This window comes from Janthinobacterium rivuli (assembly GCF_009208735.1).
Classification (GTDB): domain Bacteria; phylum Pseudomonadota; class Gammaproteobacteria; order Burkholderiales; family Burkholderiaceae_D; genus Janthinobacterium.
This window is the reverse complement of record NZ_WFLJ01000011.1, coordinates 1-56,682: the sequence shown is the minus strand read 5'-3', so window position 1 is coordinate 56,682 and position 56,682 is coordinate 1. Positions and strand designations below refer to the sequence as shown.

The 56,682-nt window shown below is 64.6% G+C and carries 55 protein-coding genes and 1 pseudogene (1 of these 56 only partly in view); 34 read left to right on the top strand and 22 right to left on the bottom strand.

Annotated features, from left to right (window positions below):
- From fliH to GCN78_RS16035, 14 genes are all read left to right on the top strand, one after another.
- Positions 1-167 carry the end of a flagellar assembly protein FliH gene (fliH, locus tag GCN78_RS16100; RefSeq protein WP_152252597.1) on the top strand. It extends 523 nt beyond the left edge of the window, so the window shows 167 of its 690 coding nt (coding positions 524-690); its start codon lies beyond the left edge, outside the window; its stop codon occupies positions 165-167.
- Positions 164-1,474 carry a flagellar protein export ATPase FliI gene (fliI, locus tag GCN78_RS16095; RefSeq protein ID WP_077403166.1) on the top strand — a complete coding sequence of 437 codons (1,311 nt, stop codon included), beginning with the start codon at positions 164-166 and terminating at the stop codon, positions 1,472-1,474. The genes fliH and fliI overlap by 4 nt, the downstream gene beginning before the upstream one ends.
- An 8-nt stretch (positions 1,475-1,482) precedes the next feature.
- Positions 1,483-1,920, top strand: coding sequence for a flagellar export protein FliJ (fliJ, locus tag GCN78_RS16090; protein ID WP_096235040.1), 438 nt, complete (start codon positions 1,483-1,485; stop codon positions 1,918-1,920).
- Between the two features lie 89 nt (positions 1,921-2,009).
- Positions 2,010-3,437, top strand: coding sequence for a flagellar filament capping protein FliD (fliD, locus tag GCN78_RS16085; RefSeq protein WP_152252596.1), 1,428 nt, complete (start codon positions 2,010-2,012; stop codon positions 3,435-3,437).
- Between the two features lie 51 nt (positions 3,438-3,488).
- The gene (gene fliS, locus GCN78_RS16080) at positions 3,489-3,878 is read left to right on the top strand and encodes a flagellar export chaperone FliS (RefSeq protein ID WP_070219791.1); all 390 of its coding nucleotides are present in this window, start codon (positions 3,489-3,491) and stop codon (positions 3,876-3,878) included.
- Between the two features lie 31 nt (positions 3,879-3,909).
- Positions 3,910-4,188 (top strand): hypothetical protein, encoded by a 279-nt coding sequence (locus GCN78_RS16075; RefSeq protein WP_226939665.1) that lies wholly within the window; start codon positions 3,910-3,912, stop codon positions 4,186-4,188.
- On the top strand, positions 4,185-5,342 hold the full coding sequence (locus GCN78_RS16070) for a flagellar hook-length control protein FliK (protein WP_152252594.1): 1,158 nt from the start codon (positions 4,185-4,187) through the stop codon (positions 5,340-5,342). The genes GCN78_RS16075 and GCN78_RS16070 overlap by 4 nt, the downstream gene beginning before the upstream one ends.
- An 11-nt stretch (positions 5,343-5,353) precedes the next feature.
- Complete coding sequence (locus GCN78_RS16065) at positions 5,354-5,815, top strand: flagellar basal body-associated FliL family protein (RefSeq protein WP_319633137.1); 462 nt, start codon at positions 5,354-5,356, stop codon at positions 5,813-5,815.
- Positions 5,816-5,848: 33 nt separating this feature from the next.
- Positions 5,849-6,592, top strand: coding sequence for a FliA/WhiG family RNA polymerase sigma factor (locus GCN78_RS16060; protein ID WP_046684903.1), 744 nt, complete (start codon positions 5,849-5,851; stop codon positions 6,590-6,592).
- A gap of 57 nt (positions 6,593-6,649) precedes the next feature.
- Entirely contained in the window at positions 6,650-7,564 is a 915-nt protein-coding gene (gene motA, locus GCN78_RS16055) for a flagellar motor stator protein MotA (protein ID WP_034757817.1), read from the top strand.
- The gene (locus GCN78_RS16050; RefSeq protein WP_152252592.1) at positions 7,491-8,552 is read left to right on the top strand and encodes a flagellar motor protein MotB; all 1,062 of its coding nucleotides are present in this window, start codon (positions 7,491-7,493) and stop codon (positions 8,550-8,552) included. The genes motA and GCN78_RS16050 overlap by 74 nt, the downstream gene beginning before the upstream one ends.
- Positions 8,553-8,568: 16 nt before the next feature.
- On the top strand, positions 8,569-8,859 hold the full coding sequence (flgM, locus tag GCN78_RS16045) for a flagellar biosynthesis anti-sigma factor FlgM (protein WP_102296968.1): 291 nt from the start codon (positions 8,569-8,571) through the stop codon (positions 8,857-8,859).
- Positions 8,856-9,296: a flagellar export chaperone FlgN gene (flgN, locus tag GCN78_RS16040; RefSeq protein ID WP_152252591.1), complete on the top strand. Its 441-nt coding sequence runs from the start codon at positions 8,856-8,858 to the stop codon at positions 9,294-9,296. Before flgM ends, flgN begins: the two co-directional genes overlap by 4 nt.
- Positions 9,283-10,035: a glycoside hydrolase family 73 protein gene (locus GCN78_RS16035; RefSeq protein ID WP_152252590.1), complete on the top strand. Its 753-nt coding sequence runs from the start codon at positions 9,283-9,285 to the stop codon at positions 10,033-10,035. The genes flgN and GCN78_RS16035 overlap by 14 nt, the downstream gene beginning before the upstream one ends.
- Before the next feature lie 6 nt (positions 10,036-10,041).
- Here the strand turns inward: GCN78_RS16035 and flgA are convergent, their stop codons facing one another.
- Positions 10,042-10,638: a flagellar basal body P-ring formation chaperone FlgA gene (gene flgA / locus GCN78_RS16030; protein ID WP_226939664.1), complete on the bottom strand. Its 597-nt coding sequence runs from the start codon at positions 10,636-10,638 to the stop codon at positions 10,042-10,044.
- A gap of 305 nt (positions 10,639-10,943) precedes the next feature.
- Here flgA and flgB point away from each other — a divergent pair, with 305 nt between their 5' ends.
- The 12 genes from flgB to GCN78_RS15970 all read left to right on the top strand — a co-directional run bounded on the left by flgB (position 10,944) and on the right by GCN78_RS15970 (position 20,957).
- Positions 10,944-11,306, top strand: a complete 363-nt coding sequence (gene flgB / locus GCN78_RS16025) for a flagellar basal body rod protein FlgB (RefSeq protein WP_034758109.1) — start codon at positions 10,944-10,946, stop codon at positions 11,304-11,306.
- 8 nt (positions 11,307-11,314) lie between these two features.
- Complete coding sequence (gene flgC, locus GCN78_RS16020; RefSeq protein WP_034757795.1) at positions 11,315-11,731, top strand: flagellar basal body rod protein FlgC; 417 nt, start codon at positions 11,315-11,317, stop codon at positions 11,729-11,731.
- A gap of 3 nt (positions 11,732-11,734) precedes the next feature.
- Positions 11,735-12,388: a flagellar hook capping FlgD N-terminal domain-containing protein gene (locus GCN78_RS16015; protein ID WP_152252588.1), complete on the top strand. Its 654-nt coding sequence runs from the start codon at positions 11,735-11,737 to the stop codon at positions 12,386-12,388.
- Between the two features lie 58 nt (positions 12,389-12,446).
- Positions 12,447-13,646, top strand: a complete 1,200-nt coding sequence (locus GCN78_RS16010) for a flagellar hook protein FlgE (RefSeq protein ID WP_152252587.1) — start codon at positions 12,447-12,449, stop codon at positions 13,644-13,646.
- Between the two features lie 26 nt (positions 13,647-13,672).
- A complete protein-coding gene (locus GCN78_RS16005) occupies positions 13,673-14,401 on the top strand; it encodes a flagellar basal body rod protein FlgF (RefSeq protein WP_099664392.1) in 729 nt (242 codons plus the stop codon).
- 32 nt (positions 14,402-14,433) lie between these two features.
- Positions 14,434-15,222, top strand: a complete 789-nt coding sequence (gene flgG / locus GCN78_RS16000; protein ID WP_170909686.1) for a flagellar basal-body rod protein FlgG — start codon at positions 14,434-14,436, stop codon at positions 15,220-15,222.
- 11 nt (positions 15,223-15,233) lie between these two features.
- A complete protein-coding gene (gene flgH / locus GCN78_RS15995; protein WP_152252586.1) occupies positions 15,234-15,896 on the top strand; it encodes a flagellar basal body L-ring protein FlgH in 663 nt (220 codons plus the stop codon).
- 9 nt (positions 15,897-15,905) lie between these two features.
- A complete protein-coding gene (locus tag GCN78_RS15990; RefSeq protein ID WP_152252585.1) occupies positions 15,906-17,018 on the top strand; it encodes a flagellar basal body P-ring protein FlgI in 1,113 nt (370 codons plus the stop codon).
- Between the two features lie 108 nt (positions 17,019-17,126).
- A complete protein-coding gene (locus tag GCN78_RS15985; protein ID WP_413465213.1) occupies positions 17,127-17,534 on the top strand; it encodes a flagellar biosynthesis protein FlgJ in 408 nt (135 codons plus the stop codon).
- A gap of 81 nt (positions 17,535-17,615) precedes the next feature.
- On the top strand, positions 17,616-18,986 hold the full coding sequence (gene flgK / locus GCN78_RS15980) for a flagellar hook-associated protein FlgK (RefSeq protein ID WP_152252584.1): 1,371 nt from the start codon (positions 17,616-17,618) through the stop codon (positions 18,984-18,986).
- A 10-nt stretch (positions 18,987-18,996) separates the two neighbouring features.
- Entirely contained in the window at positions 18,997-19,908 is a 912-nt protein-coding gene (gene flgL / locus GCN78_RS15975) for a flagellar hook-associated protein FlgL (protein ID WP_152252583.1), read from the top strand.
- Positions 19,909-19,913: 5 nt separating this feature from the next.
- The gene (locus GCN78_RS15970) at positions 19,914-20,957 is read left to right on the top strand and encodes a hypothetical protein (protein WP_226939663.1); all 1,044 of its coding nucleotides are present in this window, start codon (positions 19,914-19,916) and stop codon (positions 20,955-20,957) included.
- On the opposite strand, the gene GCN78_RS15965 is transcribed toward GCN78_RS15970, so the two are convergent.
- The 3 genes from GCN78_RS15965 to GCN78_RS15955 all read right to left on the bottom strand — a co-directional run bounded on the left by GCN78_RS15965 (position 20,954) and on the right by GCN78_RS15955 (position 24,673).
- Entirely contained in the window at positions 20,954-23,005 is a 2,052-nt protein-coding gene (locus GCN78_RS15965) for a putative bifunctional diguanylate cyclase/phosphodiesterase (protein WP_152252753.1), read from the bottom strand. The genes GCN78_RS15970 and GCN78_RS15965 overlap by 4 nt on opposite strands.
- A 225-nt stretch (positions 23,006-23,230) precedes the next feature.
- Complete coding sequence (locus GCN78_RS15960; protein ID WP_152252582.1) at positions 23,231-24,082, bottom strand: DUF5672 family protein; 852 nt, start codon at positions 24,080-24,082, stop codon at positions 23,231-23,233.
- Between the two features lie 138 nt (positions 24,083-24,220).
- Positions 24,221-24,673 carry a hypothetical protein gene (locus GCN78_RS15955; RefSeq protein WP_152252581.1) on the bottom strand — a complete coding sequence of 151 codons (453 nt, stop codon included), beginning with the start codon at positions 24,671-24,673 and terminating at the stop codon, positions 24,221-24,223.
- A 182-nt stretch (positions 24,674-24,855) separates the two neighbouring features.
- On the opposite strand from GCN78_RS15955, the gene GCN78_RS15950 reads away from it, so the two are divergent.
- Entirely contained in the window at positions 24,856-25,323 is a 468-nt protein-coding gene (locus GCN78_RS15950) for a PACE efflux transporter (protein WP_152252580.1), read from the top strand.
- On the opposite strand, the gene GCN78_RS15945 is transcribed toward GCN78_RS15950, so the two are convergent.
- Positions 25,299-26,180: a LysR family transcriptional regulator gene (locus tag GCN78_RS15945; RefSeq protein WP_152252579.1), complete on the bottom strand. Its 882-nt coding sequence runs from the start codon at positions 26,178-26,180 to the stop codon at positions 25,299-25,301. The two genes, GCN78_RS15950 and GCN78_RS15945, sit on opposite strands and share 25 nt — an antisense overlap.
- 74 nt (positions 26,181-26,254) lie before the next feature.
- On the opposite strand from GCN78_RS15945, the gene GCN78_RS15940 reads away from it, so the two are divergent.
- Positions 26,255-26,458 (top strand): DUF3460 family protein, encoded by a 204-nt coding sequence (locus tag GCN78_RS15940; RefSeq protein ID WP_152252578.1) that lies wholly within the window; start codon positions 26,255-26,257, stop codon positions 26,456-26,458.
- A 16-nt stretch (positions 26,459-26,474) separates the two neighbouring features.
- Here GCN78_RS15940 and GCN78_RS15935 read toward each other — a convergent pair whose 3' ends face one another.
- Complete coding sequence (locus GCN78_RS15935; protein WP_413465212.1) at positions 26,475-27,224, bottom strand: YcbK family protein; 750 nt, start codon at positions 27,222-27,224, stop codon at positions 26,475-26,477.
- Between the two features lie 99 nt (positions 27,225-27,323).
- Positions 27,324-28,160 (bottom strand): EAL domain-containing protein, encoded by an 837-nt coding sequence (locus GCN78_RS15930; RefSeq protein WP_152252577.1) that lies wholly within the window; start codon positions 28,158-28,160, stop codon positions 27,324-27,326.
- Between the two features lie 232 nt (positions 28,161-28,392).
- Here GCN78_RS15930 and GCN78_RS15925 point away from each other — a divergent pair, with 232 nt between their 5' ends.
- Positions 28,393-29,205 carry a class II glutamine amidotransferase gene (locus GCN78_RS15925; protein ID WP_152252576.1) on the top strand — a complete coding sequence of 271 codons (813 nt, stop codon included), beginning with the start codon at positions 28,393-28,395 and terminating at the stop codon, positions 29,203-29,205.
- Positions 29,206-29,271: 66 nt separating this feature from the next.
- On the opposite strand, the gene GCN78_RS15920 is transcribed toward GCN78_RS15925, so the two are convergent.
- Complete coding sequence (locus tag GCN78_RS15920) at positions 29,272-29,802, bottom strand: GNAT family N-acetyltransferase (protein ID WP_152252575.1); 531 nt, start codon at positions 29,800-29,802, stop codon at positions 29,272-29,274.
- A 301-nt stretch (positions 29,803-30,103) separates the two neighbouring features.
- Here GCN78_RS15920 and GCN78_RS15915 point away from each other — a divergent pair, with 301 nt between their 5' ends.
- Together GCN78_RS15915 and GCN78_RS15910 are read left to right on the top strand one after the other, a co-directional pair.
- Positions 30,104-31,159 (top strand): sulfate ABC transporter substrate-binding protein, encoded by a 1,056-nt coding sequence (locus GCN78_RS15915; protein ID WP_152252574.1) that lies wholly within the window; start codon positions 30,104-30,106, stop codon positions 31,157-31,159.
- 164 nt (positions 31,160-31,323) lie between these two features.
- On the top strand, positions 31,324-31,542 hold the full coding sequence (locus tag GCN78_RS15910) for a TOBE domain-containing protein (RefSeq protein ID WP_034757699.1): 219 nt from the start codon (positions 31,324-31,326) through the stop codon (positions 31,540-31,542).
- Between the two features lie 51 nt (positions 31,543-31,593).
- On the opposite strand, the gene GCN78_RS15905 is transcribed toward GCN78_RS15910, so the two are convergent.
- The 3 genes from GCN78_RS15905 to GCN78_RS15895 are packed head-to-tail and all read right to left on the bottom strand — an operon-like array spanning position 31,594 to position 34,067.
- Positions 31,594-32,022, bottom strand: a complete 429-nt coding sequence (locus GCN78_RS15905; RefSeq protein WP_152252573.1) for a DsrE family protein — start codon at positions 32,020-32,022, stop codon at positions 31,594-31,596.
- Positions 32,023-32,064: 42 nt separating this feature from the next.
- Positions 32,065-32,814: a LytR/AlgR family response regulator transcription factor gene (locus tag GCN78_RS15900; protein WP_152252572.1), complete on the bottom strand. Its 750-nt coding sequence runs from the start codon at positions 32,812-32,814 to the stop codon at positions 32,065-32,067.
- On the bottom strand, positions 32,811-34,067 hold the full coding sequence (locus tag GCN78_RS15895) for a sensor histidine kinase (protein WP_152252571.1): 1,257 nt from the start codon (positions 34,065-34,067) through the stop codon (positions 32,811-32,813). The genes GCN78_RS15900 and GCN78_RS15895 overlap by 4 nt, the downstream gene beginning before the upstream one ends.
- Before the next feature lie 419 nt (positions 34,068-34,486).
- Here GCN78_RS15895 and GCN78_RS15890 point away from each other — a divergent pair, with 419 nt between their 5' ends.
- Entirely contained in the window at positions 34,487-35,365 is an 879-nt protein-coding gene (locus tag GCN78_RS15890; protein WP_035826880.1) for a serine hydrolase, read from the top strand.
- Here the strand turns inward: GCN78_RS15890 and GCN78_RS15885 are convergent, their stop codons facing one another.
- Positions 35,366-36,298 (bottom strand): DMT family transporter, encoded by a 933-nt coding sequence (locus tag GCN78_RS15885; protein WP_152252570.1) that lies wholly within the window; start codon positions 36,296-36,298, stop codon positions 35,366-35,368.
- 109 nt (positions 36,299-36,407) lie between these two features.
- On the opposite strand from GCN78_RS15885, the gene GCN78_RS15880 reads away from it, so the two are divergent.
- Positions 36,408-37,307, top strand: a complete 900-nt coding sequence (locus GCN78_RS15880; protein ID WP_152252569.1) for a LysR family transcriptional regulator — start codon at positions 36,408-36,410, stop codon at positions 37,305-37,307.
- A gap of 7 nt (positions 37,308-37,314) precedes the next feature.
- On the opposite strand, the gene GCN78_RS15875 is transcribed toward GCN78_RS15880, so the two are convergent.
- The 6 genes from GCN78_RS15875 to GCN78_RS15850 form a co-directional block, all read right to left on the bottom strand.
- The gene (locus GCN78_RS15875) at positions 37,315-39,237 is read right to left on the bottom strand and encodes a methyl-accepting chemotaxis protein (protein ID WP_152252568.1); all 1,923 of its coding nucleotides are present in this window, start codon (positions 39,235-39,237) and stop codon (positions 37,315-37,317) included.
- Between the two features lie 159 nt (positions 39,238-39,396).
- Positions 39,397-41,355, bottom strand: a complete 1,959-nt coding sequence (recD, locus tag GCN78_RS15870; RefSeq protein ID WP_152252567.1) for an exodeoxyribonuclease V subunit alpha — start codon at positions 41,353-41,355, stop codon at positions 39,397-39,399.
- Complete coding sequence (gene recB, locus GCN78_RS15865) at positions 41,345-45,016, bottom strand: exodeoxyribonuclease V subunit beta (RefSeq protein WP_152252566.1); 3,672 nt, start codon at positions 45,014-45,016, stop codon at positions 41,345-41,347. Before recB ends, recD begins: the two co-directional genes overlap by 11 nt.
- Positions 45,013-48,441, bottom strand: a complete 3,429-nt coding sequence (recC, locus tag GCN78_RS15860; RefSeq protein WP_152252565.1) for an exodeoxyribonuclease V subunit gamma — start codon at positions 48,439-48,441, stop codon at positions 45,013-45,015. Before recC ends, recB begins: the two co-directional genes overlap by 4 nt.
- 75 nt (positions 48,442-48,516) lie before the next feature.
- Positions 48,517-51,555 (bottom strand): CHASE domain-containing protein, encoded by a 3,039-nt coding sequence (locus GCN78_RS15855; protein WP_152252564.1) that lies wholly within the window; start codon positions 51,553-51,555, stop codon positions 48,517-48,519.
- A 141-nt stretch (positions 51,556-51,696) separates the two neighbouring features.
- The gene (locus GCN78_RS15850) at positions 51,697-52,587 is read right to left on the bottom strand and encodes a LysR family transcriptional regulator (RefSeq protein ID WP_152252563.1); all 891 of its coding nucleotides are present in this window, start codon (positions 52,585-52,587) and stop codon (positions 51,697-51,699) included.
- A gap of 109 nt (positions 52,588-52,696) precedes the next feature.
- Here GCN78_RS15850 and GCN78_RS15845 point away from each other — a divergent pair, with 109 nt between their 5' ends.
- Positions 52,697-53,677 carry a cyclase family protein gene (locus GCN78_RS15845; protein WP_152252562.1) on the top strand — a complete coding sequence of 327 codons (981 nt, stop codon included), beginning with the start codon at positions 52,697-52,699 and terminating at the stop codon, positions 53,675-53,677.
- A gap of 11 nt (positions 53,678-53,688) precedes the next feature.
- Here the strand turns inward: GCN78_RS15845 and cobA are convergent, their stop codons facing one another.
- The 4 genes and pseudogenes from cobA to GCN78_RS15825 form a co-directional block, all read right to left on the bottom strand.
- Positions 53,689-54,459, bottom strand: a complete 771-nt coding sequence (cobA, locus tag GCN78_RS15840; protein ID WP_152252561.1) for a uroporphyrinogen-III C-methyltransferase — start codon at positions 54,457-54,459, stop codon at positions 53,689-53,691.
- A 14-nt stretch (positions 54,460-54,473) separates the two neighbouring features.
- Complete coding sequence (locus GCN78_RS15835; RefSeq protein ID WP_226939662.1) at positions 54,474-55,652, bottom strand: CmpA/NrtA family ABC transporter substrate-binding protein; 1,179 nt, start codon at positions 55,650-55,652, stop codon at positions 54,474-54,476.
- A 157-nt stretch (positions 55,653-55,809) separates the two neighbouring features.
- A complete protein-coding gene (locus tag GCN78_RS15830; RefSeq protein ID WP_099664422.1) occupies positions 55,810-56,448 on the bottom strand; it encodes an ANTAR domain-containing response regulator in 639 nt (212 codons plus the stop codon).
- A 76-nt stretch (positions 56,449-56,524) separates the two neighbouring features.
- Positions 56,525-56,682, bottom strand: a pseudogene (locus GCN78_RS15825) (methylmalonate-semialdehyde dehydrogenase (CoA acylating)); the annotation flags it as partial.

Below are 56,682 nucleotides of genomic sequence, written 5' to 3'. Positions count from 1 at the left end.
GGAACCTGATCGCCGACGCGCGCCTCGACGCGGGCGAATGCCGCATCAAGGCGGGCGACAATGAAGTCGACGCGGGCTGCCATCAGCGCCTGTCGGCCTGCATGGAACAGGTCAGCAGCCACCTGGCGCTGGCCGCCGAACACGCTGACCAGGGCGCGCCTGCATGATCGCCGACACGCTGCGCAGCTTCGAGATCGGCGATATTCCGGTCGCGACACCGACCGGCCGCCTGGTCGGCGCCTCCGGCCTGCTGCTGGAAAGCGCCGGCTGCCGGCTGCACACGGGCCAGCGTTGTCAAATCGAAACTGTGAGCGGCGAGTGGCTCGATGCGCAAGTCGTCGGCTTTCGCGAAAAACTGTCCTATTTAATGCCGTTCAAGAAGGCCACGGGACTGACCACGGGCGCGCGCGTCCTGCCCCTGCCCGACAAGGCCAGCCTGCAGATCGGCCCGTCGTGGCTGGGTCGCATGGTCAATGGCCTGGGCGAACCGATCGATGACCTGGGCCGCCTCGGCGGCGAACACATCCTGGAAGTGACGCCACCGAAGATCAATCCCCTGAAGAAACAACCGGTGGTCGAACCGCTGGACGTGGGCGTGCGGGCCATCAACAGCATGCTGACCCTGGGCAAGGGCCAGCGCGTGGGCCTGATGGCCGGCTCCGGCGTGGGCAAGAGCGTGCTGCTGGGCCTGATCACGCGCCAGACGGTGGCCGATGTCGTCGTCGTCGGCCTGATCGGCGAACGGGGCCGCGAAGTGCGCGAATTCGTGGAAAAATCGCTGGGCGCCGAAGGCTTGAAAAAGGCCGTGCTGGTGATCGCGCCCGCCGATGAATCGCCCCTGATGCGCATCATGGCCACCGAGTTGTGCCATTCGATCGCCGCGCATTACCGCGACCAGGGCAAGCACGTGCTGCTGCTGGTCGACTCGCTGACGCGCTATGCGATGGCCTTGCGCGAAGTGGCGCTGGCGCTGGGCGAACCGCCGGCCACGCGCGGCTACCCGCCATCCGTGTTTTCGAACCTGCCGCAACTGGTGGAAAGCGCCGGCAATGGCGCCCACCCGGAAGGCAGCATGAGCGCCATCTACACGGTGCTGGCCGAAGGCGACGACCAGCAGGACCCCGTGGTCGACACGGCGCGCGCGATTCTCGACGGCCACATCGTGCTCACGCGCGAACTGGCCGAACGGGGCCACTACCCCGCCATCGACATCGCCGCCTCGATCAGCCGCTGCATGGCGCAGGTGATCACGCCGACACACATGCAGGCGGCGCGCGCGCTGAAAGCGTCGATGGCGCGCCACGCGCGCGTGCGCGACCTGATCCCGCTGGGCGCCTACGTGCCCGGCGCCGACCCGATCACCGACCGTGCCGTGCAACTGCATGCGCCCATCGAAGCCTTCCTGTGCCAGGGCACCAAGGAAGAGGCGCCGATGGGACCGTGCATCGAACAACTTGAACAGATCATGGCCTAGGAGCATACGTGAGCGACGCGCATACCATCCGCAACCTGACCACCCTGGTCGGCCTGCGCAGCACCGAAGTGGAACGCCTGCAGAGTGACATGGCGGCGCAGACGGCCGTGCGCGAGCGTTACCAGAAAAATCTGGAGCGCCTGACGGGCCTGTACACGGATAGCGGCCCCAGCGGCGCCCTGCCCCTGGCCCTGTCCGTCAACTGCGGCAACTTCAAGCAAGCCGTGATGCAGATGGCCGACCAGCACCGTACCGATTTACACTTGCACGAAGCAAACATGGCCGTTTCGCAACGCGCCCTGAATACGGCCTGGGCCAAGCGCGAAGTGCTGGACCAGGTGCTGACGCAAAAACAAAAGCATGTTGCGAATGAGCAACAACGTGTCGATGCCAAGCGGCAAGACGAGCTGGCGACGCAATTCTGGTTCCGCGGGCAGGTAAAATGAGGTTTGTGTAAGTTTCTTTCAGGAAAACTTCACGAAACGGGAATGGGGGTCGCCTTGTACCGGTATATCCCTTTATTCAGGAGTCTGGCATGGCAAACGTAATTACTGCACCGCAATACGATCCGCTCGTCACTGCAAAAAACCTGGCCACCAAGTCGGTCGCGGCGCAGCAGGACAAATTGACTAAGCAAACCGCACTGGCCAACAACACGGCCGCGGCGCTGAACAACCTGAAGCTCGCCATGAGCGCCTTCCAAAGTACGATGACGACCATGAGCAGCAGCAGCAAGTCGCTGCTGAGCCAGTCCGCTACCTTCAGCAATACCGCCTATGGCAGCGGCACGGCCGATGCCACGGCAGTTGCCGGCAGCTATTCCTTTTTCGTACAGCAACTGGCCACAGCCAGCCAGACTTCGTATAGCGGCCTCGCCAGCAGCCCCGCTGCCGGCAGCGGCACGCTGGCCGTGCGGATCGGCGATCCGCTGGCCCCCGTCACCGCCGACAACAGCTTTGACATCGACCTGAGCGCCGCCGACAAGGATGCCGACGGCAACCTGACGCCGCAGGAAATCGCCGCCGCCATCAATGGCAACAGCAAGAACAACTCGCGCGTGACGGCTTCCATCGTCACCATCGGCAACCAGGCGCAGCTGGTATTGACATCGAACCTGACGGGCAAGGAAAACGCCGTCACGCTGGACGCGTCAAGCGTGACGAATACCGCGCTGACCAAGGCCCTTGTGACGGACGCGGCCACCAACATCAAGGAAGTCGTCAAGGCGCAGGACGCCATCGTCTGGCTGGGCGCAAAGGACACCGGCACGCAAATCACGCAGGCGTCGAATACCTTTACCAACGTGACGGGCGTGAAGATGACCTTCAGCAAGGCCATGAACACGGGCGACGCGCCCGTGACGGTCACGGTGGCAACCGACAGCGGCGGCACGGCAACCAATGTGCAGGCGTTCGTCGATGCCTACAACAAGCTGAAAAGCGTGCTGGACGGCCTGGCCAGCTCCGGCGATCCGGACAAGAACGTTGCGGCCGGCATCTTTGCCCACGATTCCGGCCTGAACGCCCTGCGCAGCAATTTGAACAATCTGCTGCGCCAGAGCGTCGGCGGCGTATCGCTGGTCTCCTACGGCGTCACCGCCAACCGCGACGGTACGCTGAGCCTGAATACGGCCAAGCTGACCGCCAAGCTGGCATCGAACCCTGGCGACCTGGACAAGTTGTTCGGCAACAATAGCTTGTCGGCCCCATCGGGCGTATTCGGCAGCCTGGACAAGGCGTTGGGCCAATGGAGCAACATCACCAAGGGCCAGCTGGTGCAGCGTCTCGATGCGAATACCAGCTTGCAGAAGTCACTGAGCAAAAGCACAGACCTGCTGACGAGCCAGTACAACACGGCCTACAAGCGTTTCCTGGATCAATATACGCGCCTGCAAGTCATGCAGGAACAGATGTACAAGACGGTCGACATGTTCGACGCCATGTTTGGCAACGCCAAATCCTAAGGCGAGCGTGCCTGCCGCGCCGCCCCAAGTTTAGACAGTGAGAAATAAGACATGTTAAACAATGAAGCTTACGGCAACTACCACGCCGTCAACCTGGATGCCCAGACCGCCCGTGCCACACCGGTCGAGCTGGTACTGGTGCTGACGGACGGCCTGCTGGAAGAACTGGCGCGCGCGCGCGGGCATATCGTAGGCAAGCGCTACGAGCAAAAAGCCATCAGCCTGGATAAATGCACGCAGATCATCAACGGTCTGTCGAGCTCGCTCGATTTCGACAATGGCGGCGAAGTGGTCGTCAACCTGGCGCGCCTGTACGACTATTGCGTGGCGCGCCTGTACACGGCCGGCATCAAGCTCGACCCGACCCTGATCGACGAAGTGACGACCTTGATGACCACCATCAAGCGCGGCTGGGTGGGCGTGCAGGCCAACAATGCCTAGGCGCGCCGCGCTGCAGCAGCTGAGCCGGCAATTGAGCGCGGCCATCGCGCAGCCGGACTGGGAGGCGATGGCAACCCTCTCGGCCAGCCTGGCGAAAAACATCCCGCTGCTGGCGGAACGGGGCGCATGGAATGCGCTGGAACAAACAGAATTGTTGCAATTGCGCAAAATTCACGCGCAAGCGGTTAAAATTTGCTCTGAGGAAAAAGAACGCCTGGGTTTACACCTGGGTGCATTACAGGCAAATAAGGAAGGTTGGGTCGCCTACGCCGCGCTCGGCGAATACGACTCGGACGGGAATCAAGCATGATCATGAACTTCAACACGGCACCGGCCGCTCCGGCACCGGCGGCCCCTGCGGCATCCGCAGCGACGCCAGCGTCGCCTCAGACGGCCACTTTGCCCGGTACGCCAGGCTATGCCAGCTATGCCGCCGCGCCCTCCGCCCTGCCCCTGTTTGCGCAGGTGCTCGACGTGACCGCCGTGGAAACGGCTGACGCCGACACGCCCGCGCCCGCGAAGGAGAGCGACAGCGACACCCAGGCCGACAGCGGCCTGCCAGCCATGGCCGCCCCCGTCATCGGCTTGCCGGTGACCATGCTGCCGCCAACGGACGCGGCCGCAGCCGAGGCGCGCGCCGCCACCCAGGCGCAAGTACAGACACAAGCACAGACACCGGTGCAGGCGAATGTGGCGCAAGCCAACCCGGCACTCAACATCAGCCTGCATCCCGCGGCCGTCACTCTCACCGCACCGGCGACGGTGCCAGCGCCAGGGCGCGATACGCGCGAACCGCTGGCCGCCGCCAACCCGGCGACGGCCGCCAAGGGCGGCGCGCCGGCACAGCCGTTCGAATCGCTGCTGCAGCAAAGCGCTCCGGCAACCGCCGTCGCCGCACCTGCCGTTGCCGCGCGCGAAGGCGAACGTGGCGCCGCGACACCGGCGCCGGCCACGCCCAACCTGGGCCTCACGGGCGCGGTCGGCAATACGGCCACCGCGGCCCCGTCCGGCGACACCATCAAGCTCAACGGCCCTGCCCAGCAATGGCAGGAACCGCTGCGCGAAGCGCTGGGGGAGCGCCTGCAGACGCAGATCGGCCGCAACAGCGAACACGCGACGATCCGCCTCGACCCGCCCATGCTGGGCCGCATTGAAATTTCCATCCGCCACACGGCTGGCGCGCTGCAAGTGAACGTCACGGCGTCGAACTCGGAAGTATTGCGCCAGTTGCAAGGCATCGGCGAGAACATGCGCAGCGACCTGGCGCAGCGTCAGTACACCGACGTGGCCGTCAATATCAGCGCCACGCCGCGCAACCCCGCCGCCCAGGCATTTGCCGAAGGCGATGCGCGCGGCCAGCGTCAACCGGGCCGCCAGAACGACGACGCGGAACCGGGGCGCGCCCTGTCCGACGGCAGCCCTGCCGCTACCACTTACGCCATGCATGAGCGAGAGATTGCCTGATGAATATGAAAATGAAACTGATAGGCGGCTTTGTCGCCGTGGCCGTGCTGGCCGCCGGCGCGGCTGGCGGCGCCATCTGGTATCTGGCCAAGCCGGTTGCCGGCCATGCCGAGGTCGCCGAAGCAAAAACCCCGCCGCCCGCCACGGGCAAGAAGGCACGCAAGTTCCTCACCTTGGACAAGGTCATCGTGATGCTGCGCCGCGGCCCCGGCGAAGGCGAAACGCATTACCTGTCGGCCGACCTGGTGATCGCCACCACCGAGGAAAAGGAAAAGCTGACCAAGGACCACTTGCCGCTGATGCGCTCGATCGCCGTCAGCACCTTGTCGAGTTTTCCGCTGGACAAGGCGCAGACCATGACCGTGGAACAATATGCCGAGCAGATCAACAAGGCCTTCAATGTCAGCTACGAGCGTGAACAGATGGAAAAACCGTTCACCGAAGTCATGGTCGGCAAGCTGATCATTGAATAAGCCAACACGCCAGTCGACCTAGTGGGAGATCCCTTGGCCTATGTAGAGCAATACCAGGAAGCGTATGGCGCCGGCGAATATGCCGCCGCCAGCGCTTGCGCGGCCGTGCTCAGCGTTGCTGAAGAGCAACAACATCTGGTGGCGTACTCCCCGTTGGTGAAACGCATCGTACGCCAGCTCAATTCGCAGGTGTCGGGCGCCATCGACCGCGACGACATGGAACAGATCGGCCTGATGGGCCTGCTCGAAGCCTTGCGCCGCTACGGCGTGCCGGATCAGTCTTTCGGCAGCTATGCCAGCCTGCGCATCCGTGGCGCCATCCTCGATGAACTGCGACGCCAGGACTGGCGCCCGCGCGCCGTGCGCCAGGAAAGCCACCGCCTGCGCGACAGCGTGCGCGCCCTGACCCGGCGCCTGGGACGCGAGCCGCTGGACGCGGAAATCATGGCCGCGCTGAAGCTGACGCCGGAAGCTTTCCAGGAATACCAGTTGGCGGAAAACGCCGAGCTGATCGCCAGTTTCGATGAAGTGCTGCAGGAAAGCCTGGGACAGGCCGACAGCGCACCGAGCCCGGAAGAGCAATTGATGGTGCGGCGCAGCCTGGAGCAGGCGCTGCGCGCGCTCGACGAACGCGAGCAGCGCGTGATCCAGATGTATTACGAATTCGAACTGAGCTACAAAGAAATAGCCGCCGTACTGGACCTGAGCGACGCCCGCGTCTGCCAGCTCAACAAGACGGCGCTGGGCAAGATGAAAGCCATGCTGCAAGACGCATAAGTATCAAGCACTATCCATCAAATTGACGCAGCACAATGACGCAGAAAGGCAGTTGACATGGTAATTATCGGTATCTTAATCGTGATGGGGTGTGTATTCGGAGGCTTCGCCCTGATGGGCGGCACCGTCCACGCGATCTGGCAACCGGTCGAGTTGATCATCATCATCGGCGCCGCCGTCGGCGCCCTGGTGCTGGGCAACCCGAAGCATGTACTCGGTGAAATGCTGCACCAGATGCGCAAGATCGTCACGCACAAGAAGCAAGGCTCGGAATTCCAGCGCCAGTTGCTGCTGCTGATGTATGAACTGCTGCAAACGGCCGCCGGCGGCCTGAAGGCGCTGGACGCCCACGTCGAGGCGCCGCGCGAAAGCGCCCTGTTCCAGCGCTATCCGCTGGTGCTGGAAGAGCCGAAGCTGCTGGCCTTCATCGTCGACAACTTCCGTTTGATGGCGATGGGCAAGATCAACGCGCACGAACTCGAAGGCGTGCTGGAGCAGGAACTGGAAGCCATCCACGACGAATTGCTGCAGCCGTCAAAGTCCCTGCACAAGATCGCCGAAGCCATGCCCGGCTTCGGTATTCTGGCCGCCGTGCTAGGCATCGTGATGGCCATGAATTCCGTGGCCGACGGCGCCGACGCGGCGGAAATTTCGGAAAAAGTGGGCGCCGCCATGGTCGGTACCTTCATCGGCATCTTCTTTTGCTACGGCGTGCTCGATCCGATGTGCAACATGATGAAACAGCTGGTGGGCGAGGAAGGCTCGACCATGGAATGCGTAAAGGTCGTGCTGGTCACGCACGTGGCGGGCAAACCGCCGCTGCTGGCCATCGATGCGGGCCGCCGCCTGGTGCAGCTGAACATCAAGCCGAGCTTCGCCCAGCTGGAAAGCTGGATCAATGCGCTGGAAGATGGCGGCGCCGAACAAGAGCAAGGCCAAGGCCGGGGAGGCCGCCGTGCTAAAGCCGCATGAGAAACATGAACAGGCCATCATCAAGCGTGCCGGCCGCAAGCATGACGACGATGGCCATGGCGGCGCCTGGAAAGTAGCGTTCGCCGACTTTTGCCTGGCCCTGCTGTCGCTGTTCCTCGTGCTGTGGCTGATGGCCGCGCGCGAGCAGCAGGCGATGAAGGAAATCATGATGGATGCGTCGGCAGGCAGCCGCCAGGGCGAAGGCCAGGGCGTCATGCCGGAACAGAAAGGCGGCCCGCGCGGCAGTCTGATCGAGCGCTTCCCCATGCCCCGCAAGGGCACGGGCGACACGCGCACGGAAGGCAAGCAGACGCAGGACGGCAAGGCCGGCAGCGCGCCGCAAAACCAGACGAAAGTGAGCTACCAGTCGCCGGAAGACTTGCTCTCCCTGTCGCGCGCGCTCGACAAGCTCAGCGACGAAGCGGGACTGAAGAGCAATCTGCAATCGGTGATCACGCCGTACGGTTTGCGCGTCATGCTGCACGACACGGACAAGCAAGGCATGTTCGTGCGCGGCAGCGCCGTGCCGACCGACCGTTTCCGCAAGCTGCTGCGCCAGATGGGCCCAGTGTTCGCGCAAATGGATAACCAGATGCTGATCGTCGGCCACACCGACTCGATGCAGTACGCCAATACCGGCTATGAAGGCTTTTCGAACTGGACCCTGTCGGCCAACCGCGCCATGTCGGCGCGCGCCCAGTTGCTGATCGGCAGCATGAGTCCGGACAGCGTGTTGCAAGTGGTAGGCATGGCCGACCGCGCGCCGCTGGATGTAAAAAATGCCAGCGCCGGCATCAACCGCCGCATCGAACTGTTAATATTGACGCGTGGCCAGGCCGACAGCATCGCCGCCATGTTCGGCATGGCCGGACAAAAGGCGCAGGGCGACGAGCTGCAAGTGGGCGAACCGGACTCGGGTACTTTGCAACGGCTGCGCGAGAAACTGGGCCTGCCCGCAAAGAAGGAGCGCGATGAGCATGCAAATTAAGGGCAAGGGACAACGTATGAAAATCTCCTCCGGCAATACCGGCGCTGCCGTACGCAGCAGCGCCGTCGCGCCCGCCGAGGCGATCGCCGAGAACGCGGCGGCCGGTGCGGTGACGCCCGGCTCGGCCGCTGGCGAACAGATGCAGTCGGCCGTACTGCAACCGGCCATGGCCGCCCTGCGCGCCATGCCCGAGATCGACCACGAAAGAGTCGCCATGCTGCGCGATGCGCTGGCCAAGGGCGAATTGCCGTTCGATCCCTCGAAACTGGCGGGCTTGATCCAGCGCTTCCACGGCGGTGAGTCGTGACCGCGCCGCGCAAGGGCATCACGCGCCAGGAAGCCGTGCGCCGCGTACTGCAAGGCATGGCGGATGACCGCAGCGCTTATGCCGCCCTGCAAACCTTGCTGGAAGAGCAGTTCCAGGCCACCTTGCACCACCAGAGCGCGCGCCTGACGGCGCTGGCCGACCAGGTCGTCGCCGCCGTCGAACCGCTCGATGCGCGCCGCCGCCAGCGGGTCAGCCTCGTCACTGCCCTGCTGGGTCCGCAAGGCGATATGCCACAATTGTTTGCGCTGTTGCAAGAAGACGCGCGCGCCACCGCCGAGCGCGACTGGGCGGCGCTCGAACAGATGGTGCTGGAATGCAAGCGCATGAATGCCCGCAACAGCGATTTATTAACAGAGCAGTACAGCATCATGCAGCGCGTGCTGCATGGCGAGGAAGATACGTATGCGCCAGGCTGATTTCCTGACCACCCGCGCCACGGCGGCGACGCCATCGACGATGGCCACGTCCGCCGTGCAGAGCAATATGCGCGCCACCGACGCCACTGGCTCGACCGGCAACTTCAGCAGCGTGTTCCGGCAGGTACAGGGCGAAGTGGCCCGCTTCATCGAACAGGGCGGCGGCAACGCCACCAGCCTGAATCCGCAAGGCCGCGCCTATCTGGAACAGAGCCAGCCCGTGAATGTGCTGGGCAGCATCAACCAGGGCGGCGAGATCGGCGAAACGCAGCAGCAATTCCTTGCCTCGATCAAGCCATGGACGCAAGAAACGGGCGCGCGCCTGGGCGTGGCACCGGAAATCGTCGCCGCCCACGCGGCGCTGGAATCGGGCTGGGGCCAGCGTCCGCTGCGCCAGGGCACGGGCGCGGACACGAACAATCTGTTCGGCATCAAGGCCGGCGGAAAATGGCAGGGCGACGTCGCCAGCAATGTCACCACCGAATACGAGGCGGGCAGCGGCACGGCCCTGAAGAAAACCGAACGCTTCCGCAGCTACCCGGACCAGGCCAGCGCCTTCCGCGACTATGCGCAGGTGCTGCTCGACAATCCCCGCTACCGCGCGGCCCTGAACACGGGTGCCGACGCGGGCGCCTTCGCGCAAGGCCTGGCCCGTGGCGGCTACGCCACCGACCCCAACTACGCCGCCAAGCTGACGCAGCTGGCGACGCGCCTGCAGCGCACGGCCGCCGCGGACTGATTCTCCTTAACGGCCGGGAATGTCGGCCGGCTCCACCACGCCCGCATCGACCACCCTGGCACGTATCACCGTGCCGCTGGTGGCGTTGCGCACGCGAATCACCTCGCCCAGCGCGCCCGGATCCATCGCCTCACCGGCCATGCTCACCTCCACCTGCTCCTTGCGCGCCACGATATTGACCGCACTGCCCCGCTTGATCAACACGGGCGACGCCAGTTGACTTTGCCGCAACACCTCGCCGGCACGCAAGCTGCGCCGGCTCGACAGGCCCACGGCGCCGGACAAGGCGGAAATACTGTCGGGCACCATCGTCACGTCGCGCCGCGCCAGGGTCACGTCGCCCGCCTGCAACGGCGTATTCGCCGTCACGGGCGCGCTGGTGACGGCCACCTGGGCCGTGATCGCGCCGCGCGCCAGCATTTCATAACGCCAACCGTTGCTTTCAGGACACACTGCGACAAAGCGCATGCGCTGCGCCGAACGACTGTCCGCCGTTTCCAGCGTGACGGGCGCAGCGCACGCCGGCACGGGGCGCGTGCTTTTTACCACGGCCACTTGGAACTGCGGTTCCAGCAGTCCCGCCGAGGCTGCTTGATGCGCCAATTGCTCGCGCGCCAATTGTTCCACACGCGAAAATATATTGTCGGCTGGCAATTCTGCGCGTCCTGCACTACTATATAGGCTGGTCAGTAAAAATAGGCTTGGCAGCAGTACGCGACGACATTGCGCCTTGTTCCACATCACGGAATAGTTCTCGAAGTAAATCATTGCTAACCTTAATCAAAGATACTGAAGCGGCATGACCTTACCATGCGTCAACATGACCAGGCTGGGATTTTACCTCTGCACCACCTATTTTCTGGCCCGAACCGCGAAAAGCACGATCGAATTCAACACAAAGGATGACCATGGGGATTAATTTCAAGGATGCGCTGGGCGTGCACGCCGATGCACTCGCGCTGCGTGCCGACCGTACACGCGTACTGGCCGCCAACATCGCCAATGAAAACACGCCCGGCTTCCAGGCCATGGACATGGATTTCGGCAGCGCCCTGCAACAGTTGCAGGACAACGAGGCCGGCCTGCTGTCGACCGACGACGATGCCAGCGCGCTGTACCGCGTCCCCTATCACCCCAGCCGTGACGGCAACACCGTCGAGATCGGCGTGGAGCAGGCGGCGTTCTCGCAGAATGCCACCGACTTCCAGACCAGCCTGACTTTCGTCAACATGAAACTGAAGGGTCTGTCCAAGGCCATTTCCGGACAATAAGGATCAGCATGAGCTTCCAGGATATTTCCAAGATCGCCGGTTCGGCGATGGCCGCGCAAACCGTGCGCCTCAATACCATCGCCAGCAACCTGGCCAATGCCGATTCCGTTGCCGGTTCCGAAGGCGAAACCTATCGCGCGCGCAAGCCCGTGTTTGCGGCCGTGATGGACGGTCCCGGCGCCAGCGGCGCCGGTGGGCGGGTGCAGGTACTCGACGTGGTGCAAAGCGATGAGCCGCTGCGCAAGGTGTATGAACCGGGCCACCCGATGGCCAATGCCGACGGCATGGTGTTCTACCCCAACGTCAATCAGGTGGCCGAGATGACCGACATGATGTCGGCCTCGCGCGCGTTTGAAACCAATGTCGAAGTTCTGGGCCGCATCAAGTCGATGCAGCAATCGCTCCTCAAATTAGGTGAAGCATAATCCATGGAAACCAATCTCTTTACAAATAACACCAGCGGCAGCAACAGCAACGGCAATGCCGTCAAGTCGCAAAGCAATGCCACCCAGGATATGTTCACCAAGTTGCTGGTTGCGCAGATCAAGAACCAGGATCCCCTCGCGCCGACCGATCCGAGCCAGTTCGTCAATCAATTGACGCAGCAGGCGCAAACGGAAGCGATGCAGAACCTGTCGGCGCTGACCAGCGCCAATGCCAGCGTGCTGCAATCGATGCAGGTGCTGGCCCTGGGCGCGCAAGTGGGCTCCGAAGTCATGGTCAACAGTGAAACGGTGCAGCTCGACAAGAGCAAGGTCAGCGGCACCATCGCGCTGGCTGCCGGCACCACCAAGACCACCGTGACCCTGAAAGGCCTGGACGACAAGGAATACAAGATCGAACTGGGCGCCAAGTCGGCCGGTACCGTTCCCTTCACCATCGATCCCGTGGCCTTGGGCTTGCCTGCCGGTACTTACAGCATGGCCGTCACCACCGGCGGCACTGAAAAACCAACGGTCGATATCGCAGGTAAACTCAACAGCGTGCGCCTGTCGTCCGGCGGCAGCATGATTTTGAGCGTGTCGAACCTGGGCGAAGTCAACCCTGGCGCGATCACCGGCTTCAACGGCAAGACGGCCTGATCCGCTCGCCCCTTCGTTTCCTGCACATTAATCTCGTCCTTCACTAAAGGAAGTCAACATGAGTTTCGACATCGCCCTGTCCGGTATCCAGTCCATCAACCAACAGTTGAACAGCACCAGTAACAATATCGCCAATGCCGGCACCTATGGCTTCAAGAGCAGCCGCGCCAACTTTTCGGCCATGTACGCCGGTTCGCGCGCCACGGGCACGGAAATCGGCTCGATCACGCAAAGCATGTCGCTCAATGGCGGCGTCCTGAACACGGGCCGCGCGCTCGACGCGGCCATCGATGGCCGCGGCTACTTCGTCGCGCGCGATGCGCAGAACACCATGAGCTACAGCCGCGTCGGCATCTTCTCGGCCAGCAACGAAGGCAAGCTGATCGACTCGAACGGCCGCCTGGTGCAGGGCTACGCCGCCGTCAAGGGCAGCACCACCCTGGGCGCCATGGGCGACATGAACATTCCGACGGGCCAGATTCCTGCCGTGGCGTCGACCAAGCTGGCGTATGCCGCCAACATGTCGGCCGAATGGACCATCAAGGCGGTGCCCTTCGACAAGACCAATGAACTGAGCTACAACAGCGCCAAGTCCTCGATCATCTACGACTCGCTGGGCGCCAAGCACTCGCTGGGCCAGTACTTCGTCAAGACGGCAGCGGGCGTGGACGTGTATTACACCTTCGACAACGCCGATGTGACAGCGACGACGCCGCCGACGCCGTCGGCGAAGCTGAAATTCGACACGTTTGGCAAACTGGATCCAACGACGCTTGTCTTTAATCCGCCTCTTCCCACGCCGGCCGGCGCGGCGGCCATGCCGTTTACCATCGACTACACCGGCAGCACCCAGTTTGCCGGCGAAGCGACCACCTCGACCGACCGCGCCGACGGCTATGCCTCGGGCACCTACACGGGCGTGGAACTGGCCAATGACGGCTCCGTCATGGCGAAATACACGAACGGTCAGAAGCAAAGCATCGGCGTGATCGCCCTGGCCACCTTCCCCGACGAAGGCGCATTGACGGCCGTCAACGATACCAGCTGGGTCGCCTCGACCACGTCCGGCACCGCCATGTATGACCGTCCGGGCGTCGGCATGGCCGGCAAACTGACGACGAGCTCGCTGGAACAGTCGAACGTCGACATCACCTCCGAACTGGTGGGCCTGATGACGTCGCAGCGTAACTACCAGGCGAACTCGAAGGTCATCTCGACCGAGAACGCCATGCTGCAATCGCTGATGCAAGCGCTGTAATCCACGATACGCAAAGGTAAAGAGCAATGGATGCGCTGATTTATACCGCCATGAGCGGGGCCGACCGGGCCCTGCGGGCCCAGCAGGTACACGCCAACAACCTGGCCAACATCGAGACGGGCGGCTTTCGCGCCAACCTGGAAGTGTCCACCGCCCAGCCGTTGCAAAACGGCTATGGCTACGACGACCGCCACATGACGCAGACGCAGTCGAGCGCCGTGGGCACGCGCACGGGCGCCATCAAGGAAACGGGGCGCGAACTCGACGTAGCCGTCACGGGCCCCGGCTTTCTTGCGGTGCAGTGGCAAAACGGCGAAGCCTACACGCGCGCCGGCGCCATGGATCTCGATGAAACGGGCGCGCTGACCATCAATGGCCGGCCCGTATTGGGCGAAGGCGGCCCGATCACGATTCCCGAGCACACCAGCCTGTCGATCGGCAGCGATGGCACGATTTCCATCCAGGTGCCGGGCACCGCGCAAATGCAGACGGTCGACAAGCTCAAACTGGTCAACGCGGAAGCGGGCGAACTGACCAAGAACGAAGCGGGCCTGATCGTGGCGCGCAGCGGCGAAGACTTGCAAGCCGATCCGGCGGTACGCATCCGCGACCGCCACCTGGAAGGCAGCAATGTCTCGGCCGTCGAGGAAATGGTCGCCACCATGAGCCTGAACCGCAGTTTCGAGATGCAGATGAAAGTCTTCAAGGCCAGCGATTCCATGACGGAATCGGGCAACCGCCTGCTGGGCGCTTGAGCCCCACGCCAATCTATTACTAGGAGCAACACATGAATCCAGCAATGTGGATCAGCAAGACCGGCGTGCAGGCACAAGATGCCAAACTGCAAGCCATCGCGAACAACCTGGCCAACGTCAACACCGTCGGCTTCAAGCGCGACCGCGTCGTCTTCGAAGACCTGTTTTACCAGGTCGAGCAGCAGCCGGGCACGCAGCGCGCCGACAACACCCTGTCGCCCTCGGGCGTACAGCTGGGTAACGGCACGCACATGGTCGGCACGCAAAAGGTGTTTACCACCGGCAGCCTGCAAACGACGAGCCGCGAATTCGACGTCGCCATCACGGGCAACGGCTTCTTGCAAGTGCTGCGCCCGAACGGCGAAGCGGCTTACACGCGCGCCGGCCAGCTGGGCATCAATGAAAATGGCGTGATGGTCAATGCCCAGGGCTTGCCGCTGGTGCCGCAAATCACCGTGCCGAACAATGCCACGGCGATCACCATCGGCGAAAACGGCATGGTCACGGCTACCGTGCCGGGCAATGTCAACGGCACCCAGCTGGGCCAGCTGAACCTGACCAGCTTCGTCAACCCGACGGGCCTGCTGGCGCTCGGTGAAAACCTGTTCCAGGAAACGGCATCGAGCGGCACGCCGACGGAAGGCCGTCCCGGCGAAGGCGCCCTGGGCAAGCTGAAGCAGTTCGCGCTGGAAGGCTCGAACGTCCAGGTGGTCGAGGAGATGGTCGACATGATCGCTGCCCAGCGCACCTATGAAATGAACACCAAGGTGCTGTCGGCCGCCGACAATATGCTGCAATACCTGGCGCAAGCGGCGCGCTGATGACAGTCGCCATGAAAACCACGGCGGCCATGCTGCTGGTGTTGATGGCCGGTTGCGCCAGCCGGTCGCCCGCGCCGGTGGTACCGAGCTTTTCCGATACGCCGCTGCCCGTGGCGCCGCGCAGCGCTGCGCGCGGCGGCGTGGGCGGCGGTGTCTTCAATCCCGACGCGGGCCTGGACCTGATCTCGGACAGCCGCGCCTTCCGCGTCGGCGACGTCGTCACGGTGGCCCTGCAGGAAACCACGCAAGCGAGCAAGAAGGCGGGCACCTCGTTCAACAAGGGTTCGTCCGTCGGCGTGAAAGCGGCCAATTTGCTCGGCAAGACCTTCCCGAAGACGGGCATCGACCTGTCGGCCGACCGCAACTTCGCCGGCGACGCGACCAGCACGCAGCAAAATGCGCTGTCCGGCGCCATCACCGTGATCGTGCAGGAAGTGTTGCCGAACGGTTTGCTGCGCGTGCAGGGCGAGAAAACGCTGACCCTGAACCAGGGCGAGGAATTCGTGCGCCTGCGCGGCTATCTGCGCTCGGCCGATATCGATTCGAACAACCAGGTCTCGTCCCTGCGCATCGCCAATGCACAGATCGCCTATTCCGGCCAGGGCACCCTGGCCGAAGCCAATACACCAGGCTGGCTGACGCGCTTCTTCGTCGGCCCATGGATGCCGTTTTAAGGTGACCTCATGAAATTTCGTTCCGCCCTGCCCCTGGCAGCCATGCTGGCCGTGCTCTCCGGCCTTGCCCTGCCCGCCAGCGCCGCGCAAGTGCTGCGCAACCTGGTCAGTATCGAGGGCGTGCGCGACAACCCGCTGGTCGGCTATGGCCTCGTCGTGGGCCTGAACGGCAGCGGCGACACCACCCAGGTGAAGTTTTCCAGCCAGTCGGTGGTCAACATGCTCAAGCAGTTCGGCGTGAAGATGCCGGACGGCGCCGAAGCGAAAAGCAAGAACGTCGCCACCGTCATGGTCAGCGCCGTGTTTCCACCAGGATACCGCCGTGGCCAGGCCATCGACGTCACCGTCTCGTCGCTGGGCGATGCGAAAAGCTTGCGCGGCGGCACCTTGCTGCTGACGCAATTGCGCGCGGCCGACAATGAAACGTACGCGCTAGCGCAAGGCAACGTGGTCGTCGGCGGCCTCAACGCCACCGGCAAGAGCGGCTCTTCCGTCACCGTCAATACACCCACCTCGGGCCGCATTCCCAACGGCGCCAACATCGAACGCGAAATCCTCAGCGATTTCTCGACCAAGCCGACCGTCACCTTGAATTTGCGCCACCCGCATTTCGAGACGGCCATCAATATCGTCGAAGCCGTCAACCGCCGCTTTGGCGCCGTCGCCACCACGCGCGACGCCACCAGCGTGGAAGTGCTGGCGCCGGAAAACCCGACCCAGCGCGTGGCCTTCATGGCCAAGCTGGAAGCGTTGAGCGTCGACGTGGGCGTCGATACGCCGAAAGTGGTGTTCAATTCGCGCACGGGCACCGTCGTCATCGCCGAGGGCTTGCGCGTGAAGGCGGCCGCCGTCACGCACGGCTCGCTGAAAGTGGTCATTTCGGAAAGCTCGGCCGTCAGCCAGCCGGCGCCGTTCGGCCGCGGCCAGACCACCGTCACGCCGCAGTCGAAAGTGTCCGTCGACCAGGGCAACGGCAATATGTTCAAGTGGCCGGCCGGCGCCAAGCTGCAAGCCATCATCGACGTGGTCAACAGCCTGGGCGCCTCGCCCGATGACATCATGGCAATTTTACAAGCCCTCGACCAGGCTGGCGCCATCGAAGGCGAACTGGTGGTTATCTAACGTGCCCGTCAAAAAGCCCAGGACTGCGTTGCACTGCCTCGTCGTACATTCGTACTGCCTTCGGCAATGCGCCTTGCCCTGAACATTTTGACGAACACTGAAAGCTGAATGGAAATGAATGTAAACGACAGCAGCAGCGACCTGCCCTCGGCGCTCGACGACCGCTCTCCCGCCGCCGCCACGCCGGCCGATCCCCGCTATGCGGCCAAGGCCACCGAGGCGGCCGTCAAGTTCGAGGCGTTCTTCATCTCGCACATGCTGCGCCAGATGCGTTCGGGCACGCGCGAGATGGCGGGCGAAGACAGCGTCTTCAAGGACCCCATCAACAGCGACATGCTGGAAATGGCTGACAACCTGGTGGCCGACAAGATGGCCGGCCAGCGCGCCTTCGGCATCGCCGACGCCATCCTGCGCCAGCTGCTGCCGGTGGCCGGCGCCCCCGTGGCCGCCAAGAATACGGCCAACGGCGCTGTCAAGAGCGACAATATGGCGGCGCCGCTTAATAAATCCGTCTGAAGCGTCGCCTGTACAAGGTAACAACGATTCAAGGCCTGCCCACCCACGCGCGCCCCACTCTTCACGAAAGAAACTTGCCCAATGAGCATCATCAGCAATGCATTGTCAGGCAGCATCGCCGCCCAGGCCGCACTCAACGCGGCCAGCCAGAACATCGCCAACTTGCAAACGGCGGGCTATACCCGTCAAGGCGTGCTGTTGTCTTCGCTTGGCGCCGGCGTGGGCGTGCGCTCGGCCGGCAATGGCGTGGAAGTGTCCGCCCTGCTGCGCTTTGCCGATGCCTATAAAAGTCAGCAAATGTGGCGTGCCGCATCCGACCAGGGCGCCCGTTCGCAGACCCAGCCGTACCTGACGCAACTCGAGCGCGTGATGGGCGATGATGCCTCCAGCATCAGCAACGGCATCGACGGCTTTTTCGCCGCCCTCAACGCCGCTGCCGTCGACCCGACGTCGACGCCGCTGCGCCAGCAGATCATCACCTCGGCCGACGCCATGGCGCAGCGCTTCAACAGCATCAGCACCGTCATGGCCAACCAGTTGCTGTCGGTGCAGCAGCAACGCGCAGCGATCGTGCCGCAAGCCAATACCACCCTGGCCAATATCGCCGCGCTGAACCAGCGCATCAGCACCTCCACGGCAGCGGGCACGAACGTGTCCTCGCTGATGGATGCGCGCGACCAGCTGATCGACGGCCTGGCTGCGCAAATGGGCATCGACGTCCTCGACCAGCCGGACGGCTCGCGCAATATCGCGCTGAAGTCGGGCCAGCCGCTGGTCATCGGCAGCATTGCCGGCACCTTGAGCAGCAACATGACGAACACGGGCGACCAAACCCTGACACTCGATTTCGCCAAGTCCTCGTACAACCTCGACATGTCAGCCATCGGCGGCCAGATGGGCGGCCTGGGTGAATTCGAGAAAAATACCCTGAAGCCGCTGCAACAGTCGCTGCAAGACCTGGCCACGCAGCTGACCAGCAAGGTCAATGCGCAGCTGGCACTGGGCACGACCATGGCCCCGCCTCCTGGCAACAACGGCGGCCCCCTGCTGGCCTACGCGAATGGCAAGCTGAGCATTACTCCCGGCTTCAACGCCAAGGATCTGGCCCTGTCGCTGACGGGTGCGGCCGGCGACAGCGGCAACTTGCAAAAATTGATCGATATCAAAAATCAACCGATCAACGTCAGCTGGGTGGGTAATGTCCTGATGAGCGACGCGGACACGCAACTGGTCGGCAAGCTGGCCATCTACAGCCAGCAAAACCAGGCCCTGCTGAAGACGTCCAACACGGTGCGCGCGCAAGCCATCGACGACTGGAAGTCCACCAGCGGCGTGAACAAGGACGAGGAAGCGATGAACCTGGTGGAATTCCAGAATATGTATCAGGCAAACATGAAAGTCATTTCCGTGGCGAACACCTTGTTTGATGCCACTTTGCAAATGATGGGTTAAGGAGAAGAGCATGCGTGTCGCCAGCAGCCAGTATCAATCGCTGATTAATATTTCTCTTCAGCAAAATCAAGAACGCATCAATTCCCTGACCCAGCAGATGGCCTCGGGCTTGCGCATCCAGCTGCCATCGGACGATCCGATCGGTAACGTGCGCATTTCGCGCCTGACGCGCGAGCAAGCCATGGTCACGCAATACCAGGACAATATCGCCACGGTAAAAGTGCGCCTGCTGAAGAATGAAAACTATCTGTCGAGCATGGTCACCGACATGGGCCAGGCGCGCGACCTGCTGGTGTGGGCCGCCGACGGCAGCAATGCGCCGGACGACCTGAATGCGATGACGCAATCGCTGATCGCCATGCGCGACAGCGTGCTGTACACGGCCAACCTGAAGGACCAGGAAGGCCGCTACATGTTTTCCGGCACCGCTACCGACCAGCCCGCGATCAAATACGACCTGAACGCAGCCGTCGGCTCGCGCTACAGCTACATCGGCAATACCGACACGCAGACCGTGGTGGTGGGCAATGGCGTGACGCAGGCCGCCAATGTCGATGTGGACAAGCTGGAAGTGTGGCTCAACAAGATCGACCAGGTCATCGAGGCGCTGGGCAAGCCCGGCGTCAGCCCCAACGACCCTGCCGTGCGCGCCATCGTTGGCGCAGGCCTCGATGGCACCGACGACGGCATGGATTTGCTCTCCGGCAAGATCGCCATCTTCGGCGGCGCGCAAAACATCCTCACCACGCTGTCCGGCAACCTGGCCAATGTGTCGCTGTCGAACAATTCGGCCCTGCTGGACTTGAAAAAGACCGACATGGGTGCGGCAGCCATTGAGCTGACCGGCTACCAGACGGCCCTGCAGGCAACCTATAAAGCCTACGCCAAGGTTGGCACCATTTCCCTGTTTGATCTTCTCTGACCATCATGCAAATCGTTCAGACTTCCTCCTCTTCCGGCGTCAATGCCAAAGGCGCCGGCACAGCCCGCGCCGTCGATGACGCGTCCGCAGCGGTCAAAGGCGGCGCCAGCGCACGCAGCGACGCGCCGGCGGCGAGGAGTTCGACGGCGAGCCTGCAGCGTGGCCTGAGCAACTGGGATCACCAGTTGCAGGGGGAGATTTCTAATGCGCAGCAAACACTCGACTACCTGGAGCGCAGCAGCAGCCAGTTGCAAGCGCTGAAAAGCGAACTGGCGGCGAAGCTGGCCGCGCGCCAGGGCCGTGAAGGGCAAGTCGAGGCCAGGGTACGCCAGTTCAGCAACACCTGGCGCCAGCGCGCCAGCGCCTCGGGCGGCACGCTCGACGCACAGCTCAGCTATACCAGCCCGCAGGCGGCGCAGCAAAACTTCAGCATCCGCGGCCTGACCATGGCCAGCCTGCAGGAAGGCCCGCAGGAAGTGCTGGCCTTTTCCGTCGGCGGCGCGAACCAGGCCTTGCGCTCGGTAAATATTGAACCTGGCCTGAGCGAGAACGAAATCGTTTCCCGCTTCGACCGCGCACTGATGCCGTCTGGCATCGGCGTCAAGCTGGGCGAGAATGGCGAACTGGTGTTCAGCACGTCGGAAGCGGCCTGGGCCAACGTGCGCGACAGCCTGTCCGTGCGCGGCAGCGGCATCCGCTACCCGACCGGCCAGATGAGCCGCGTGCGCACGGATGCGGAACCGCCCGCCATTGCTCCTGAAGAATGGCATACTGGCGACACGGAAGCCCTGCGCGCCACCTTGCAGCAAGTGGTGCAGGCGCTGGCGCAGTTGCAGGCGGCACGCAGCGCCGTCAGCCTGGCCCTGGCGCAAGCGACGGGACGGGTGGCCCGCGCGCAGCCGGTGCAAGTGAAAGTCAGCATGGATACGCTGGCGGAAAATTTCACGGAAAAGGCCAGCCAGCCCGGCTACGAATCGCTGCTGGCGATCAGCTCGGCGCTGGTCGGCATCAGCCGCGAGCGCGTCGTCGCCCTGCTGGGACTGGATTAAAAACGCCGGTCCGCCGCCAGCATCGCAGTCAACTGCTCCACGGGCAGCGCGCCTGAAAAGACATAACCCTGCGCATAATCACAGCCGGCGGCGCGCAGCAGATCGCGCTGCGACGCCGTCTCCACGCCTTCGGCCACGACTTTCACGCCCAGCCGCTGCGCCAGCGCAATGATCGCCTCGCACAGACCCAACCCCGCATCATCGCGTCCCAGCTCACCCACCAGCGAACGGTCGATCTTGAGAAAGTCGATATCGGCCTTCTGGATGCACCCGAGCGATACCTGGCCGCAGCCGAAATCGTCGAGCGCCAGCGCCAGGCCCATGGCGCGGAACTGGCGCAGGCGCTCGCCCACCTGGCGCGCCTCGTCGAGCAGCACGGCTTCCGTTGTTTCGATGACGATGGCACCTGGTGCCAGGCCCGCCCGCGTCAGCGCATGACCCCAATCCTGGTACAGCGCGGCGTCGCAGCGAAATTCCACGGCCGATTTGTTGATACCGATCTGGAACACGGCGCCGTGCGCGTCCTGCCACTGGCGCGCCTGGCGCACGACCTGGCGAAAGACCCACTCGCCGATATCGATGATCAGCCCGTTCGCCTCGGCAAAGGCGATGAAATCGGCGGGCATGAGCAAGCCGCGCAGCGGATGGCGCCAGCGCAGCAGCGCTTCGACCCGCTCGATGGCGCCATCGCACAGGCGGATGATGGGCTGGTAATGCACTTCGAACTGGTCCTGCGCCAGCGCCAGGCGCATCTCGCGCACTGTGGCGCGACGCAAGTCGGCCGCCTGCTGCAGGGCGGGCGTGAAATAGCTGTAGCCGTTGCGCCCCGCGCTCTTGGCCGCATACATGGCCTGGTCGGCATGCCGCAACAAGGTGTCCGTCGCCTCGGCGTCGGCCGGATACAGCGCCACGCCCACGCTGGCCGACACTTGCGCCGTCTCGCCGTCGAGCACGAAAGGCCGGGCCAGCGCCGTCGTCAATTCCTGCAGCACGCGCTCGATGCCGGCGAGCTGTCCCACGCCGGCCAGGATGACACTGAACTCGTCGCCGCCCAGGCGCGCCACCGTATCGGTGGCGCGCACGCGCTCGCTGATGCGCAGCGCCGCCTGGCGCAGCAGCATGTCGCCCTTCTCGTGGCCGAGGCGGTCATTCACCTGCTTGAAATGGTCGAGGTCGATGAACAGCAGGGCCAGGCAACCGCCTGCGCGGCTGGCGTGACGCGCCTCGTGCTGCAAGCGGTCGAGAAACATATGTCGATTCGGCAAGCCAGTCAAGGAATCGAAATTGGCTTGCCGCCAGATGCGCTCGGACGCCGCGCGCTGCGCCGTGATGTCGCTGACCAGCGCCAGCGCGCCCAGGTAGGCGCCGCCGGAGTCGAAGATGGGATTGGTGGCCAGCGTGGCCCACAAGGTGCCGCCGTCACGCCGCAGGAACTTGAATTCGTGGCGCTCGGCGATGCCGTCCTGGCGCCGCGCGATATTGCGCTCCAGGATGGCGCGCCCCTCGTCATCCATGAAGGCGGACAGCGGCTGGCCCAGCATGTCCTCGATCTGGTAACCGAGCATGTGCGCCATCTTCGGATTGACAAAGCTGGTCAGCGCCCGCGCATCGATTTCCCAGATACCCTCCTCGGCGCTGTGCACGATGCGCCGGAAGCGCTCTTCGCTGCGTTCGAGCGCGGCCAGCTTGCCCTCGGCCTGCTCCAGCACCAGGCGCAGCGCCTGGCCGTTCGGATCGGCGCTGCCCAGCAGGCTGACGGGAAAGCCGGCCTCGCGCGCGTCAGGACGCAGCCGCACCTGCAGCTGGATGCGCTCGGGCTCGCTGCTATTGAGCACGCGCTGCACGAACTGCTCGTAATCGTGGCGGAACGCATCGTGCACATATGAACGGAACAGCACGTGGCCAAGGCGCTCGCGCACCAGGCCGAACAATTCGGCCGCCACCAGGTTGACCTGCACGATCACGCCATCGAGCCCGAGCACGAAATAGGCGACGGGCGCCAGCAGGTATAGATCATTGAAATAGGCTTGCTCGCGTTCGGCCTTCATCCGTTCCGGACTGAAGACGCCATCGTCAAGCAGGGGCGCGACCGCGCCGTCGTGGCCGCGCGAGGAGGAATCCGGAGCAGGTACCGCTAGCGGTGGCGTATCCATGGCTGTCCTTGGCACTGCCGCCCAGGCAACAAGGTGGGTGCAGTAGCGAGACTAGCATGCGCCATGCCCAGTGTCGAGCGATGCATGCCGGTATGCCGCTTTCACCACAAGCGCGGGCCGTCAGGACGGCTGCGGCGGCGCAGCGGCGAGCGAGCGGCCGCGCGTGAGCGCATGCCCGCCGGTGCGCAAGGCAAGCAGGCAGGCATCGGCGAACATGGCGGCGCCACCGTTGAGGCGCCGGCGCAATACGCGCGCCGCCATCCGGTAGCGGCCGCAGCGATACAGCTGCTTGATCAGCCCGCGCGCGGCTGGCGCATGCAACGTGGCATCGTCGCACAGGCGCAGGTAGCCGGTCAGTTCCGTATCGTCCAGCACTTCGCCAAAGTTGAAAAAACCGTGGAAACCGAACGTGGGACCAGCTGGCAAAATGCCTTCGAAGGCAAAGCTGGAGGCCAGGGCGGCAGTGGCGAAACGCACGCCAAACTCCTCGCGCAGGCGCTCGCCATGCAACTCGCAGATCGCATAGTCTTCGGGATGGGGTTGCGTGATGGCCAGTTGCGGCAAGAGGTCGTACAGGCGCCGCGAACGCAGCGAAAAGCCGCCATTGCCGACGGCCACCGGGCGATGTGACCACGGTGCGCCGATGTAATCGCAGTCCAGGAAGGCGTTCTGCCATTGACGCGCATCCACGATGAAACTGTCCCACTGCATGACGAGCACATGCGTTCCGCTGAAATGGGCGCCCAGCTCATGCACCATGAATGCCGAATACGCCTCCACGCTCTCGATCGGGGCGATCAGCACCTGGCGTATATGCGGGGGCAAGTCATGCAGCCGTGAAGTGAACAGCAGGCACTCCTTGAAATCGGCGCCGGCCAGGCAGCGCTCGATGGCAAAGCTGGCCAGCTCGGGATAACGGGTTTCCACGCACACCAGGCTGATGTTGCGAAGGTCCAGTTTGTCATTATGCATCGCGGGCTTTTCATCGGAGTGTAGGCGGAAGGCATGCCCGGCGCGGGCATGGCATATTTTGCAACGCCCGCATGATACAGCGCAAACGGGAGCCCAACAAGGGCCATGCCCGCCCGACGCCATCGGCGTGCGAACGCCTCAGCGCCCCATGCCGCGCCGGCGCAAGCCGAAATCATGGCCCACCACCAGCAAGGTGCTGGCCACCAGGCTCGACAGCCCCACGATCAGCTGGATCAATTTATCGTCAGGCAAGATCCACAGCGACGAATCCGGCGTCTCGCAGCCCGTGGCCGCGCTGATCAGGGGAGAGACCCAGGCCGCATCCGGCGTCACATCGAGCACGACGGCGCCATCGGCGCTCGTCTGCATATAGATATCGCCGCCTTCGGCCAGGGTAAAGCAGATGCCCACACCCGTTTCCGTGGCGCGGATATTGTCCTGCATGCTGCGGTTATGTTCCTCGATCCACACTTCCACGTCATACGGCGTTTCCAGATGCTCCCACGGACGGGGACGGAAACGGGGACGCTCGTCCGCGCTGGCGGATGTGTTGGAAGTGTCGGGGGTGTTGCTGTCTGCTGCGCCTTGCATGCTCGTTGACCTTTTCTGCGGTGATGCGGCGGGACCGGTTGCCTGCCAGCCGCCATTATCCACCGTTCACGGTACGCAGGGTATTCCCATCGCGAATCAATCAGAAAAACTGACAGCTATCGACTTCAAACATCAGCAAGACTGACTTAAAATACGCGCCATCTCTTCTTTACAGGCTTTACATGCAAGGCATCAAACGCAAAATCGTCTACGTCACCGCCTTTGAAATCATCGGCATGGCCATTTCCACGGCCTGGCTGACCCTGCTTTCAGGCGAATCGCCCACCAGTACGGGACCGCTGGCGATCATGATCACCAGCATCGCCGTGATCTGGAACCTGCTCTACAACACGGCCTTCGAATACTGGGAAATCCGCCAGGTGTCGCGCACGCGCACCGTCTGGCGCCGCATCCTGCATGCGATCGGTTTCCAGATCACCCTGGTCATCTACCTGATCCCGCTGATCGCCTGGTGGCTAGCCATCAGCCTGTGGCAGGCGTTCGTGCTGGACTTCGCGCTGATGCTGATCATCCCGTGCTACAGCTTCATCTTCAATTATTTCTTCGACGGCCTGTTCGGCGTGCCCCTGTCGGCGCAGCAGCCGAAGGAAGCCTCCACCGATGTTCAGGCCGCTTCGCTGAGCAACTGAAGAAAAGACCGCGCCGCCATGCCCAGCGGCCGGTCCTTCATCCACACCAGGTGGATGGGCACAACCAGGCCATTGCCCGTATTCTTGAACGCCACGCAACGCACCCGCCCCGCCGCCAGCGAGTCCTGGATGGCCGAGGCGGCAAAGTTGCCCCAGCCCAGCCCCGCTTCCACCATGGCCAGCGCCATCGGCAAACTGTCCGTGCGCCAGTAGGACAAGCCCACCACGGGGCGCGCATCGGCCAGGTCCAGTTCGCGGCTGGCGACGATGATCTGGCGCAAATTCACCAATTCCTCGATGTACAGGGGCTGGCCGGCAGCGCTGTGCGGATGCTGGGTGGAGATAATCGCCAGCAAGGCATCGCTGCCCACCAGCTGGAACTGTTCCTCGTGATTGATGCGCCCGCCCGCGAAAGCCATGCAGGCGCTGATGCGGCCCCGGTGCAGCATGTCGAGCACGTCGTCCTGCGGCGCCGTCAGCACCTCGATGTCGAGCAGCGGATGGCGTTGCGACAGCGCGCGCACGGCGGCCAGGAAGGGCGTATGGTCGAGTTCGGCCGCGATGCCCAGCGAAATGCGGCTTTCCAGTCCCTGTGACAATTCCTGCACGTGCAGGTGCAACTGCTTCAACTGCTCGGCGATCAGGCGCGCATGCGGTATCAGGGCCGTGGCGGCCGGCGTGGGCACGGCTTCGCGCGCTCCGCGGTCGAACAGCGCGATGCCCAGTTCCGCCTCGATATTGGCCATCGCCATGCTGACGGCCGACGGCGCACGCCGCAGGGCGCGCGCGGCGGCCGAGAACGAGCCGCCGTCGACGACGGCCAGGAATAGTTCGATGTTATGGCTGGAGAGTTTCATGGGAAGCTGGAAACGGGCGACGCTTTTCCGCCGCTGGCGATAGAATGAAAGAAATGTCAACAGCAGGAGGAGCCATGACTCGTCCACTTCCCTACCGCCGCGGCGGCTATGTCTCGGAATTCACGCGCTTCATCGACGCCTATCTGCGCGACCATCCCGAGGCGCAAACGAGCCAGCGCCTGGGCTGGCGCATTTACTGGGAACGCCCCGTGAATTTCGACGCATGGCGGCGCGCCGGACGCGACAGCGTGCCGGAGCCGCCGTATCACTATGACTAGCGCTCAGTGCTAAGGTTTAACCCTTCCAGACGCGCTGCAATCCCGTATCCGCATGGATCCAGCCGCCACGCGGGCCGGAGCGGTAATAGAAGCCCACGCCGCCCTGCTTGAAGCTGCGCACCAGCGAACCGAGCACTTCCGCATTCAGATTCGCCACGCGGATGTCGGCGGCGCGGCCCGAAATGTGCAGCGACTGGCGCGCGGCCGGCACGCCCGCTTCGCGCAGCTTGCCGTTCGACTCGGCCGTGCGGTAGCCCGACAGGATCTCCAGCGGCTGCTCGATGCCGTAGCGGGCCACGAACGCTTGCGTGCCCCACAGGGTTTCCAGCAGTTTCGGGTCGATGGGCGCCGTCTTCTTGCCGTTCACGTCGCGCAGCAGGTGGCACAGTTCCTGGTAGGCCGAATCGATGACTTCGCCATCTTTCCAGTACAGCAGTTTCGCCTTTTCATTGCTGGCCGGACGCACCACTTCCAGGGTGCGGGGCTTGAGCCAGAATTCCAGGTCCAGCGCCTGCGCATCAAAAATGTCGGGAGGCGGTTCCAGTTCGGTGATGGCCTGGCGCGACTGCGACGTGATCGAGCGGTCGACGCTGGCCAGTTGCGTCGGCTGGGGCGGCACGCCCGTGCGCGGCGCGCGCGGCTTGGCGCTGGCCGAAGCCGAGGCGGGAGCGGCCGTGCGCGAGGCGCAGCCGATGAGCGGGGTGGCAACCAGGCCCAGCGCGGCCAGGCCCATACCGTGATGTAGAAAATTTCTGCGCGATGCCATAGTCAGTCCAATTTAACGATGGGAATACTATAGCGTATTGTGCTGCGAAGAAAAACCCTCAATGCCTATCGTGTCGCCCTCATTTCAGCATCCGGCGCCCTACGCGGCGGCCGCGCTGGCCGCGACGGCCCTGTTTGCCTGCGCCAGCGCCGTCAACGGTTTATCCAGCAAATAGCCCTGGGCGACGATGGGCAAGCCCGTGGTGGCGGCGACGCGCTGCAGCGCGGCCAGCGCGGCCGGCGTGTCGAGGCGCTTGAAGATGACGCGGATGTTTGCCGCATGGCACACGGTGACAAAGCTGGCGACGGCCTGCTCGTCGCTGAGATTGCCCGCGTCGAGCTTGAACGCATGCGGGTGCAAACGCTCCAGCATGCCCGTGGCCTCCTGCACGCCGGCCACGTTGATGGCCAGGCGGAAACCGTTGCGCCGGTAATTGTCAGCCACGTAGTTGAGCAGCCAACCCTGGTTCGGCGTGACCGTCGGCAATTGCAGCACGATGCGTTCGATGGGCAAGCCCAGCGCGTCGAGGATGCGCTGGAAGGCGTGGCCATGATTGCTGCTGACTGCGCTCAGCAGGCGGTCATGCACGTTCAGGTACAGGTCGGCCTGCTCCGCTTCGCTCTGGCGGAAGAAATTAATCGCGTGCAGCATGCGGCACAGCCGGTCCAGCTCCACGGATTCGTCGTCGCTGGCCGCGTGATCGAGCAAACGCCACAGCGACAAGCCCTCGTCCGCCTTCGACACGCTGCGCGCCAGACCCTCGAAGGCCACCAGCTTGCCGCTGTCCAGTTCGCGCAGCGGCTGGAAGGCGCTGGTCATGGTGCAATTGAAAAAGCGCCCCAGCGCCCTGCCCTCCCCGTCGAGCCAGACACTGGTGCCGGCCTGGGTTTGATGCGACAGGCGGGCCAGATAATTTTTCAGGACGGGAAATGGCATACATGCTCCTTCATCGGACTGCGCCAACTGCCCGCATGGGGAAGGCGGCGCCAAAGTGTGCAGAGTAAGGCCCTGCCAAGCAAAGGAGAACGAATGGTTTCGCCATTTGATATGCGCCCAGCACATAAGGGATGCGACGGCCGGCGCATAACGATAGTCGGAAACATTCCTTCCAGCGGCCTGCCCCGGCCTTTACTGTGGGCGTGTACCGATACCATCAGGAAGGGCCGCCATGTGCCAGTTACTCGCAATGAACAGCAGCAAGCCCGCGGCGCTGGGATTTTCCTTTGCCGGCTTTGCCGAACGGGGCGGACGCACGGACGAGCACCGCGACGGCTGGGGCATCGCCTATCATTCCAGTAGCGGCTGCACCTTGCTGACGGATCACCTGGCCGCCATCGATTCGCCGCTGGCGGCCCAGGTGCAGCGGCATCCCGTGAAGGCGAAAAACATCGTCGCGCACATCCGCAAGGCCACGCAGGGCCGCATCGCGCCGGAAAACACCCACCCGTTCGCCCGCGAGCTGTGGGGCAAGACCTGGTCCTTCGCCCACAATGGCGACCTGAAAACGTGGCGCCCGCCCGCCAATGCCCACTATCACGCCAGCGGCGACACGGACAGCGAACAGGCGTTCTGCCACCTGCTGGCCCACTTGCGCACACGCTTTCCCCTGGGCCAACCCATGCGCGCCGAGTTGCGCGCCGCCATCGGCGAAGTGGCGCGCGAGATTGCCGCGCACGGCACCTTCAATTTCATCCTGTCGGACGGCGAGCTGCTGTTTGCCCACTGTTCCACGCATTTGCACTATGTGATACGCGAATACCCGTTTTCCGTGGCGCAACTGATCGACTGCGAGCGCAGCATCGACTTTCGCCAGCACAACCACCTGGATGACCGCATCGCCGTCATCGCCACGCATCCCCTGACGCAAAACGAAGACTGGCTGGCGTTCGCGCCCGGCGAACTGAAACTGTTCGCCGGCGGCACGCTGCTGCCGGCAAACGAGAGCGCACAGCCAGGCGTGTATATCCAGATCAGTTACTGAGGGAAAATATGCAAAGGAAGGGGAAGGCCCGCCGCCAGATGGGCGGGCTGAGGTGCGGAAGGGCCGTCAGGCCGAATTGCAGTTGCAAAAGCGCTTGCGCTTGGGGTCGCCGCTGGCGATACCGGCGGGATCAATCTGTTTCCAGCAAAAAATCGTTTCCACGCCATACGGCGAACGCACATTGCCCGCCTCGATATAGCCCTGCTTGACGAAAAAGGCCTGGCTGCTGGCCGTGCTGTGCAGTTGCAAGGCCTTGATGCCCCACTCGCGCGCCTGCGCCTCCAGCCGCTCCACCAGCACCTTGCCGGCGCCGCGGCCTTGCGCCTCGGGCAGGAGGTAGCACAGGGCCAGCTTGCCTGCCCGCGTCAGCAAGCCGACGCCGACGACGGCGCCATGCTCGACTGCGACGAGCGAAAAATTGGTCGGCGACGCAAACCAGCACGCCACCATCTGCGGTGTTTTATTGCCCAGCCAGGCTTCCAGGATGGCTGGATCGTCCCGATGATCGAGGCTGCAGCATTCGACGATGGAGCGTCGTAATACGTTGCACGCCTCGAAAGCGTCGGTCGATGTTGCAATACGAATTTCAAGACTCATGTACGCTCACAAAATATTCCAGTTGCCGATGCAGGCGGTTTTACCCCTGTATCGTGCGATTCGACTATACACCAAGCGGCGCTTTCGGGTTTTTTGCCGCACGCGACGGACCGGTTTTGCCTATGGCGCGATGCCTGCAGACTAAGTGCTGATGCGCATCTTGCCCACGAATGTTTCCAGAAATCGATATATGTTTTTTAGCGCAAACGGGAATCAAGTCTAAGCATATTACGAAAAATTCGTTTCTTTTCCGGCCGGAATTTTAGACTATGTCTATCTATTCTCACAACAAGAGTTCAACATGACCCATTCCAACGCCGTCTCGACTGCCGCAGCAACGCTCACCCAACGCTCGCGCCGCTGGTTCCTGGCCAGCGCCCTGGCCGCTTCCGCCGCCGCCATGAGTTTGCCGATGGCCGCCAGTGCCGCCGAGCCGGTGGTCTTGCTGAACGCCTCGTACGACGTGATGCGCGAACTGTTCAAGGACGTGAATCCCGCATTTATTGCTGATTGGAAAGCCAAAACGGGCGAAACCATCACCATCAAGCAATCGCACGGCGGTTCCAGCAAGCAGGCGCGCTCCGTCGCCGATGGCCTGGAAGCGTCCGTCGTGACCATGAACCAGGCCAACGACATCGACATCCTCGTCGACCGTGGCCTGGTGGTGGCCGACTGGGCCAAGAAATTCCCGAACAATGCGGCGCCGTTCTACTCGACCATGGTGTACCTGGTGCGCAAAGGCAACCCGAAGCACATCAAGGACTGGGACGACCTGGCCAAGCCCGGCATCAAGGTCATCGTGCCGAATCCGAAAACCTCGGGCAATGGCCGCTACACCTACCTGGCGGCCTGGGGCTATGCCGTGAAAAAGGGCGGCAGCGAAGCGCAGGCGCGCGACCTCGTTACCAAGCTGTTCAAGAACGTGCCCGTGCTCGACGGCGGTGGCCGGGGCGCCACCACCACATTTACCCAGCGTGAAATCGGCGACGTGCTGGTGACGTTTGAAAATGAAGTGCAACTGGTGCGCGCCGAATTCGGCGACAACTTCGAGGTGGTGTATCCAAGCATCTCCATCCTGGCCGAGTCGCCGGTGGCCGTCGTCGACAAGGTCGTCGACCGCCGCGGCATCCGCAAGGAAGCCACGGCCTACCTGCAATACCTGTACTCGGAACCGGGCCAGGAGCTGGTCGCCAAGCACTACCTGCGCCCCCGCTCGGCAGCCGTGGCCAAGAAATACGCAGCCAGCTTCAAGCCGATCACCCTGTTCACCATCGACGATGTCTTTGGCGGCTGGAAACAAGCACAAAAGAAACATTTTGACGATGGCGGCGAGTTCGACAAGATTTATCAGAAGTAAGCTTGCGCCAGATCAATAAAAAACCGGGACTCGTCCCGGTTTTTTTATGTCCGCGCCTGTTTACGCATATCGATATGCGCATCGATTCGTGGTCAAAAGGGCGCGCGCGCCGTACTCTGGCCTTGTCGCGCCGCACGGCGTATTACGGGCACAAAGGAAACAGCATGGCTATCTCGGAAGTGAATGTACGCAACCAGTTTCGCGGCAAGATCAAGGAAATCATCTTTGGCCCCGTGGTCTCCGAAGTGGATGTGGAAACGCCGCACGGCATCGTCACCTCGGTGATCACCTCGCGCTCGATCAAGGACCTGGACTTGAAAGTAGGCAGCGAAGTCATCGCCCTGGTGAAATCGACGGAAGTGTCGATCGCCAAGATCCAGTAAGCTTCGTCCGCCCATGCGCCGCGCCCTTGCCATCCGGCATCGGCGCGTGCGTCAGGGCTTGATATACGCATACCCTTCCTGCCACTGCAAGCGGCTCAGCTCGGCCACGCCCGAAGGCACGATGATGGCTTCGGGCAGCACGCGCTGACGGTCGATATTGCGTCCTTGCAAAGTGTTATTGCAGACACGAAAGCTCACGCCGCGCTTGGCCAGTTCGCGCACCACCACGTCATACGGTGAACCATTCTTGTCGATGGCGCCGTCGAGCAGGAAATCGATGCCGAGGCCATGTGCGACGAGCACGATGGTGGCTTGGGGGCTGGCGTCCAGGTGATTGCGGATATTCTTCAGCGCAGCCGTGGCATTGCTGGCGTCATTGACGTGATACACCACCTTTTCCTCCTTCTGCACTGCCGCGACGGCGCTGCAAGCGAGCAAGGAAAGAAGGATGGTGGTGAACCAGCGGCGCAAGATTGTCATGAGATGTCCATTTAGTGATAGATTAAAAACATTTCCATCATATCAATCCCTGAACAAATAGGTAAACGTGCGGCTGACGGGCAGTTTTTCCGTGCTGCCGCGCAGCAGCACCTGCATGCGCTCGGCGTCGATGCGCTCGGCCGCCTCGATGGCTTTCACGTTGACCATGGTGCCGCGGTGGATTTGCCAGAACTGCTCCGGATCGAGGCTGCCCAACAAATCCTTCAGCGGCGTGCGCACCAGCGCCTCCGAGCCGGCCAGCACGACGCGCGTGTACTTGGTGTCGGCCTGGAAGAACAGCACGTCGTCGATGTCGATCAGGCGGATCTGCTTGCCCACGCTGGCCCTGATCCATTTCAGCCTTTCGCGCGGCGGCGCTGGCAGCGCCGCACGCAGCGATTGCAGCAAGTGCGCCATGTCGGCCGGCTGCGCACCGAGCTTGTCGCGCAAACGGGTCAGCGCCCGCTGCAGCCGCTCGGCCTGCACGGGTTTCAACAGGTAGTCGACGGCGCCCGCGTCGAAGGCATCGACGGCGTATTGGTCATAGGCCGTGACGAACACGACGTGGGCGCGCTTGCCGATGCGCTCGGCCACTTCCAGGCCCGACATGCCTGGCATGCGGATGTCGAGGAAGACCACGTCCGGCTCGTGCTCGAGGAAACCGTCCCAGGCGTCGTTGCCGTTTTCCGCCACCAGCACGACCTGTGCTTCGGGCCAGGCTTGTGCCAGCAGCATTTGCAGGCGTTCGCGCATCAAGGGTTCGTCTTCGGCGATCAGGATGGTGGCATTCATGCGGCAGGCTCTTTCAGGCTGGATGCAATGGTAATGGGCAGCCATATTTCAGCGATCACGCCGCCCTCGTCGCCGTCGCGCAGGCTCAGGCTGGCGGACGGATCGGACAGCAACAGCCGGCTGCGCACGTTTTCCAGGCCCAGGCCGCTTCCCGGCGCGCTGCCCGCGCCGCTGGCCGGCAAGCCCATGCCCGTGTCCTGCACGCGCAGGCGCAGCATGCCGTCCACCCACAGCGCCGACAGGCGGATCTCGCCGCCGCGCAACGATGGTTCAATACCGTGCTTGATGGCATTTTCAGCCAAGGTCAGCAAGATCATGCTGGGTATCGTCGCTTGCGCAAGCTCGGCCGGCAAGTCCAACGCATAGTGCAGGCGCGACCCCATGCGCGCCTGCATCACGCGCAAATACGCGGCCACCATGTCGAACTCGCTTTGCAGCGACACTTGCTCGCTGCGCATCTCGGCCAGGCTGGCGCGCAAAAACGCGATCAGGTCGGCCGTCAATGCCGCGGCCCGTCCGGCGCCTTGCGCTCCCTGCTCGGCCAGTTGCTGCACGGCGCCCAGGGTATTGAACAGGAAATGCGGCTCGATCTGCGCGCGCAGCAGGCGCAGCTGCGATTCGCTCAGTTCGCGCGCCAATCGGTCGCGCTCGGCATCCTGCTGCAACTGCACCGTCAGCGCTTCGTACTGGCGGTTGCGCCAGGTGGTCACGATCGCCAGCGGCACCATGTAAAACAAACCGGCCACCAGCAAGGCGATGCCGCCCACCCGCAGCAAGCGCTCGAAGGCCATGCTCATGGAACCGGTATCGCTCAAGCCGGCCAGCAGCACGCCGGCCGCGACCCCTGCCGCGCAGGTCGAGACGATCAGCAAGAGTTTCTTGAACTTGTAGCGCACGGAACTGCGGTAATTGAACCAGACGCCCACCAGACCCCACGCCAGCGCAAAACCGAGGCCGTTGCTGAAGACCAGGGCCTTGAGCAATTCGAAGCGGGCCGGCAGCAGCAGGTGCAGTACGACGCCGATGGCGCTGAACAACAGCATCAGCTTGAACGCGGCAATGTAAAAACCGGCGCCACGATACTTGAGCAGGAAAGCGTGCAACTGCTGGCGCTCGATCGGCGTCAACTTGACCAGCTTCATGGCGATGTAGCGACGCACCTTTCCCTGGACCTGCTCCGCCAGCTCGGGATGTTTCAGCACCCGCAGCGATTCTTCGTCGATGCTGCGGTACCAGTCCGTATATTTTTTCAACACAATGCGTTCTCCGTGGTCTGTGATTCAGGCATGAACGCAGTCTACGGCGACCCTGTTGCGGGGCATAGCGCGGGGCGACGAAGCACGAAGGGGCAGGCATCAACGACGAAGCGCATGGCGCCTGCCGGACCATGGCTGCCAATATTGCTGAAATAATACGAAGTTTCCAAGACGAAATCAATAATTGCGCAACAATTTTCACTACGGCAAGATTAGCCCCTTTTATTTGCCAAATTGGCCGCAACGCCGCCTGTCCCGGGCCTATGCCGTAGACATCGCTTGATCTTTAATGGTATTGTTTAAGCTTGGCAAATATTGCCTCCGAGATACACGCCGCGTCCCCGCGCGGTCCGCTTCCGGATTTGCGCGCAGCGCCCTCGATGGCGCCCCAAAACTGCTTTCCCACATACAATCCCATGCTCAAAAAAATGTTCGCCGCGGTGCTGATGACGCTTTCGACAGCGGCCATCGCCGTGCCCTTCGGTTCCCAGTCGATACTGGTGGTCGAAGATGGCACAGGCAAAGTCTTGCTTGAAAAAAATTCCAACGTGGTGGTGCCCATCGCCTCGCTGACCAAACTCATGACGGCCATGGTCGTGCTCGACTCCAAGGCGAACATGCAGGAAGAGATCAGCATCGACCGCGAGGATGTCGACACCCTGAAGCACAGCACCTCGCGCGTGCCGGTGGGCGCGACCCTGAGCCGTCACGACGTGCTGCAACTGGCGCTGATGTCATCCGACAACCGCGCCGCCGCCTCGCTGGCGCGCACCTTCCCCGGCGGCCCGACGGCGTTTGCCGTGGCCGTCAACGCCAAGATCAAGGCGCTGGGCATGCGCCAGACCGTGATCGAAGAACCGACGGGCCTGTCGCCGAATAACCAGTCGACGGCGGCCGACCTCGTCAAGATGGCCGTGGCCGCCTCGCGCTACCCGGAAATCAGCCGCATCACCACCGATTCGAAGGACGTGATCCAGATCAAGGGCCGCGACGTGGAATACCACAACACGAACCGCCTGGTGGGCGCCAAGGGCTGGGACATCGGCCTGTCGAAGACGGGTTACACGAATGAAGCGGGCCGTTGCCTGATCATGCGCATCAAGTCGGCCGGCAAGTTCGCCACCATGATCCTGCTCAACGCGCGCGCCAATTCCGTGCGCGCCATGGACGCCGTCAACATCCGTCGCATGCTGGCGGCCGAGAACGGCATCGAAGAGCCGAAAGTGATGCGCGCCTCCGTCAGCCGGCACAAGAAGGCGCCGGCGAAACCAAGCAAGCGCCGCCGCGCCAAGTAATTACTTCGCTTGCCGGTTGGTCATGATGACGCCGGCAATCGTCACCGCGCCGCCCACCAGCATCGAGACGAGCACCGGCTCGCCCAGCAGCGCCGCCGCCAGCACGATGCCGAACACGGGCACGAGGTTGTTGAACACGGCCGTGCGCGACGGGCCCAGCGCTTTTACGCCTTCGTAGTACCAGACAAAGCCGATCACCGTGCCGAACACGCCCAGGTAGCCGATGGCGGCCCACACTTGCCAGCCAAAGCTGTGCCATGGCACGGTGGGAAACTCCACCACCGCCCCCACCAGCAAGAAGGCCAGGCCCCACATCGCCGCATACGTGGTGGCGGCGATCGGGCTCAAACCCTTCAGCGCCACCCGGCCGATCAGGGTGTAGGCGGCCCAGCTGGAAATGCCGCAGAACATGTACACCTCGCCCATGCCGATGCCGCCGCCGTTACCGTGCAGTACGCCGGCCAGATCGCCGCGCGTGATGACGATGGCCGTGCCGCAAAACGCCAGCACGATGCCCAGCCACTTGAAGGAACCGAGGCGTTCGCGGAACAGCATGGCCGAGGCCAGCGCCGTGACGATGGGATTCAAGGCCACGAACAGGGCCGTGCGTCCCGCCGGCATGCGCGACAGGGCCGCCAGGAAGCACAGGTTGTACAGAAAGATGCCCGTCAGGCCCAGCGCCGCCGTCGTCATCAATTGCTTGCGGTCCAGGCGCGGCAAGCCCCCTTCCAGTTTCCACGCCAGCACGACGAGCAGCAGCACGGCCACGCCGAAGCGCCCGCTGGCCGCCGTCATGGGCGGCATCTGCTGCGCCAGCACGCGCCCCGCGATAAAGGTGCCGCCCCAGAACAGGGCGACGAAGATCAGTTTCAGGTAGACGAGCGGCGATTGCACGGAAGGCAAGGCGGCGGAAGGTACGGCGGAAGAAGACATGGGATATCCTGTTTGACCGCTTGCGCGGCGGGTGGTCTGGATATATATTAATACTAATATCAACTCATGAAATAATGAGTAAATACTCATAACCCAACAAAACCACACCATGACCTTCACGCAGCTGGAAATTTTTACCCTGGTGGCCGAACTGCACGGTTTTTCCGCCGCCGCCGCGCAGCTGGGCATCAGCCAGTCGGCCGTCTCGCATGCGTTGAAAGCGCTGGAAAAGGAGATGGGCGTGGATCTGATCGTGCGCCACCAGGCGTCGGCCGAACTGACGGACGTGGGCCGCCAACTGCTCGTGCGCGCCCGTGAAATCCTCGGCCTGTCCGAAGCCATGCGGCAGGAAGCGGCCGACGTGCTGGGCCAGCGCCAGGGCAGCCTGCGCATCGGCTCCTTCGGCCCCACCTCGTCGTTGAACCTGCTGCCGGCCATCACAGCGCAATTTCGCCTGCGCTATCCAGGCATCACCCTGCGCATCGACGAAGGCGCCGACCATGAAGTGGTGCAGTGGATACGCGAACGCAGGGTCGACGTCGGCTTCGTCGTGCTGCCCGACGAACGATTCGATACGGCGCCGCTGGTGGAAGACCAGATGATGGCGCTGGTGCCGCGCAGCCATGCGCTGGCCGGCGAAACGGCCATCACCCTGGCCCAATTGTGCGAAGGGCCGTTCATCATGTCCGAGGCGGGTTGCGCCTGCCTGATCGAGCCGCTGTTCGCCAACGCGGGCTTGCAGCCGCAGGTGCCCTACCGCATCAGTCAGGTAATCACCATCCTCGACATGGTCAGCCGTGGCGACGGCCTGTCCATCGTCGCCGAACTGGCGCTGCCGCAGCGCCTGCGCGAGCAGTATCCGGAGCTGGTGGCGCTGCCGCTCAATCCACCCGTCAGCCGCAAGGTGGGCCTGGCCGTGCGCGACCGGCGCCAGAACACGCCCGCCACCAACGCTTTTTTTGCGGTGGCGAGGCAGATGGCGCCGACCCTGGCGCCGCGGCGCGCCTGAGCGCTGCTTAAAAAGTCTCCCACTCCTCGGACTGTTCCGCCTTGCGGCCAGCCGCTTTGGCGACCGGACGGCTGGCGATGCGCTGCACGGCAGGTGCGCGCGCCGCCGGTTTGACCGGCGCCGGCGCCTGCCCCTCATCGAGCTTGAACACGCCCACCACCTGCGCCAGGGTGCTGGCCTGGTCTTGCAGGCTTTCCGCCGCGGCGGCCGCCTCCTCCACCAGGGCCGCGTTCTGCTGCGTCACCTGGTCCATCTGCGCGATGGCCTGATTCACCTGTTCGATGCCCGAGCTTTGCTCGACGCTGGCGGCCGTGATCTCGCCCATGATGTCGGTGACGCGGCGCACGCTGTCGACGATTTCCTGCATCGTCGCGCCGGCCTCGTCGACCAGGCGCGCGCCCGAATCGACCTTGCCCACCGAATCGTCGATCAGCAGCTTGATTTCCTTGGCCGCGCCGGCGGAGCGTTGCGCCAGGCTGCGCACTTCCGTCGCCACGACGGCGAAACCGCGTCCCTGTTCGCCCGCGCGCGCCGCTTCCACGGCCGCATTGAGCGCGAGGATATTCGTCTGGAAGGCGATGCCGTCGATGACGCTGATGATGTCGACGATCTTCTTCGACGAGTCGTTGATCGAGGCCATGGTATCGACCACCTGCGCCACCACTTGACCGCCCTTGCTGGCCACGCCGGATGCCGATTGCGCCATCTGGTTGGCCTGGCGCGCATTGTCCGCGTTCTGTTTCACGGTGCTGGTCAGCTCTTCCATCGAGGCCGCAGTCTCTTCCAGCGAACTGGCTTGCTGTTCCGTGCGCGACGACAGGTCCTGGTTGCCGGCGGCGATTTCCGACGACGATACCTTCACCGATTCGCTGGCCGTGCGGATTTTCACCAGCACGGCGGCGATCTTGTCGATGAAACGGTTGAAGGCGCCCGCGATCTGCGCCAGTTCATCCACGCCGGAAGCGTCGAGGCGGCGCGTCAGGTCGCCTTCGCCCGAGGCGATGTCGTCGAGCGCGTCGCGCACCAGTTCCAGGCGCTTGAGCATCTTGAACACCAGCAGCGACAGCAGCAGCGCCGCCAGCCCGGTCAGCAGCGCGGCCGTGACGGTGGCCGTCGTCAGCATCGTCTGCAAGGCTTGCATGGCTTCCTGCTGATCCAGCACCACGGCCAGCAGCCAGTCGGTGCCGGCCACGCGCGTGACGTACAGCATGCCGTCGCGCTCGTTCAAGCGCACGGCGTCGCTCGTGCGCGTGCTTTCCAGCCGGTTGACCTGCGCGGCCGACAGCGCCGCATCGATTTTACCCACCGGCTGCAGGCTCAGGTCCTTGTTCGCGTGGGCGATGATGGTGCCGGCCTGGTCGACGAGGAAGGCAAAGCTGTGCGGCGTCGGCTTGATCGCCACCACATTGGCGATCACCGTATCGAGCAGCACGTCCGCGCCCGCCACGCCCAGCAGCGCCTCTTTCGGGCCGACGGGCGCCGTGAACGACACCACCAGCTTGTGGCTGGCCGCGTCCACGTACGGCGGCGTGAGCATCGGCACGCCGGCCTTCACGGTGTCCGTGTACCAGGCGCGCGCGGTGGGATCGAAATCGGCAGGACGGCCCGGATGGGTAAACACGGAGCGCTTGTCCGCATAACCGATGAACACTTCCGCGAAGTCACCGGCCTTTTCCGCGATCTGGAAGGCGCGCAGCGGATCGGGCGTCTCGGCCGACATGACGACGGACGCCATGACCTTTTTCTTGCCATCGACCCATTGCGCCAGCACGGCGGACTGGCTTTGCAGCAGCTGCTGCATCTGCTGGTCGGCCGACGCCAGCATGCTGCTGCGCGTGGTGAGGTAATTGGCGACCGACAAGGCCAGCATGGACAGCACGACGATGGCCACGCAAATGAGCACCAGCCGCGTGCGAAGGGAAGACAACATGATGGACTCCTCGTTTCGATTTTAATGGCGTGAAACAGTGCTTTTGCACCGCTTTCTCTACGAAAGCATTCTCACACAAAAATCGGAACAATTTCCATCAATATTCGGAATACAACACATATATTTCCACATGGAAACCTGTCGAACCCGGTCAAGCCATCAGCCAATCAGCCCCCTTAAGCCGCTGGCGCGCTGCGTGCGGCGCAGGATCGCGTCGAACAGCACGGCCTGCGTGGGCGAGACGAGGGTAAAGAAGTCGCGCGCGCGCGTGATGCCCGTGTAGACCAGTTCGCGCGCCAGCATGGCGCCGCCTTCCTGCGGCAGCACCAGCACCGTGTGGCGAAATTCCGAGCCTTGCGACTTGTGCACCGTCATGGCGAACGCCGTCTCCACGTGGCGCAAACGCGTGGCCAGCACGCTGCGCACGTTTTCGCCCTCCAAAAAGTACACGCGCAGGGAGCCGGGACGCGCAGGGTCGCGCAAGGTCAAGCCGATGTCGCCGTTGAACACGCCCGTGCCATAGTCGTTGCGCGTCACCATCACGGGGCGCCCCACATACCATTCGCTGCGGCGTATCAGCCCTTCCTTTTCCAGCCGCAGCTCGATGGCCGTGTTCAAGCCGGCCACGCCCCACTCTCCTTCGCGCACGGCGCACAGGATGCGGAACGATTCAAAACTGTGCAGCACGGCGCGCACCCAGTCGTCATGCTGCGCATAGCCTTCGCCCCCGGCATTCACCAGTTCCAGGTAAGGCTGGTAGCCGCCCGGCGCATCCGGACGTCCGCGCAAGGCCAGGCGCAGCACGTCTTCCTGCTGCGAAGGCACCGTCCACGCCAGCTGGCCGCCGCTGTCGCCGGCGAAGCAGGCCTTGGCCAGATCGGGCCTGCCGCCATTCACGGCCAGCGCCAGCTCGCCGATCGGACCGCTGAAGCGGTGGCTGTGCCGCAGCATCACCGTCTGCTGCGCCAGCGCGCCGGCCGCTCCCGCGAAGGCGGGCGGAATGGCCACGCCGCTGGCCGCCTGCGCATACGCGATGGTGGCGTCCGTGTAGCCGCCCGCCTGCGCGTCGTGGCACAAGTCGCCCAGCACGGCGCCCGCCTCCACCGACGCCAATTGATCCTTGTCGCCCAGCAGGATCAGGATCGCCGTGGGCGGCAAGGCGTCGAGCACCGACGCCATCATCTCCAGGTGCACCATCGACGCTTCATCGACAATCAGCACGTCGACCTCGAGCGGATTGCCCGCGTGGTGGGCAAAGGCGCGCGTATCGGGCCGCGCGCCCAGCAAGCTGTGCAGGGTGCGCGCCGCGCCCATGCGCCGCGCCAGTTCCAGCAGGGGCAAGGCATCACCCGCCTTCGCCGCCAAGCCTTCCAGCGCCTTGTCGATCGACTGTTTTAATCGCGCGGCCGCCTTGCCGGTCGGCGCGGCCAGCGCGATGCGCAGCTGCTCCGGCTGCGGCGAGACGGCAAACAGCAGGGTCAGCAAACTGGCCACCGTGTAGGTTTTTCCCGTCCCCGGGCCGCCCGTGATGATGGCCACCTTGCCGCGCAGGGCGATGGCGCACGCCACCTTTTGCCAGTCCGGGCCACCGTCCCTGGCCGGCTGGTCGAACAGGATGTCGAGCCACTGCCGCACCTGCGCCAGTGGCGGATGCGTCAAACCCTGCGCGCGGAGCGCGATTTTCTCGCCCACCAGGGTCTCGTCGCGCCAGTAGCGGCGCAAATACAGGCGATCGCCATCGAGCACCAGCGGCTGGCGCACGTCGGCCGCACCCACCTGCCACACCTGCGGCGCGCCGGCCAGCAGCGCGCGCCAGCCGGCGGCGCTGTCGGGCAGCGGACCGGAAACGGCCAGCACCGCATGCCACTGTTCCTCGCTCCAGCCCAGCAGCTGCGACGGTTCACTGGCCAGGTCAGCCAGCATCAGACAGCTGTGGCCCCGCCCTTCCAGCTCGGACAGCACCACGCAAGCCACGGCGACCGCGGGCGCATGCGGCGCCTGCTCGTCCAGGCTGGCGATGAAGCGGGCAAAGGCGGCACTCAGGCGGCGCAAGTGGCCCTCCTCGGCGACGCCGTCGACATGGGTCAACAAGGCATTCATTTGCTCATCAGGCTGCATGGTGTTCCGTTTCTTCTAACAGTTGATCGAGGCCGTCCAGCAGTTCCAGCTGCGGCGCGAGCCAGTAGCAGCCATGCGTGTCCGCATTCGCGATACCGCGCAGGAACAGGAAGATGGCGCCGCCCAGCTGCTCGGCCGGATCATACGCGTCACCGAGCCGGCTTTTCAGCAGCCGGTGCAGGGCCAGCATGTAGATGGCGCCCTGGATATCGTAGCGGTGCTGCGCCATGCCGGCCGCCAGCGCGGCCGTGTGATACGCCGCGTCGTTGGCGCCCAGCGCGTTCGACTTGTAGTCGAGCACCCAGTAGCGGCCATCCCGTTCGATGACCAGGTCGGCAAAGCCTTTCAACATGCCGTGCAGCTGGCGCCGCGGCAGCACGGGGCGCGGCGCGCCATCGAGCAGCAAACGCGTGCACAGCTGGTCGAGCGCGCCCGTGGACAGATGCTCGCTGGGGAACCAGAACTCCATCTCGGACAGCGTGCTATCGAGTTCGGACAGCGACGCATCGAGCAGCGGCAGCGGCGTGACGGCGATTTCCCGAAGCCAGGCGATGGCGTCTTCCTGGCGGTGTCCCCAGCCCGCCCGCTCGCAGCGCGCGGCCAGGCGCGTAGTGAAATTGTCGTCGTGGACGCTGTCAAAACCTTCGCTGCCCATCCATTCAAGCTGCTCGTGCAGGAAATTGCCGGGCACGGAACCGCGCGGGAAGCGGTGCCAGGGCGCGTCACCCATTTGCATCGGCGAGGCTACGGCTACCGCCGTGCCATCTTCCAGCAGGGTCTCTTCCAGCGCCCGCTGCGGCACATGCGCGGCCGCCACGGCGCCGATCTGGCGCGTCAGCGAGGTAAAGCTGCCCACTGACCAGTCGCGCTCGAATTCGCCCGCGAATACGGGCGCCGGACGCAATTCAGGGCGCCGCTCGACGCGGTCGAGCACCGTGCAGGCATCGGGCTGCGCCAGCGCGCTCACATAGATGGCGTCGCAATCGCCCGCCACCTGCTGCCAGCGCAGCAGCAGCTGGTCGGACGGCAGCTTGTCGCCGCCCGTCAGCAGGTAGCCGAGCGCCGATTCGTGCAAGGTGTTCTCGCCCGCCTTGCGCGCCGCCTGGGCGGCCACGCCCAGCCACAGGAAGTGGCGCGCGCGCGTCAGGGCCACGTACAGCAGGCGCAAGTCTTCCTCGATGCGCGCTTCCTCGACCGCCGCCATGGCTTCGTCGGACAGGGACAGGTCGAGACGGCGCTCGCCTTTTTCATCCGCATAGTCGAAGAAGCTGCGGTTGCGTTTATCCACCTTGCGCGCCGTGACAGCGAATGGCAGATACACGAGCGGATATTCGAGGCCCTTGGATTTGTGCACGGTGATGACTTTCACCAGTTCCGCATCGCTTTCCAGGCGCAGCACGCGCTCGTCGCCGTTGTCGCCCTCGCCGGCGATCTGCTCGGCCAGCCAGCGTATCAGCGCCTGTTCGCCATCGAGCTGGCGGCTGGCCGATTGCAGCAGTTCGGCCAGGTGCAGCAGATTCGTCAGCCGCCGCTCGCCGCCCGTCTGCTGCAGCAGCATGGCCGGCAGCCGCAGTTCGTGGATGAAGCGGCGCAGCATGGCCAGCACACCCTGGCGCTGCCAGATCAGGTGCAAGGCCTTCAGTTGCTCGACGCGGCGTTCCCATTCCAGTTCGTCGCTCGACAGGCGCGCCAGCTCGCCCAGCGACAGGCCGATGGTGCGCGTGGCAAACGCGGCGCGCGCCAGCCCGCCGTCGAGCGGGTTGGCCAGCGCCGCCAGCCAGCGCAGCACGTCTTGCGCTTCCTCGCTGTCGACGACGGAATCCTTGTCGGACAGGTACACGCTGGCGACCCGGCGGCGCGCCAGCGCGCGGCGGATGGCCGCGGCCTCCTTGCGGTCGCGCACGAGGATGGCGATATCCGCGGGCTGCAAGCGCGTAAAACCGTCGGGACCGGCGAAACCGGCTTGCGGGTCGCCCAGCATGGCGACGATGTGCTCGGCGCAGTGCTGCGCGAAATACTCGCGGTAGCTGTCGCCGCGCAGCCCTTCATCGCTGGCGCATGCGGCCAGCAGGGCCGGGAGCGGGCCGCCGGCGTTCACCAGGTGCTCGGCGCGGCCCTTGGCGTCGACGGCCTCGAACGGCAGCGGATTGTCATCCCCTTTGCGGTAGCGGAAGGCGCCTGCCGGCACCTCGTCGCGCTCCGCATGCAGGAACAGCTGGTTGACGGCCGCCACCAGCGGCGCCGTCGAACGGTAGTTGGTGCCCAGCTGGTAATGGCGGCCGGCGGTGGCGCGGCGCGCCGCCAGGTAGCTCTGGATGTCGGCGCCGCGAAAGCCGTAGATCGACTGCTTCGGGTCGCCGATCAAAAACAGGCCCAGCGCCGGGTCGTTGTCGGCGATGCGGTACAGCAGGTTGAATATCTGGTACTGGGCCGGCGCCGTATCCTGGAATTCGTCGACCATCGCCAGCGGATACTGGTCGATGATGCGCTGGCGCAGGGCCGCGCCATTCTCGCCGGCCAGCGCATCGTGCAGGCGCTGCAGCATGTCGGCAAAGCCGAACTGGCGCGACTGGCGTTTTAACTGGTCCATGCGTCGCGCGATGGCCGCCGCCGCATGCAGGTGCAGCTTGTGCGCCAGCGGCGTCAATGCCGCCAGGGCGATCCCCAGCGCCTCCGTGTGTTCGAAGCACTCGGGCACCTGGGCCGTGAAACTCTTGGCAAACGCATCCTCGATGCCGAACGGCGTCAGGCGTTCCCACGCCTTGGCCGTGATGGCCGGCTGCAGCAACAGCGGATCCTGCGCCCAGCGGCGCAAGCCGTCGAACCATTTCGCCAGGTTCTCCGGCTTCATCTTGACGCCGTTAAAGCACTTGGGATTGGCGGCGCGATGGTCGTTGATCCACGCGGCCATGCTGTCCACGCGCTCGACCCAGCCCGCCTTCAGGGTGGCCAGCTGCGCGGCCAGCGCCCGCTGTTCGCGCGCGATCAGCGCGGACAACGGTTCCTCGTCCGCCATGCCGGTGATGTCCGCGCGGCGCGCCAGTTCGCGCGCGCCTTTCTTCAGCGCGTCGACGTCGGGCCAGCAAGCCAGCAGCACCTCGAGCGCCAGCGGCGGCAAGGGATAGACTTGCTGGCGCCAGTAATCGTGGGCCGCATCCTCGAACAGCGCTTGCTCGTCGCTGACCAGTTCCTCGTCGAACAGGCTTCCGCTGTCGAACGCGTGTTCGCGCAGCATGCGCTGGCACCAGGCGTCGATGGTGAAGATGGCCGCTTCATCCATCGTCTCGGCGGCCAGCATCAGCCGGTGCGCGGCCTTTTGCCGCTCGCTCTCGTCCGGATAGGATTCCAGCAAGGCGTCGAGAAACGGGTCGCTGCCGCCGGACGCAATGCCAAATTCGTGGCGGAAATAGGCGGCCGCCTCGATCAGGCGCTCGCGCACGCGGTTCGACAATTCGCGCGTGGCGGCGCGGGTAAACGTCATCACGAGGATATCGGCCGGCAGCAGCGGGCGCGCGAAACGGCTGTCGTCGTCGCCGTGTCCCAGCACGAGCCGCACGTACAGCGCGGCGATGGTCCAGGTCTTGCCGGTGCCGGCAGACGCCTCGATCAGGCGCGAGCCGTGCAGCGGGAACGCCAGGGGGTTGAGCAGATGGCTCGTCATTGTTCTTCTCCCGCGCCATCGAAGGGCGCGCTGATCGGGTCGATCGTGATGTGCTGTTGCAGCCAGTCGGCCAGCGGTCCATACAGCTCGCGCGTGCAGTCTTCCCACGCCTCCTCGGCGGCCAAGGCGGAAAACTCGGGCCACAGGCGCGCCAGGCACAGTTCCTCGCGCTCGCCCGACATGTCGAAGCCGCCATCATAGACGGCGCCCGGGTCGCCCTGCTGCACCAGCGCCAGCCCCGTCTTGCAGGCCGTGGGCAAGGGATGGTTCATGCCTTCGCGCCACAGCGCCAGCAAGGTGGCCAGCGCCTCGCGCGACGTGTCCGGATCGAGCGGCGCCATGCTGACGATGGCGTCGCGCGCCACCAGATAGCCGGTGACAGGGAAGTCGAGGGCGGCGGCGGCCAGCTGGCGCAGCCACATCAGCATCAGCTTGTCGCCGCGCGCCAGGCCGCCCTTGTCCGTCACCTTCGAGGAAATCTGCATCAGCCAGGCCGTCTCCTGGCCGTTGCTGCGCAATTTGTCGAGCCAGTCGTCGATCTGCACTTCACCGAAGGGCAAGTTGATGGCGCGCTTGTCGGCCGCCTGCGGGAACGAGGCGCGCAAGGACAGCCATGCGCTGCGCACGGGCACCAGCGCCTCGACCAATTGCGCCTGTACTTGCCGGCCGATCAGGCCGATGGGCAGCACGCCTTCGCGCGCCAGCTTGCCGGCGCGCGCTTCCAGGCTGGCGCGCACGTCATCGATGTCTTCCACGGCGCCGCCGTCATCGAGCATGGTGTCTTCCAGCAGATAGCGCTCGAGCGCATTCAGGCCAAACGGCTCTTCATCCTCGCCCAGCATGGCCGCATCGGCGAAATACACGCTCAAGCGGCGGCGGAAAAAGTACTTGACGGGCTGGCGCAAAAAGCTGGCCAGCTCGCCCAGTTTCAGACGCGTGCCGGGATCGAGCTCGTAGGGACCCAGCGGCGGCACGGCGTCTTGCGCATCGGCCGCATCGGCCTCGGCATGGGCCACGCGCCATTCGCGCGCGTAGGTCAGCAAACCATCGGCCTCGAAATAGCGGCGGCTGAACGGCTGCAGCGCATGCTCGGTGGTGAGCGAGGCCAGGTGCCGATCCAGCGACCAGCCGGCGGCCAGGTAATCGCGCAGCTGCGACACCAGCACGGACGGCGGCTGCTCGGAATTGTCGCGCACATTGCGCCCCACCCAGCTCACGTACAGTTTGTCGCGCGCGGCCAGCAGGGCTTCGAGCATCAGGTAGCGGTCGTCGTCGCGGCGCGAGCGGTCGCCCGGACGCGCCATGCCGGGCAGCGCCAGCAAGTCGAAATCGGCCTTCTGCGCGCGGCGCGGAAAGTCGCCATCGTTCATGCCCAGCAGGCACACGACACGGAACGGCACGGCGCGCATCGGCATCAGGGTACAGAAGGTCACGCCGCCGGAGACGAATTGGTGGTTCAGGGTCGGCTCGTCGAGCGCGCCCAGCCACGCCACGCGCAGCACGGACAGCGGCACCGGTTCGACGAAGCCCGCATGCTCGCAGGTTTCCAGCCAGCCTTGCAAGGCGCCTTCGAGCTGCGCCAGGGTCAGGCGGTCGCCCTCGTCGTCGGCGTCGAAAAACGCGGCCAGCAGCGCGCGCGCCTGCACGCCCCATTCGGCTGGCGTGCGCGCGCCGGCCAGCACGGTGCGCCAGTGCAGCAGCGCCTCGACCAGCTGCGCCAGCGAGCCCGCCAGCGCCGCATCGAGGCCGCCCACTTCCGCATACGGTTCGATGCCGCCAAAGCTGGCGCCACTGCCGCTGGCATAACCGAGCAGCATGCGCCGCACGCCGAAGATCCACGCATTCTGTTCCCCTGCGGCGCCCAGCCCCAGGCCGGCGCGGTGCGCCTGGTCCAGGCCCCAGCGCACGCCGGCCCCTTCGATCCAGGCGCCCAGGGTGGCCAGGTCGTCCGGCTGCAGGCCAAAGCGGGCCGCCAGCGCGGGCACGTCGAGCAGGTCGCGCACTTCGCTCTGGCGGCAGCGCTGCTGCGGCAGCTGCAGCAGCCACTCGAGCGCGACGAGCAGCGGGTTGACGCTGCGGTCCTTCACGTCGCCGATCTCGAACGGAATGAAACGCTCGTCATGGCGCCGGTACTGGCCGAAGACGGCGTGAATGGCGGCCGTGAAGGTGTCGATGTCGGGCACCATCACCACCACGTCGCGCGGACGCAAGCCCGTTTCGGCGCTGTGCGCGAACATGGCCAGCAGCTGGTCGTGCAGCACTTCCACTTCGCGCTGCACGCTGTGCGCCACGTGAAATTCGATCGAGCGGTCGGCGGCGTCGGGCGGCGTTTGTTCGTGTTCGGCCAGCGGGCGCAGTTCGCGGATGGCCACCTGCACCTGCTGCAGCAGGGTCTCGCCCGTTTCCTCGCCAAACAGGTCGATGCGCAGGCTGTCGTCGCGCCCCTCGGCTTGCGCGTGTTCGTCGAACTCGTCGAGCATGCGGATGAAATCGCGCCCTTGCCTGCCCCAGCTGGCCAGCAGCGGATGGCTGTGCGCATGCAGCGCTTCGAGCGGGATTTGCGCCAGGTCGGTGCCGTTGCGCTGCCGCTGGCGCTTGTTTTGCGCGCGCAGCAAGTCGCGCCCGTCGATGATGTCGCCCCAGTAGAACTGGCATGGATTGGGCACGGCCAGCACCACCTGCGTGTGGCGCGCCAGCGCGGCCAGCGCCTGCAAGGTCTGGTATGGCAAGGCCGACACGCCAAACAGCACCACGCGGCGCGGCAGCTTGCCCACCGGCGCCTCGCCGGCGGCGATCGCCGCCAGGAAGGCGTCATGGATGTCGGCGCGGCCCGTGTCGCGCTCGAAAGCCTCGACGTCGGCAGCCACGGCGCGCCACAACTGCGCCTGCCAGCGCTGGTCTTCCTTCAAGACGATAGCTTCGCCACGCGCCGTGCGCAGCTGGTCGCGCCCCGCCGCCCAATCGGCCAGCCAGTCGGCGCGGTAGACTTGGTACTGGTCGAACAAGTCGGCCAGGCGCTCGGCCAGCTGCAGCCGGCGTTCGCTGTCGCCATCGGCGAGGAAGTAACGCAGCGGCGCGAACACCGGCTCGGCCAGCAAGGACGGCAACAGGCGCATCAAACGCCAGGTGAGCGGGGATTTATCGAACGGCGACACGCGCGGGACGCGCTCGCGCCCCAGCATGCCCCGGTAGCTTTCCCACAGCAGGCGCGCCGGCAGCGCGATGCGCGTGGCGGCGCACACCCCCATCTCCTCGGCCAGGGCGATCTTCAGCCACTCGGCCACGCCGTTCGACTGCACCAGGAAGATATCCGTTTCCAGCGGTGCCAGCGGATGCTGGCGCAGCCACTGGAAGACGGCGGCGCGCAGCTGTTCCAGCTGGTTGCCATGCAGGATGAGGAGGCCGGGCGTGACGGGAGTATGCATGCTGATCCGATGGGTTGCCGCGTCGCCGGCCGGGTGGCCGAAGACGTCAAAGGCATATTATCGCCGCTGCTTGCGTCAGGGGGCGTCGCTGGCGGCAAATTCCATGGAAATTTGTTCCGCCACCTGCGCCAGCGCCGGCCCCAGGGCCGTCAGCAAGGCGCGCGCCTGCGCCAGGTCGCCGCCCAGGCGCAAGCCTTCGATCGACGCGCACAGGCCGGCAAAGGCATGGGCGCCCACGGCAAGCGCCGACGATTTGCTGCGGTGTCCCAGGTCGGCCAGGCGCCCCAGGTCTTCCAGCGCCATGGCTTGCTCCATTTCGGCGATGCCATCGCGCGCCGTGTCGAGAAACAGCTGGGTGTATTTGCGCATTTTCACGGAGTCATTGCTGAACGTGAGCGCCAGGGTGGCCAGGTCGAGGATGGCCCTGTCGCGCAAGTCCGGCGAGGCATTTGGTGGCGGCGCTTTCGGCACCGCCACCAGCCTGTCGCCCACGCGCGCATGGCCGTTGCCGCCGATACCGCCACGCAGGCGGAACCATTTCGCCAGCAGGTGAAACAGCAGATTCGGGGCGATCGGCTTGGTCACGAATTCATCCATGCCCGCCGCCAGACAGCGGGCGCGGTCTTCGCTGCCCGCATTGGCCGTCATGGCGATCACCAGCAGGCCGCTGAGATTGGGGTCGGCGCGGATGCGGCGCGTCGCCTCGAAGCCGTCCATCTCCGGCATCTGCACGTCCATCAGCACGCAGTCATAGCGCTGGCGGGCCAGCAAGTCCAGCGCTTCGCGGCCATTGCAGGCGACGCAGACGGTGGCGCCGGCGTCTTCCAGCAATTCGCAGCCCACCTGCTGGCTGAAGACGTTGTCTTCCACCAGCAGGATGGACGCGCCGCGGATCACGCCCAGCACTTCCGGCTCCACTTCGGCGATGCGATCATCGCCCGCCTGCGCGCTTTTCTCCAGGCGCGCCGTGAACCAGAAGGTGCTGCCCAGGCCAGGCTGGCTGTACACGCCCACCTTGCCGCCCATGAGTTCCACCAGCTGCTTGCTGATCACCAGCCCCAGGCCGCTGCCGCCATACTTGCGCGTGGTCGACGGGTCGGCCTGGTGGAAGGAGCGGAACAGCTGCGCCACCTCTTCCTGCTTCATGCCGATGCCGCGGTCCTGCACTTCGAAGCGCAGCATGCCGTGGCTGCCGCGCTCCTCGGACTGGCGCACGCGCACGAAGATGCTGCCATTGTCGGAAAACTTGATGGCGTTGCTGGTCAGGTTCAGCAAGACCTGCTCCAGGCGCAGCGGGTCGCCGCGCCAGCGCTGCGGCAGCTCCGGCGCGATATCGAACTGCAGTGCCAGGCCCTTGACGGCGGCAGCATCGCCGAGCTGGCTGGCGACATTCGCCAGCAGGGTATCGAGACGGAAGTCCAGCACCTCCAGTTCCAGCTTGCCCGCCTCGATCTTGGAAAAATCGAGGATGTCGTTGATCAGGCCCAGCAAATGCTGGCCCGAATGGAAGATTTTTTGCAGATAGTCGCGCTGGCGCGCATCGGCCACCGATTTCAGCGCCAGGTGCGCCATGCCGATGATGCTGTTCATCGGCGTGCGGATTTCATGGCTCATGTTCGACAGGAAGTCGCTCTTGGCCTGGCTGGCCGCGTCGGCCTGTTCCTTCAGGCGGTGCAATTCCGTCACGTCGGTGGACAGGCCGATCAGGCCCGTGACGGGGCCGGGCAAGCCCAGCGGCACCTTCACGCTCCACAGGTGATGCACCTGGCCCTGCGCATCGACGAAGCGCTCTTCGCCGACGAACTTGGCGCCGCTGTCGAACACCTGGCGCTCCGTGCGCTGCGCGGACGCCGCCGCATCGCCGAGCATCAACTCGCCATCCTGGCGCCCGATCAGCTGCTCCACGGAGCGGCCCAGGATCTTCGCCGTGCGCGCATTCACGTAGCGGTAGCGCAGGTCGGCATCCTTCATGTAGACGTAGGCGTCGACGCTGTCGAGCACCGTATCGAGCAGGGTGCGTTGCGCCACCGCGTTGCGGCGCGAACGGTACAGGGTAAAGATATAGCCGTAAATGAGCAGCGTGCCGGCCACGCCGACGGCCAGCGACAGCCATGGAAAATAGCGGTCGAAGGGGCTGTACAACTCCGCCTTGCGCACGCGGAAATGGGCTTTCCACAGGCCGCCCAGGTAAGCCACCGGCAGCACCTGGTCGAAATAGTCGGCATCGCTGCCCGGTTGCGGCGGCGCCACCGCCAGGTCGCCATCGTCATTGAACAGCAGGCGGTCCTGCGGCGTGACGCGCCATACGCCATCGGCAGGCCGCGCTTCGGCGGCGCTGTACAGGGTCAGGTGCAGCGGTTCCAGGGCGCTGTGTTCGAGCGCGCTGTGCACCAGCTGCGCCACGCCAAAGCCGATGCCGACGGAACCCTGGTAGGCGGCGCGGCGCTCGGCCACGCTCCCCTGCGGCATGCCATTGCGGTACACGGGCAGGCGCATGCCCAGGCCCACGTGCGCTGGCGGTCCCTTGATCATGATCACCTGGCCCGAGGCGCCGACCTCGCCGCTGTCGCGCGCCTGCGCCAGGGACTGCGCCACCAGCGGGTTGGCGCCGATATCGACGCCCATGCGTTCGGCCAGCAGGGAATCGGGCTCCAGGTAGGTGAGCACCGTGTATTCCGGCCGCTCGCCTGGTGGGCGGATGGTGAAGGCGGGATAGCCGCGCGGCGCCAGGCTGGTGTCCTTGCGCACCGCCTCGATGTAGGCGGCGCGCTGCGCCGACGGGACGGCCACCGCGTAGTTGACCGATTCGATGGCGGGGAACTGGCGCGCGATATCGAGCCCGGCCACATAGTCGTGGAACTGGCGGCGCGTCAGTTGCTCGCTGGTGCGAAACAGGGCTTCGAGGCCGCGCAGCAGATCGGAATAGCTTTTCACGCGCGTGACCAGGTTGTGCTGTGCGCCATGCGTGAGATTGTCGAAACGCTGTTCGGCGTCGTCATTGACCGTGCGCACCGCGCCCGCGTACAGCGCGCCGCCCACGGCCAGTGCCAGCAACAGCCCACCTGCCCAGATCCTGACGCCGGGTCCCGTCCCGCCCTTGCTCAAAGTGTGCATTGTCAATCGCTTATTCCGGTTCCTCGAATGCGCGGCGCTGTACCGCCCAACAAGTACGAGGATACTATCAAAGCCCCCGCCCGACGCGTCCGTACAAGAAAAAAAGCGCGCGCCATGGTTGCCCTGGAAAACAACTGGCGCCTAGGCCGCCCGCAGCGCCCCGGCCAGGAAGTCGCAGAAGGCGCGCACCTTTTCCTGCACGTGGCGCCCATCGGGCGTCAACGCATACACGCCGCGCCTGGCCATGCCGTGCGACGGCAGCACGCGCACCAGGGCGCCGCTGGCCAGCAGCGGTGCGGCGACGAACGACGGCAGCGCGCCCACGCCGATGCCCGCCACCAGCATATCGGCCAGCAGCAGGCTGCTGTCGGCGGAAAAACGCACGGGCAGGACGATGCTGCTCGCCCCTTCCGGGCCGGCCAGCTGCCACACGCCGGGGCTGTCGGCCAGGCGGTAGGCCAGGCAATCGTGGCCGTGCAAGTCCTGCGCCTGCCGCGGCGTGCCGCGCCGCGCCAGGTAGGCGGGCGATGCGCAGATCATCTGCTCGACATCGCCCAGGCGTCGCGCCACCAGGGACGAATCGGCCAGCGCGGCGCGGATGCGCAGCGACACGTCATAGCCCTCGCCCACCACATCGCGCAGGCGGTCGTCCAGAGTCATCTCGATTCTCACTTCCGGATGGCGGGCCATGAAGTCCGGCAGCAGCGGCGACAGCACTTTCAAGCCGAACGACAGCGGCGCATTCACGCGCAGCCGCCCCGCCACCTTGCCGGCGCAGCCGCGCGTGGCCAGTTCCAGCGCATCGATTTCATCGAGCAGGCGGCAGCATTCCAGATAATAGGCGCGCCCGCCATCCGACAGGCTCATGCGCCGTGTCGTGCGCACCAGCAGCACCGTCGCCAGATGCGCCTCCAGCTGGCGCACCTGCTTGCTGACGGCGGCCGCCGACTGGTTCAGGTCCAGCGCCGCCTTGCTGAAGCTGTCGCGCTCGACCACCTTGCGAAACACGCGCATGTGCGCCAGGACATCCATGATTCTTTCCATCTGGTTGAATATCTTATTATTTTATCGCTGATTATCATTGGAATTGAAAATAATATGATGGTGGCTTCTTCATTCATGTCACGCAAGGAGCACCCCCATGTTCAAACCATCCGCCACCCTGACGACCCTGCTGCTGGCCCTGCTGGCAGGGACAGTGCAAGCCGCCCTGCCCGAGGTGGGCCTCAGCCCCTGGGGACCGAAAGATGAAATCGGCCGCCTGAACCTGATGACGCCGGCCTCGCGCGCCGCCATCCTGGCGCGCATCGACGGCGGCAAGAGCTATGACCTGGCCGTCGACTTCTATGTCGGCATGCCCAGCTGGCAGGCGGCAGGCGACCCGCCCTACCAGATGTGGATGACGCACACGCCGAAAGGCAACGTGGTGGCCGATTCCATGCAGGTGGGCGAACAGATGAACCGCCACGTCAGTTACACGGGCTCGGCCGTGTCCATGTATGCGCACATGGGCACGCATATCGACGCCCTCAACCACTTCGGCTTGAACGGCAAGATCTGGAATGGTTTTACGGAAGAGCAATACCTGGGCGACCGTGGCTGGACCGTGACGGGCGCGGAAAAGCTGCCACCCATCGTCGCGCGCGGCGTGCTGATCGACGTGGCCGTAGCCAAGGGCCTGTCGCAATTGCCCGACAATTACCGCGTCACGCGGCAAGACTTGCGCGCCGCGCTGGCGCAACAGAAGGTCACGCTGGAAAAAGGCGACGTGGTGCTGATACGCACGGGCCGGATGCGGCACTATGAACAGGCGCAAGCCTACATGGCCAATCCGCCCGGCCTGTCGCTGGACGCGGCGAAATTCCTCGTGGAAGATGGCGGCGCCATGGTGGTGGGCGCGGACAACCTCAGTTTCGAGGCGTTTCCGTCCGAAGTGGCGGGCAATTACCTGCCCGTGCACACGTATCTGCTGGCGCAACAGGGCACGCCCATCCTGGAACTGGTCGATCTGGAAGCCTTGTCGCGCGACAAGGTCTACCAGTTCGCCTTCATCGGCGCCTCATTGAAATTCCGTGGCGGCGACGCGGCGCCCATCCGTCCCGTGGCCCTGCCGATCCGCTAAATTCCGCTGGATCACACGGTCGCGGCCAGCAAGCCCGGTGCGCCATGGTCATCCCAGGCATCGGCGCAGCGCACCACCTCGCCCACGACGATGATGCTGGGACTGCCCAGGCCGCTGGCCAGCAAGTCGGCGGGCAAGGCATGCAAGGTACTCAGCAACTGGCGCTGCGCCGGCAAGCTGGCCGATTGCACCACGGCCACGGGCGTGCCGGGCGCCATGCCGCCGGCCAGCAAACCGGCCTGGATCGCCGCCACCCTGGCCACGCCCATGTAGATGACGAGGGTGAGCTTGCTCTGCGCCAAGGCCGCCCAGTTCGGCTCGGAAGCGCTGTCCTTGCCGTGGCCCGTGACGAAAATGGCGCCCTGGCTCCAGCCGCGGTGCGTCAGCGGCACGCCGATGCCGGATGGCGCGGCCAGGCCGCTGCTGATGCCCGGTATCACCTCGACGGCCACGCCGTGGCTGCGCAGGTAGGCGCGCTCTTCGCCGCCGCGCCCGAACAGGTAGGGGTCGCCCCCTTTCAGGCGCACCACGTGCAGGCCGGCGCGCGCCTCGGCCAGCATCAGCCGCTCGATGAAGGCTTGCGGCGTGGAAGCGCAGCCGCCCCGCTTGCCCACCTCGACCACGCGCGCGCCGGGCGCCGCATGCGCGAGGATGGCCGGGTTGACGAGGTCGTCGATCAGCACCACGTCGGCCCGGGCGATGGCTTTTACTGCCTTGATGGTCAGCAGGTCCGGGTCGCCGGGACCGGCGCCGACCAGGGTCACGCTTCCAATTTGCGCCATGATGAACTCTCCAATCAGAAAAAATGGCCGATGGCAAACGATGCCGCGTACGCTTCCGGCGCGCTGCCGTCCCACACGACGCCGTCGCACAGGGTCGAGCTGCGCATGGGGGCCTTTGGCACGGGCGTGGCCGTCATTTCCGCCGCCTGACGGTACAGGTCGAGGCGATTGACTTGCCTTGCCACGGCCAGGTAATCGGGTTCGTCGCGCAGCAAGCCCCAGCGCCGGTGCTGGGTCATGAACCACATGCCGTCGGACAGGTAGGGGAAATTCACGGCGCCTTCCTGGTGGAAGCGCAAACCGTGCGCCTCGTCCCAGGTCTTGCCCAGCCCATCCTGGTAATGGCCGAGAATGCGCGGCGCCAGCATTTCCTGCGGTGTATTCAGATAAGCGGGCTCGGCGAGAGTGGCCGCCATGGCCAGCCGGTTGGCATCGCTGGCGTCGATCCAGCGCCCCGCCTCGAGCACGGCGGCGATCAGGGCGCGGCAGCTGTTCGGATGCGCGCGCGCAAACGCGGCGCTGGTGCCCAGCACCTTGCCCGGATGGTCGGGCCAGATGGCGCCGCTGGTCGTGGCCGTCACGCCCACGCCATCGACGATGGCCTTGTAGCCCCACGGTTCGCCGGCGCAAAAGCCATCCATCTGGCCCGCGCGCAAGGCCGCCACCATCTGCGATGGCGGCACGGTCATCACGCGCGCGTCGCGCAACGGATCGATGCCGTGCGCGGCCAGCCAGTATTGCAGCAGCATCGCGTGGTTGCCGGTCGGAAAAGTATGCGCGAACGCAAAAGGCCGCGCCGCGCCGCGCATGTGCCGCGCCAGGGTAAGTCCATCGTGGACGCCTTCGCGCGCCAGCGCCGCCGACAATGTCACGGCCTGGCCGCTGTGATTGAGGTTCATCAGCACGGCCATGTCCTTCTGCTGCCCGCCGATGCCCATCTGCACGCCATACACGAGACCGTACAGCACGTGGGCAGCGTCGAGTTCGCCGTTACTCAATTTATCGCGCACGCCGGCCCACGACATCTCCCGGCTCAGTTCGATCTTGATCCCGTATTTCTCATCCAGGCCCAGCTTCGACGCCATCACCAGCGAGGCGCAATCGGTCAGCGGCAGGTAGCCGATGCGTATCGTCTGCTTTTCCGGCTGCAGGGGCCGCGTCGTGTGGGCAGTGGCGCCCGCTTGCTGTGTCATACCATTCCTTGCTGATAAGTACTGTTTTGCCGCGCCGACATAGGCAAGGTCATGCCCATCCAGCAGCAAGGACCGTGCCCGTGCATGCGCAGTCCCAGGCAGCTGGAGACGCACCGGAATGGTGCGCTGCACCAGCATGTATCAGGAAATGGGCGATTCATCCCAGCAAGTCCTCCACGTCGAGGATACGCTGGGCAATGTCCGCCAGCTTCAATTTCTTGTTCATGGCCATGCTGCGCAAGCGCTGGTAAGCCTGGTCTTCCGTCAAGCCATGATGCGTCATCAACAAGCCCTTGGCCCGTTCGATCACCTTGCGCTCAAACAGCTTGTGCCGCGTGTCGAGCAATTCGGCGCGTAGTTTTTCTTCCTGGCGAAAGCGCGCCAGCGCCACGTTGAGCACAGGCAAGATGCGCTCGGCATGCAAGCCGGCCACGATATAGGCGGACACGCCGGCCGCCATGGCCGCATCGATGCTGGCCGTGGCGCCGTCTTCCGTGAACAGGACGATGGGGCGGCGCTCGTCGCGCGTGGCGATGACGATGTGCTCGAGCACGTCGCGCGCATCCGATTCGGCGTCAATGATGATGAGATCAGGCTGCAGTTGCGCGATGCGCTCAGGAAGGTAGAGGTCGGCTGGCAGCGAGGCGACGATGTCGAAGCCCGATTCCAGCAAGCCGATGCGCAAGGCGTTGCCGCGCTGCACCTGGGCAGCCAGGGCCGCATTCTCGTGCACGCCGTGCTCGACAATAGTGTTGACGACAACGATGCGCAAAGGCTGGGTACGGCTGGACGTCATGGGAGCGATCTGCAATGGCTAAACGAGTAACCATTGCAGTAAGCAAGAATCGAACCAGCCGGTTTTACAGCGGATTTTACTTCAAGGTCGGCATGGCAAATTCCGCGCCGGCCGCCGTCGAGGCCGGCCAGCGCTGCGTCACGGCCTTCTGCCTGGTATAGAAACGCACCGATTCCGGACCATGCGCGTGGTGGTCGCCGAACAGGCTGCGCTTCCAGCCGCCGAAGCTGTGGA

Coding starts and splice junctions, on each gene's coding strand:
- GCN78_RS15835 (WP_226939662.1), bottom strand. CDS start 55,652: ATGACACAGCAAGCGGGCGCCACTGCCCACACGACGCGGCCCCTGCAG.
- flgH (WP_152252586.1), top strand. CDS start 15,234: ATGAAAACCACGGCGGCCATGCTGCTGGTGTTGATGGCCGGTTGCGCC.
- fliI (WP_077403166.1), top strand. CDS start 164: ATGATCGCCGACACGCTGCGCAGCTTCGAGATCGGCGATATTCCGGTC.
- flgK (WP_152252584.1), top strand. CDS start 17,616: ATGAGCATCATCAGCAATGCATTGTCAGGCAGCATCGCCGCCCAGGCC.
- GCN78_RS15935 (WP_413465212.1), bottom strand. CDS start 27,224: ATGGCATCGCGCAGAAATTTTCTACATCACGGTATGGGCCTGGCCGCG.
- recC (WP_152252565.1), bottom strand. CDS start 48,441: ATGCATACTCCCGTCACGCCCGGCCTCCTCATCCTGCATGGCAACCAG.
- GCN78_RS15950 (WP_152252580.1), top strand. CDS start 24,856: ATGCAAGGCATCAAACGCAAAATCGTCTACGTCACCGCCTTTGAAATC.
- GCN78_RS15905 (WP_152252573.1), bottom strand. CDS start 32,022: ATGACAATCTTGCGCCGCTGGTTCACCACCATCCTTCTTTCCTTGCTC.
- GCN78_RS15960 (WP_152252582.1), bottom strand. CDS start 24,082: ATGCATAATGACAAACTGGACCTTCGCAACATCAGCCTGGTGTGCGTG.
- GCN78_RS16065 (WP_319633137.1), top strand. CDS start 5,354: ATGAAACTGATAGGCGGCTTTGTCGCCGTGGCCGTGCTGGCCGCCGGC.
- GCN78_RS15915 (WP_152252574.1), top strand. CDS start 30,104: ATGACCCATTCCAACGCCGTCTCGACTGCCGCAGCAACGCTCACCCAA.
- GCN78_RS15970 (WP_226939663.1), top strand. CDS start 19,914: ATGCAAATCGTTCAGACTTCCTCCTCTTCCGGCGTCAATGCCAAAGGC.
- GCN78_RS15955 (WP_152252581.1), bottom strand. CDS start 24,673: ATGCAAGGCGCAGCAGACAGCAACACCCCCGACACTTCCAACACATCC.
- fliD (WP_152252596.1), top strand. CDS start 2,010: ATGGCAAACGTAATTACTGCACCGCAATACGATCCGCTCGTCACTGCA.
- cobA (WP_152252561.1), bottom strand. CDS start 54,459: ATGGCGCAAATTGGAAGCGTGACCCTGGTCGGCGCCGGTCCCGGCGAC.
- recD (WP_152252567.1), bottom strand. CDS start 41,355: ATGCAGCCTGATGAGCAAATGAATGCCTTGTTGACCCATGTCGACGGC.
- GCN78_RS15925 (WP_152252576.1), top strand. CDS start 28,393: ATGTGCCAGTTACTCGCAATGAACAGCAGCAAGCCCGCGGCGCTGGGA.
- GCN78_RS16070 (WP_152252594.1), top strand. CDS start 4,185: ATGATCATGAACTTCAACACGGCACCGGCCGCTCCGGCACCGGCGGCC.
- GCN78_RS15990 (WP_152252585.1), top strand. CDS start 15,906: ATGAAATTTCGTTCCGCCCTGCCCCTGGCAGCCATGCTGGCCGTGCTC.
- flgM (WP_102296968.1), top strand. CDS start 8,569: ATGAAAATCTCCTCCGGCAATACCGGCGCTGCCGTACGCAGCAGCGCC.
- GCN78_RS15940 (WP_152252578.1), top strand. CDS start 26,255: ATGACTCGTCCACTTCCCTACCGCCGCGGCGGCTATGTCTCGGAATTC.
- GCN78_RS15850 (WP_152252563.1), bottom strand. CDS start 52,587: ATGGATGTCCTGGCGCACATGCGCGTGTTTCGCAAGGTGGTCGAGCGC.
- GCN78_RS15830 (WP_099664422.1), bottom strand. CDS start 56,448: ATGACGTCCAGCCGTACCCAGCCTTTGCGCATCGTTGTCGTCAACACT.
- GCN78_RS15875 (WP_152252568.1), bottom strand. CDS start 39,237: ATGTTGTCTTCCCTTCGCACGCGGCTGGTGCTCATTTGCGTGGCCATC.
- GCN78_RS15900 (WP_152252572.1), bottom strand. CDS start 32,814: ATGAATGCCACCATCCTGATCGCCGAAGACGAACCCTTGATGCGCGAA.
- GCN78_RS16015 (WP_152252588.1), top strand. CDS start 11,735: ATGGAAACCAATCTCTTTACAAATAACACCAGCGGCAGCAACAGCAAC.
- flgC (WP_034757795.1), top strand. CDS start 11,315: ATGAGCTTCCAGGATATTTCCAAGATCGCCGGTTCGGCGATGGCCGCG.
- GCN78_RS15930 (WP_152252577.1), bottom strand. CDS start 28,160: ATGCCATTTCCCGTCCTGAAAAATTATCTGGCCCGCCTGTCGCATCAA.
- GCN78_RS15985 (WP_413465213.1), top strand. CDS start 17,127: ATGGAAATGAATGTAAACGACAGCAGCAGCGACCTGCCCTCGGCGCTC.
- GCN78_RS16035 (WP_152252590.1), top strand. CDS start 9,283: ATGCGCCAGGCTGATTTCCTGACCACCCGCGCCACGGCGGCGACGCCA.
- GCN78_RS15965 (WP_152252753.1), bottom strand. CDS start 23,005: ATGAAGGCCGAACGCGAGCAAGCCTATTTCAATGATCTATACCTGCTG.
- GCN78_RS15880 (WP_152252569.1), top strand. CDS start 36,408: ATGACCTTCACGCAGCTGGAAATTTTTACCCTGGTGGCCGAACTGCAC.
- GCN78_RS15855 (WP_152252564.1), bottom strand. CDS start 51,555: ATGCACACTTTGAGCAAGGGCGGGACGGGACCCGGCGTCAGGATCTGG.
- flgG (WP_170909686.1), top strand. CDS start 14,434: ATGAATCCAGCAATGTGGATCAGCAAGACCGGCGTGCAGGCACAAGAT.
- GCN78_RS15845 (WP_152252562.1), top strand. CDS start 52,697: ATGTTCAAACCATCCGCCACCCTGACGACCCTGCTGCTGGCCCTGCTG.
- motA (WP_034757817.1), top strand. CDS start 6,650: ATGGTAATTATCGGTATCTTAATCGTGATGGGGTGTGTATTCGGAGGC.
- GCN78_RS15885 (WP_152252570.1), bottom strand. CDS start 36,298: ATGTCTTCTTCCGCCGTACCTTCCGCCGCCTTGCCTTCCGTGCAATCG.
- GCN78_RS16050 (WP_152252592.1), top strand. CDS start 7,491: ATGCGCTGGAAGATGGCGGCGCCGAACAAGAGCAAGGCCAAGGCCGGG.
- flgL (WP_152252583.1), top strand. CDS start 18,997: ATGCGTGTCGCCAGCAGCCAGTATCAATCGCTGATTAATATTTCTCTT.
- GCN78_RS15920 (WP_152252575.1), bottom strand. CDS start 29,802: ATGAGTCTTGAAATTCGTATTGCAACATCGACCGACGCTTTCGAGGCG.
- recB (WP_152252566.1), bottom strand. CDS start 45,016: ATGACGAGCCATCTGCTCAACCCCCTGGCGTTCCCGCTGCACGGCTCG.
- flgB (WP_034758109.1), top strand. CDS start 10,944: ATGGGGATTAATTTCAAGGATGCGCTGGGCGTGCACGCCGATGCACTC.
- fliS (WP_070219791.1), top strand. CDS start 3,489: ATGTTAAACAATGAAGCTTACGGCAACTACCACGCCGTCAACCTGGAT.
- GCN78_RS15910 (WP_034757699.1), top strand. CDS start 31,324: ATGGCTATCTCGGAAGTGAATGTACGCAACCAGTTTCGCGGCAAGATC.
- GCN78_RS15890 (WP_035826880.1), top strand. CDS start 34,487: ATGCTCAAAAAAATGTTCGCCGCGGTGCTGATGACGCTTTCGACAGCG.
- GCN78_RS16005 (WP_099664392.1), top strand. CDS start 13,673: ATGGATGCGCTGATTTATACCGCCATGAGCGGGGCCGACCGGGCCCTG.
- GCN78_RS16010 (WP_152252587.1), top strand. CDS start 12,447: ATGAGTTTCGACATCGCCCTGTCCGGTATCCAGTCCATCAACCAACAG.
- GCN78_RS15945 (WP_152252579.1), bottom strand. CDS start 26,180: ATGAAACTCTCCAGCCATAACATCGAACTATTCCTGGCCGTCGTCGAC.